Genomic DNA, 57,671 nt, shown 5'->3' with positions numbered 1-57,671 from the left:
CGAGCGGCCTCGACCCGTTGCAACTCGTGGCCGACCTCAACGGTCCGCAACGGGAGGCGGTGACCCACGCCGGGTCGCCGCTGCTGATCGTCGCCGGTGCCGGTTCGGGCAAGACCCGGGTGCTCACCCACCGGATCGCCTACCTGCTCGCCGCGCGGGAGGTGCACCCCGGCGAGATCATCGCGATCACCTTCACCAACAAGGCCGCCGGTGAGATGAAGGAGCGGGTGGCCGCCCTGGTCGGTCCGCGCGCCCGACTGATGTGGGTCTCCACCTTCCACTCGGCCTGTGTACGGATTCTGCGCGCCGAGCACGAGCACGCCGGCCTGAAGTCGACCTTCTCGATCTACGACGCGGACGACTCCCGTCGGTTGATGCAGATGGTCGCCCGGGAGCTGGATCTCGACCCCAAGCGCTACCCCGCCCGAGGGCTGGCCGCCCAGGTCTCCAACCTGAAGAACGAACTGGTCGATCCGGAGACCTTCGCCGCCCGGGCCTCCGGGCCCAACGAGCGGGCGCTGGCCGAGGCGTACACCCTCTATCAGCGGCGGCTGCGGGAGGCGCACGCCCTCGACTTCGACGACTTGATCATGACGACGGTGCACCTGCTCCAGTCGCACCCGCACGTCGCGGAGAGCTACCGGCGTCGGTTCCGGCACGTCCTGGTCGACGAGTACCAGGACACCAACCACGCGCAGTACGTGCTGATCAAGGAGTTGGTCTCCGGCACCGAGGGGCTGGCACCGGCCGAGCTGTGCGTGGTCGGTGACGCCGACCAGTCGATCTACGCCTTCCGGGGCGCGACCATCCGCAACATCCTGGAGTTCGAGCGCGACTTCGCCGACGCCCGCACCATCCTGCTGGAGCAGAACTACCGCTCCACCCAGACCATCCTGAACGCCGCGAACGCGGTGATCGACCGCAACACCTCCCGCAAACCCAAGCGGCTGTGGAGCGACGCCGGCCAGGGCGAGCCGATCGTGGCGTACGTCGCCGACACCGAGCACGCCGAGGCCGACTGGGTGGCCCGGGAGATCGACCGGCTGGTCGACGCCGACGAGGCCCGGCCGGGGGATGTGGCGGTCTTCTACCGCACCAACGCCCAGTCCCGGGTCTTCGAGGAGGTGTTCATCCGGGTCGGCCTGCCGTACAAGGTCGTCGGCGGGGTGCGCTTCTACGAGCGCAAGGAGGTCCGGGACGCCCTGGCCTACCTGCGCGCCGTGGTCAACGACGACGACACCGTAAGCCTGCGCCGCGTCCTCAACACCCCGCGTCGGGGCATCGGCGAGCGCGCCGAGGCGTGTGTGGAGGCGCTGGCCGCCCGCGACCGGATCTCCTTCGGTGCGGCCCTGCGTCGGGCCAAGGAGGCCCCGGGCATCTCCAGCCGGGCGGCCAACGGCATCGCCGACTTCGTGGCCCTGCTCGACTCCGCCCGGGAGTTGGCCGACGAGGGCACCCCGGAGGAGGTGCTGGAGGCGGTGCTGACCCGCTCGGGATACCTGACCGAGTTGGAGGAGAGCCTCGACCCGCAGGACGTCGGGCGGGTCGACAACCTTCAGGAACTCGTCAGCGTCGCCCGGGAGTACACCGAACGGATCGAGGCGACCGGCGAGGAGGGGGAGCGGGCCACCCTGGCCGGCTTCCTGGAGCAGGTGGCGCTGGTCGCCGACGCCGACCAGGTGCCGACCGACGATCCGGACCACCAGGGGGTGGTCACCCTGATGACCCTGCACACCGCCAAGGGCCTGGAGTTCCCGGTGGTCTTCCTCACCGGCCTGGAGGACGGGGTCTTCCCGCACCTGCGCTCCCTCGGCGACACCCGGGAGCTGGAGGAGGAGCGTCGGCTGGCGTACGTCGGCATCACCCGGGCCCGGCAGCGGCTCTACCTCTCCCGGGCGGTGACCCGGTCGGCCTGGGGGCAGCCCTCCTACAACCCCCCCTCCCGGTTCGTCGAGGAACTGCCCCCGGAACTGGTCCGCTGGGAGCGGACCGAAGGGACGTACACCTCCTGGGGTGGCGGGGGCGGCGGGGTGGGTGGCCGCTCCGAGCGCACCCCCGGCGGGCGTGGCACCTTCACCGGGGGCACCCCCCGGGCGGTGCAGTTGGCCCGCAAGCTCGGGGTGGACGGCAGCCGCCTGGCCACCGCCAGCGACCTGCCGCAGGGGCCGAAGGTCGCCGCCGGGGACCGGGTCAACCACCAGCGGTACGGGTTGGGGCGGGTGGTCACCGTGGAGGGGCACGGCCCCGGTGCCCGGGCCCAGATCGACTTCGGTGACCAGACCCTCTGGTTGGTGCTGCGGCACGCCCCCATCGACAAGCTCTGAGGTCCCGCCCTCGTTGATCAACGAGGGCAACGAGACGAGGTCGTTAGCGGTATCCTCGCAGCATGTATTCGTGCGCCGTCTCGATGAAGCCCTGGTTCCGCCGCTGACGGCGGCAGGGTTTACCGGCTTTCTCTGAGCAAGCTCTGTTCCGCCGTCCTGGGGTCCTGCCGGGCGGCGTGATCGTGCTGCCCGGCTCCATGACGAGCCGAAGAGCAGACAAATGATCGTGAATGAGTTGTATTCCGCCGGCCAACCGCCGGCAGGCCACCGGGCGCACGTACGGGCGGACGGCGTACGGGTGGTGCGGGGCGGGCGGGTCGTGCTGTCCGAGGTCAGCGTCACCGTCTCGGCCCGCTCCCGGCTGGCCATCGTCGGTGAGAACGGCCGGGGCAAGACCACCTTGCTGCACGTCCTGGCCGGGACGATCACACCCGATCAGGGCACGGTGGACCGGGCCGGCACCATCGGCCTGGCCGAGCAGGCCCTCCCGGCGTACGACGGCGAGACGGTGGGCACCCTCGTCGGGGCCGCCACCCGGGAGTCCCGCCGCGCCCTGCGGGCCCTGGACCAGGCGGCGACGGCCCTGACCGAGGGGGTCCGGGGTGCGGACGACGCCTACGCCGCCGCCCTGGACGCGGCCACAAGGCTGGACGCCTGGGACGCGGAGCGTCGGGTCGACATGGCCCTGGCCGGGCTGGACGCCTGCACCGACCGGCAGCGCCCGCTGTCGACCCTGTCGGTGGGTCAGCGCTACCGGGTTCGGCTGGCCTGCCTGCTGGGGGCCCGCTACGACCTGCTGATGCTGGACGAGCCGACGAACCATCTCGACGCCGCAAGCCTGGCGTTCCTCACCGGCCGGCTGCGCGAGCATCCGGGCGGGGTGGTGGTGGTGACGCACGACCGGGCCCTGCTGCGCGACGTGGCCACGGAGTTCCTGGACCTCGACCCCAGCGAGGACGGACGACCGCGGCTGTTCGCCGGCGGGTACGCCGGTTGGCAGGAGGGGCGGCGCCGAGAACGCGAACGCTGGGAGCGGGACTACGAGGCCCAGCAGGTCGAGCATCAGCGGCTGACCGACGCGGTGACTGAGGCCCAGCTTCGGCTGAGCACCGGTTGGCGCCCAGAGAAGGGACACGGCAAACACCAGCGCCAGTCCCGGGCCCCCGGGGTCGTCCAGGCCCTGCGGCGCCGCCAGGAGGACCTCGCCGCCCACCGACTCACCGTGCCGGAGCCGCCCCTGCGGCTGCGCTGGCCCGATCTGAGCACTCGGGGTCGGTCACCTCTCCTGCGCTGTACGGAGGTCACCGTGACCGGGCGGCTGCGTACCCCGGTCACCCTGAGCCTCGACGGCGCGGACCGGCTGTTGGTGACCGGCCCCAACGGGGCGGGCAAGTCCACCCTGCTGGCGGTGCTGGCCAAGGAGCTGACCCCCTCCACCGGGGAGGTGGATCATCTGTCGCGGGCCCGGGTAGCCCTGCTGGGGCAGGAGGTGCCGGCCTGGCCGCCCACCCTCCTGGCGTACGAGCTGTACGACCGGCATGTCGGCCACCTCCAGAGCCGGGGGCGCCTCGGCGAACACGAGCGGCTGCCGCTGACCGCCACCCAGTTGCTCGACCGGGAGGCCCTTCGCACCCCGGTAGGGCGGATGTCGCAGGGGCAGCAACGCCGGTTGAACCTGGCGCTGCGGCTGGCCGAACGGCCGGATCTGCTGCTCCTCGACGAGCCCACCAATCACCTGTCCGCCCCGCTTGTCGACGAGTTGACCGCCGCCCTGCGCCAGACCTCGGCGGCGGTCGTCGTCGCCACTCACGACCGGCAGATGCTCGCCGACCTGGCGGACTGGCCCGCCCTGTCGCTGGCCGACCCAGAGGTGGTCTGACTGGTCAGCAGGCCACCTCGATGCCGCGGGCCCGCAGGAAGGGTGCGGGATCGATCTGATTCCACATCTGCCCCTGGTGCACCTCGAAGTGCAGGTGCGGGCCGGTCGAATCGCCGGTGGAGCCCTCCAGGCCGATGGTCTGCCCGGTGCTGACCTTCTCGCCCACGCTCACCCTGGTGGTGCTCAGGTGGGCGTAGTGGGTCAGGTAGCCGTTGCCGTGGTCGATGACGACGGAGATGCCGTAGCCGTCTCCGACGTCACCGGCCTTGGTGACGGTGCCGCCGAAGGCGGCGCGGACCGGGGTGCCGGCCGGCAGGGCGAAGTCGATACCGGCGTGCAGGGTGCCCCACCGGGGGCCGTAGCAGGAGGTGATGGCGGCACCCGCCATCGGAATCACCCAGCCCGAGGTCGCACTCTTGGTCGGCTTCGGCGCGGCCTTGGTGGCTTTCGGGCTGGCCTTGCTGGCCTTGGGGCTGGGCTTCGCGGTGGGGCTGGCGCTAGCGGTAGGGCTGGGCTCCGCGGTCGGGCTGGCGCTCGGAGTCGGGCTGCCGAGCGCGCTCGCCTCGACCGGTTCCCGGTCCGACCGGTCGGCTCGGGCGGCGGCCTCGGCTCGGGCGGCGGCCTCGGCTTGGGTCTGCGCGTCGAGGGAGACCGGGCTCGGGGTGGGCTGGTCGTCGCGGGTCGACACGGCGACGCCGCCGAGACCGACCAGCGCTACCGCGCCGATGACCAGGCTGCGGTTGCGCCAGCCGATCTGACGCCGGTGCCGGGCCGGAGCGTCGGGGATATTCCGGTACGGGGCGGGGTTCTCGTCCTGCACGGGCAGACCTCACTGGATCGAAGTGGCACGTGACCTCGAAATCCTGGTGTCGATCCGCCTGGCCAGGGGTACCGGGGGTTGACGGGCCGGTACGGCAGGCCCGTTGCGCTGTCCGGGTCTGTCCGCTGCCGGGGCCGACTGACCGGGTCCGTCACCCAGGGTCGATGTGGCATCGGACACAGTCGCCACTGTGGGCTGAGACACTTTCCGGTCCTGCCGGCAGAAGAAAACCGCCCGGATCGACTGATCCGGGCGGTCAACGGGCCTTACTGATGGTCAGGAGTCGGCTACGTCGCTGTAGATTGCCTCGACCTGTAGCTTGATGTCCACTCCGCGCTCCTGCAGCCAGGGCACCGGGTCAAGCGGCGAGCCCTTGACATGGATCTCCAGGTGCAGGTGGGAGCCGTACGAGTGGCCGGTGTTGCCCACCAGGCCGAGCTGGTCACCGGCCTTGACCTGCTGGCCCTCCCGGACACTGAGTGCCGAGGAGTGACCGTAGATCGCCTCGCTGCCGTCGGCGTGCTGGACGATCACGGCGTAGCCGTAGCCGCCGAACCAGCCTGCCTTAGTGACCTTGCCCTCGTGGATCGCCACGTAGGGGGTGCCTTCCGGCGCGACCAGGTCGATGCCGGTGTGCAGCTTGCCCCAGCGCATGCCGTACGGGGAGTTGAAGTCGTAGCCCTGCAGGGGGAGCAGCCAGACACCGGAGTCGGCGACGATCTCCGAAGCCCCCCGGCCGTCCCGGGAGGCGCGGTCCGCGGCGTCGGCGCGGTCCGCCGCACCCTGGCTGCTGATCGACGCCTGCTTCAGCTCGTCCAGCACCGAGGGGTTGACGCTCTTGGCGTCCGGCAGGGCTCCGGCGCCCAGGGCCACCACACCGGCGCCGACGAAGGCGGTGGTGACGACTGCCGCGTAGCGGCTGCGTGGGGGGGTGGGTACGCGGCGGCGGCCGCGATATCGATCGGGCTCAGACGACAGGCGCTGACGCACGCATACCCTCCGTTGTCGGGGTTCCGATGCGGCCTGGCCCCCACCCGGACCGAGATCCCGGTGGTGGCTGGTGCCGCGTCGTCACCCGTCCGTAGACCTGATGACAACCGTGGACACGGTAGCCAACCGTCAGGCGAGCCACAAGCCGGAGCGCCGAATTCACCGCTCCATTCTGTCCCTTTCCGTCCACCATTGTCAGGTCTTTGGGCCTCTCCTGGCTGTCCGGGTCATCATCCTTTCGTAGCGCACCGTGACCGTTCGGCTGAGTCGTCCTCCTTGACGGCTCAGGTGCCCGCAGTGCAGTTCCCGAGGGTGAAAGGGTCCCGCGATTCTCCTCGGGGGTCGGAGGCTGGTGTGCGATCTCTCTCGCCCCGGTTTCCCGGGCCAGGCTGTGCGGGTTACCGTTCGTTCAGGTGATTGCCGCTATGCCGGTGAAAGGGATGCGCAGATGAGCTCTCGTGTTCGGGTCGTCGTCGCCAAGCCAGGCTTGGATGGTCACGACCGTGGCGCAAAGGTGGTGGCCCGGGCTTTGCGGGACGCCGGCATGGAGGTCATCTACACCGGCCTGCACCAGACCCCGGAACAGATCGTGGAGACCGCGATCCAGGAGGACGCGGACGCGGTGGGTCTGTCCGTGCTCTCCGGGGCGCACATGACCCTGTTCCGGCGGGTGCTCGAACTGCTCGACGAGCGCGACGCCCGCGACATCGTGGTCTTCGGGGGCGGCATCATCCCCGACGCCGACCTTCCGGAGCTGGAGCAGCTCGGCGTCGCCAAGATCTTCACCCCGGGCGCGACCACCCAGTCCATCGTGGAGTGGGTGCGGGAGAACGTGGCCCAGCCGGTGGCCTGAGGCCGGGTTCGACCGGCCGGTACGCCGGGACCCGGATGTTCGACGGGCAGAGTGAGGGGCCGGACGCACCCCTCACACGTCCGGCCCCTCTATGCACGATGCCCCGCCGCCACCCCTCGACCGACAGGGCATCGGCCGCTTTCCTGTCCTCGCGCTTTCCAGCGCGCCGACATCTGACTCAACGAAGCCCTGCCGGCGGGGTTACGCACCAGCAGCGAGATCCCTCTGCGGACCGGCCAGATCGCTCGAACGGGTGACCTGGTGCCGGGCCGCCGGGCCGTCGTGGTGCGGGACTTCGGGCAGGCTGTGGATTAGGGCACACCGCGCACCCGCTCGGTTGCCCCTCGTGCCGTCCTCGCTAGGCTGCGCCCAATGGCCTGCTTCAACTTCCACTGATGTCAGGCATCGCACTGTTTTCTTTCCATACGCTGGTGGCGGCGCGACGGTGCGCCGCAGAGACGGGACGGGACGCGCAATCGTGGACCTGTACGAATACCAGGGGCGGGACCTGTTCGAGCGGCACGGTCTGCCCGTGCTCGCCGGCGGCGTCGCAACGACCCCAGAGGAGGCCCGCGCGATCGCCGAACGCCTCGGCGGCCGGGTGGTCGTCAAGGCACAGGTGAAGGTCGGCGGCCGAGGCAAGGCCGGCGGCGTCAAGCTGGCCGAGGGCGCGGAGGAGACGGTGGCCCGGGCCACCGACATCCTCGGCATGGACATCAAGGGTCACACGGTCCACAAGGTCATGATCACGGTGACCGCCGACGTGGCCGAGGAGTACTACTTCTCATACCTGCTCGATCGGGCGAACCGTACCTTCCTCTGCATCGCCAGCGTCGCCGGCGGCATGGACATCGAGCAGGTCGCGGCCGACACCCCGGACAAGGTCGTCAAGGCCCCGATCGACGCGGTCAAGGGCGTGGACGAGGCCAAGGCCCGGGAGATCGTCGAGGCGGCCGGCTTCCCGGCCGAGGTCGCCGACCAGGTCGTCGAGACCGCGGTGGGCTTGTGGCAGGCCTTCGTGGCCGAGGACGCCACCCTGGTCGAGGTGAACCCCCTGGCCAAGACCAAGGACGGCAAGCTGCTGCTGCTGGACGCCAAGGTCTCCCTCGACGAGAACGCCGGCTTCCGGCACCCGGACCACGAGGCCCTGGTCGACCAGGCCACGGTGGACCCGCTGGAGCAGGCCGCCAAGGAGAAGGACCTCAACTACGTCAAGCTCGACGGCGAGGTCGGCATCATCGGCAACGGCGCGGGTCTGGTCATGTCGACCCTCGACGTGGTCGCCTACGCGGGGGAGCGGCACGGCAACGTCAAGCCGGCCAACTTCCTCGACATCGGTGGCGGCGCCAGCGCCGCGGTGATGGCCAACGGTCTGGAGATCGTGCTCTCCGACCCCTCGGTCAAGAGCGTCTTCGTCAACGTCTTCGGCGGCATCACCGCCTGCGACGCGGTGGCCAACGGCATCGTCCAGGCCCTCGACCTGCTCAAGCAGCGCGGCGAGGAAGTCACCAAGCCGCTGGTCGTACGACTGGACGGCAACAACGCCGAGGCGGGTCGGGCGATCCTCGACGGCGCTGACAACCCGCTGATCGAGCGGGTCGACACCATGGACGGCGCGGCCGAGCGGGCCGCCGAGCTGGCGGCTGCGGGGGTCTGATCATGGCAATCTGGCTGACCAAGGACTCGAAGGTCATCGTTCAGGGGATGACCGGTTCCGAGGGTTCCAAGCACACCCGACGGATGCTCGCCGCTGGCACGAACGTCGTCGGTGGGGTCAACCCCCGCAAGGCGGGCAGCACGGTCGACTTCGACGGCACCGAACTGCCGGTGTTCGCCAGCGTCGCCGACGCGATGAAGGAGACCGGTGCGGACGTCACCGTCATCTTCGTACCGCCGCAGTTCACCAAGGGCGCGGTGATCGAGGCGATCGACGCCGAGATCCCGCTGGCCGTGGTGATCACCGAGGGGGTGCCGGTGCACGACACCGCCGCCTTCTGGGCGTACAACGTCGCCAAGGGGGAGCGGACCCGGATCATCGGGCCGAACTGCCCCGGCATCGCCTCGCCGGGCGCCTCCAACGCCGGCATCATCCCGGCCGACATCACCGGCACCGGCCGGATCGGCCTGGTCAGCAAGAGCGGCACCCTGACCTACCAGATGATGTACGAGCTGCGCGACATCGGCTTCTCCACCTGCGTCGGCATCGGCGGTGACCCGATCATCGGGACCACCCACATCGACGCCCTGGCCGCCTTCGAGGCGGACCCGGACACCGACGCGATCGTGATGATCGGTGAGATCGGTGGTGACGCCGAGGAGCGGGCGGCCGAGTTCATCAAGGCCAACGTCACCAAGCCGGTGGTCGGCTACATCGCCGGCTTCACCGCGCCCCCCGGCAAGACCATGGGCCACGCCGGTGCGATCATCTCCGGCTCGGCGGGCACCGCCGACGCCAAGAAGGCGGCACTGGAAGCGGTCGGCGTCAAGGTCGGCAAGACGCCGACCGAGACCGCCAAGCTGATGCGGGAGCTGATGTCCGGTCGCTGACCGGAGGACCGCTGAACCGCGCTGAGGGGCTGACCGGTCGGTCGGCCCCTCAGCGGTTCCAGTACGGGTAGTTCCCGGTGGCCTGCAGGACCAGGCTGAGCACGATGTTGAGCACACCCAGGCCGATCGCCACGTAACCCAGCACCGGGGACTGGCGGAAGCGCCGCGCGTCACGGATCGACAGCCAGCCGAAGATGATGCCGAGGATGCCGCAGCAGAGCAGGCCCGTGACGATCCCCAGCACCCCCCAGAGGGTGGTGCGGTCCCGGCCGGCCGGCGGTGGTGGCGGGGGCGGCGGATAAGCAGTGGACACGGCTTCCTCCGAACGCTAGTCGCCGCGAGGTGTCACGGCTGCCTGGTGCCGAGGCTAGAGCAGGACCCGCGGTGCCACGCGGAATTGGGCAACTGATGATCCGGGTGGCGTGGTGTCGGACAGCCGACCGCGGCGCGGCATGCCAGAGTAGAACCGATGTCATCCGTCACCCCTGACCAGCCCCGGCGGGCCCACGAAGCCCGGGAGGCCGGCGACCGGCCGCCCGGTCGTGCCGGCCCGCCGCGTCGGGTGCCGTCCCCCCGTGGTCAGACCACCGGTCGAAACCACGCCCCGCTGGTGATCGCCGCCCTGGTGGCCGCCGGTGGTGCCGCCCTGACCTCCTGGCTCCCGGTGGCCTTCGTGATCTGGTTGTTCCAGCTCAGCGAGGGTGCCGCCAGCCTGCTAGGTGCGGTACGCGCGGGCACGGCCGGGTGGCTGCTGGGCCACGGGGTGCCCCTGGACACCGCCACCGGTCCGCTGGGCCTGGTGCCGCTGGCGGTCACCGCCCTGGCCCTGTGGCGGTTGTCCCGGGCCGGGGTGCATGTCACCCGTGCCATCGGCGCCCGAGGCAGCCGGTCACCGGGCCGGACCCTGGTCGCCGCGGTCGCGGTCGGGGTCGCGTACGCCCTGTTGGGGGTGCTGGGGGCGTTGCTGGTCGGGGCCGGCGGCATGAATGTGTCGGCCGTGCGGGCCGGGCTGACCCTCGGCCTGCTCGGCCTGCTGGCCGCCGGGGTCGGAGCGGCCCGCACCAGCGGGGTCTCCGAACTGCTCGCGGCCCGGACCCCGAAGCCCTTGCGGGAGGGGGCCCAGGCGGGGCTGGTGGCCGGGTTGGTGCTGCTCGGGGTGGGTGCGGCCGTGGCCGGGCTGGCGGTGGCGACCGGCGGGGGTGACGCGGCCGACCTGATCGGCGCGTACCGCACCGGGGTGGCCGGTCAGGCCGGCATCACCCTGGTGAGTCTGGCCTACGCCCCCAACGCCACCGTCTGGGCCACCAGCTACCTGCTGGGTCCCGGTTTCGCGGTCGGCACGGACACCGCGGTACGGACCAGCGAGGTGGCCGTCGGAGCGCTGCCGGCCATACCGTTGTTCGCCGGACTGCCCGGTGGGCCGGTGGACGGCTTCTGGTCGGTGTCAATCCTGGCCCTGCCGGCCCTGGTGGGGATGGTCGTCGGCGGGTTGCTCGCCCGTCGGCTGCTCCGCGGGGTCATGGCCCAGCGGACGACCCTGAGCTGGGGGACCCTGTTCCTGTCGGCCGTGTCGACCGGGCCGGTGACCGGGCTGCTGATGGGGGTGGCCGCCCAGGCCTCCCGAGGGCCGCTGGGTGGGGGGCGGCTGGCCGACCTCGGCCCGGTCGGTTGGCAGGTGGCCCTCGCCTCGACTCTGGTCATCGGTGCCGGCGCGGTGCTCGGCGCCGCCGCCGTTCGCTGGCTGGCCCGGGCAGCCGCCTGACGACGGAAGGCGGAGGCTGTCGCCACCGCCTTCCGCGGGTCCGGCGCGGATCGCTCAGCCCGGTGGGCAGACGGCTGAGGGGCGTCCCGGTGATCCGGAACGCCCCTCGATGCGTGGTGCTCAGAGTTGTGTCGGCAGGCTGATATTGATCACCAGCAGCACGATCTGGAGCAGGCCGAGCAGCACCCCGACACCACCGCAGATCATGCCGGCCAGCGCCTGCCCCGAATTGCTGGCCAGACCCTGGTCGGCCTTCTGCTTGCCCAGCCACCCGGTGATCAGCGCGGCCGCGCCCAGCGGAATGCCGAGATAGCAGCAGAACAGCGGAATCGCCGCGATGCCGAGGATCATCGAGACCAGGCCTAGGGTGTTCTGCTGGCCACCCGGGGCGGCGAAGCCGGCCTGCGGGTACATCGGTCCGCCACCGTACGACTGCTGTGCCGCGTACGGGTCGCCGTAGGGCTGGCCCGACATCGGCGGCTGTCCGTAGGTCGGCTGCCCATAGGCGGGCTGCCCGTAGTTCGGCTGCCCGTAGGCCGGGGGCTGGTTGGCCGGCGGCGAGGAGTACGGATCGTGCGGCGCCGGGGAGTACGGAGCGTGCGGCGCCGGGGACACCGGCGGAGGGGAGGAGACCGGCTGCTGACCGTACGGATCAGCCGGGGCCGACTCGGACGGCGCGTACGGATCCGCCGCCGGGCTGTACGGATCCACCGGCGGGGTGTACGGGTTGGCCGGCGGCGGGGCGTACGGGTTGGCCGGCGGCGGAGAGTACGGATTGGCGGGCGGCGAGGAGGTCGGGTCGCCGTATGGCGGCTGCTGGCCGTACGGGTCCTGACCGGGGTTACCAGGCTGCATCCGGATCAGTAGCTCATCGCGGTGCTGCTGTTGAGCGCGCCGACCAGGCTGCTGCCCACGCAGCACACCAGGATGATCGCGATCCAGGCGATGCCGACGATCAGGGCCCACTTGGACCACTTCTTCGACTCGGCCGAGGCGGCCTGGGCACCGGCGTAGTCACCCTGCTGGAGCAGTGTGTTGACCTTCGAGGCGTTGATGAGCGCGGGGATGGCCAGCGGCCAGAAGAGGAAGATCGCGACGATCGACATCGTCATGTTGTTGTCGATCTGCTGAGGCGGTTGCGAGGGGTATCCGGGCTGCATCTCGATGTGCTCCTCAGGTTGCGTTCACTGACGGGTGCGGGCCGGACGCGCGCCGGGCCCGAGCGACCGGCAGCGTACCTGGTCCACGCCAATTCGGCAGTTGCCGATCCGGTTGCGCCCAGCGTCCGGACCTCGGTCGGGGGCCGGATAGGGTGTGCCGGTGAACGAGCCCGCCCGCATCGTCGTCCTGATCTCCGGCTCCGGAAGTAACCTTCAGGCCCTGCTGGACGCGACCGCCGACCAGGCGTACGGAGCCCGGGTGGTCGCGGTGGGTGCGGACCGTGACGGCATCGCCGGGCTGGACCGGGCGGTCGCCGCGGGGGTGCCGACCTTCGTGGAGCGGGTCGCCGACCATCCGACCCGGGAGCAGTGGGACGCCGCGCTCACCGACCGGGTCGCCGAGCACCGACCCGACCTGGTCATCTCGGCCGGTTTCCTCAAGCTGGTCGGCGCGCGTTTCCTGGCCGCCTTCGGCGACCGCTACCTCAACACCCACAACACCCTGTTGCCGGCCTTCCCCGGTATCCACGGCCCGCGTGACGCCCTCGCCTACGGGGTGAAGGTCACCGGGGCGACCCTCTTCTTCGTCGACGCCGGAATGGACACCGGCCCGATCGTCGCTCAGGTGGCGGTGCCCGTCCTCGACGACGACGACGTCGACACCCTCACCGAGCGCATCAAGGAAGCCGAGCGGCAGCAACTCGTCGAGCAGGTGGGCCGACTGGTCCGCGAGGGCTGGACGATCACCGGAAGAAAGGTCACAGTTGGAGTGAGTTCCATCCATGACGGGCGCCGCCCGATCCGGCGGGCACTGGTCAGCGTCTACGACAAGACCGGGCTGGTCGAGTTGGCCCAGGCGCTGCACACCGCCGGTGTGGAGATCGTCTCCACCGGCAGCACCGCCTCGACGATCGCCGGCGCCGGGGTACCGGTGACCCCGGTGGAGCAGGTGACCGGCTTTCCGGAGATCCTCGACGGCCGGGTGAAGACCCTGCACCCGAAGATCCACGGCGGGCTCCTCGCCGACCTGCGCAAGGACACCCACACCGCCCAGTTGGACGAGCACGGCATCGCCGGGATCGACCTGCTGGTGTCGAACCTGTACCCCTTCCAGGCCACGGTCGCCTCCGGCGCGAGCCAGGACGAGTGTGTCGAGCAGATCGACATCGGTGGCCCGGCGATGGTGCGGGCCGCCGCCAAAAACCACGCCTCCGTGGCGGTGGTGACCGATCCGGCCGCGTACCCCCTGCTGCTGGCCGCCCTCGACGAGGGTGGCTTCACCCTGGCGCAGCGCCGGGCCCTGGCCGCCCGCGCCTTCGCCGACATCGCCGAGTACGACGTGGCCGTCGCCGACTGGTTCGCCACCACCCTGGTCCCCGCCGCCGAGGGGTGGCCGCAGTTCGCCGGGCTGGCCCTGCGCCGCCAGGCGGTGCTGCGCTACGGCGAGAACCCGCACCAGGGGGCGGCCGTCTACGCCGACCCGGCCAGCCCGGCCGGGCTGGCCCAGGCCGAGCAGTTGCACGGCAAGGAGATGTCGTACAACAACTACGTCGACGCCGACGCCGCCTGGCGGGCCGCGAACGACTTCGCCGACCAGCCGGCGGTGGCCATCATCAAGCACGCCAACCCGTGCGGCATCGCGGTCGGCACGGACGTGGCCGACGCCCACCGCAAGGCCCACGCCTGCGACCCGGTCTCCGCCTTCGGCGGGGTCATCGCGGTGAACCGGCCGGTCTCGGTCGAGCTGGCCGGGCAGATCGCGGAGATCTTCACCGAGGTCGTGGTGGCCCCCGGGTACGAGCCCGGTGCGGCCGAGGTGCTCCAGGCCAAGAAGAACATCCGGTTGCTGCGGGCGCCGGAGTTCCGGCCGCAGTCGGCCGAGTGGCGGCAGGTCACCGGCGGGGTACTGGTGCAGCAGCGCGACGCGATCGACGCAGGCGGCGACGACCCGGCGACCTGGCGGCTGGCCACCGGCGAGGCGGCCGACGAGGCCACCCTGGCCGACCTGGCCTTCGCCTGGCGGGCCGTACGCGCGGTCAAGAGCAACGCCATCCTGCTGGCCCGCGACGGTGCGACCGTGGGTGTCGGCATGGGTCAGGTCAACCGGGTCGACTCGGCCCGCCTGGCGGTCAGCCGGGCCGGTGCCGACCGGGCCGGCGGGGCGGTAGCGGCCTCGGACGCCTTCTTCCCCTTCGCGGACGGCCCGCAGATCCTCATCGACGCCGGCATCCGGGCCATCGTGCAGCCCGGCGGCTCGATCCGCGACGAGGAGGTGATCGCCGCCTGCAAGCAGGCCGGGGTCACCATGTACCTGACCGGCACCCGCCACTTCTTCCACTGACCTCCGGCGCCGCCCGGCGTCCCGGCACCGCCCGGCGGTGCCCGATGTTAAGAAGGGTCCCTTCCTCTACGCGAGGCGTTAGGAAGGGGCCCTTCCTTACTCCCGGAGGGCGGCGAAGTGGCAGGCGGAGGGGTGCGGGTCGGCCGCCCGGGGTACCGCCTGCGGATCCTCGATCGCGCAGATCTCCTGCGCCTTCCAGCAGCGGGTGCGGAAGTGGCAGCCGCTCGGCGGGTCGGCCGGGCTCGGCACGTCGCCGGTCAGCCGGATGATGTCCCGGCGGTCCCGGGCCTCCGGGTCGGGCAGCGGTGCGGCGGAGAGCAGCGCCTGGGTGTACGGATGGGTGGCCCGTTCGTAGATCTGCTCCTCGGTGCCGATCTCCACGATCCGACCGAGATACATCACCGCGATCCGGTCGGAGATGTGCCGGACCACGGACAGGTCGTGGGCGATGAAGATGTACGACAGGCCGAACTCGTCCTGGAGTTCCTCCAACAGGTTGATCACCTGGGCCTGGATGGAGACGTCCAGCGCGGAGACCGGCTCGTCGCAGACGATCACCTCGGGGCGCAGGGCCAGGGCCCGGGCGATGCCGATGCGCTGCCGCTGTCCCCCGGAGAACTGGTGCGGGTACCGGTTGATGTGTTCCGGGTTGAGCCCGACCACGTCGAGCAGTTCCTGGACCCGTTGCTGCCGGCTGCCCTTCGGCGCCGCCTCCGGGTGGATCTCGAAGGGCTCGCCGATGATGTCGCCGACCGTCATCCGGGGGTTCAGGGAGGTGTACGGATCCTGCATGACCATCTGCATGTTGCGCCGGATCCGGCGCAGTTCGCCCCCGGAGGCGGCGAACAGGTCGCGTCCGGCCAGGGTGGCCCGCCCGGCGGTCGGGCGTTCCAGCCGCATCAGCAGGCGGGCCAGGGTGGACTTGCCGCAGCCGGACTCACCGACGATGCCCAGGGTCTCGCCCCGCTGCAGGGTGAAGCTGACCCCGTCGACCGCCTTGACCGCGCCGACCTTCCGTTTGAACAGCACTCCCCGGGTGATGGGGAAGTGCTTGACCACCTGGTCGACGTCGAGGATCTTCTCGCCCCGGACGGTGGCGGGGTCAGCTGGCGCGGTCATCGTGCACCTCCTGCGCGAAGTGGCAGGCGCTGGTCCGGCCGTCTGCGAGGACCAGGTCGTGCGGCACCACGTCGACACAGACCTGCTGCACGTACGGGCAGCGGGGGTGGAAGGGGCAGCCGCCGGGGATGCGCATCAGGTTGGGGGGGAGCCCCGGGATGGTGGAGAGTTTCCCGCCGCGCTGGTCCAGGCGGGGAATCGATTCCAGCAACCCCTTGGTGTACGGGTGGGCGGGCGCCCGGTACAGCGGACGGACCTGGGCGTGCTCGACGATGCGGCCGGCGTACATGACCGCGATCCGGTCCGCCACGTCGGCGACCACCCCCAGGTCGTGGGTGATCAGGATCATCGCCATGTCCAGGTCGCGCCGCAGGTCGGCGAGCAGATCCATGATCTGGGCCTGCACGGTGACGTCCAGGGCGGTGGTCGGCTCGTCGGCGATCAGCACCTTGGGTTCCATGGCCAGCGCCATCGCGATCATCACCCGTTGGCGCATACCCCCGGAGAACTGGTGCGGGTAGTCGCCCAGCCGACCGGCCGCCCCCGGGATCTGCACCAGCTCCATCAGCTGCACCGCGCGACGGCGGGCGTCGGCCCGGGACATGCCGAGCCGTAGGCGCAGGGTCTCGCCGATCTGCCAGCCCACCGGGAAGACCGGGTTCAGCGCGGACAGGGCGTCCTGGAAGATCATCGCGATCTCCTTGCCCCGTACCTGCCGGCGCTGCTCCTCCGGCAGGGCCAGCAGGTCCCGGCCCTGGTAGTAGATCTCGCCGCAGCGGATGTTCGCCGGCGGAATGTCCAGGATGCCCATGATGGCCTGGGCGGTGACGGACTTGCCGGAGCCGGACTCGCCCAGCACGGCCAGGGTCTCCCCGGGGTCCAGGTGATAGCTGACCCCGTTGATCACCTTGGCCACCCCCTCCCCGGTACGGAACTCGATGTGCAGATCCCGTACCTCGAGCAGGTGGCCGCCGCCGGGGGGTGTCGGGGAGGCTGGCGTCGGCTCGACCGTGTGCTGACTCATGGCTGTGCTGGCCTTTCGCTCGCGACTGCGGGGCTCGCTGCGCTCACTCCTCGCGCTCGCACGGCGTCACCGCAGTTTCGGGTCGAAGGCGTCGCGGATCGCGTCGCCGAGCATGATGAACGCCAACACGGTCAGGGCCAGGAAGGTCGACGGGACCACCAGGGGGGTGGCCGACTCCCGCATGTGCACCCGACCGTTGTTGATGTCGATGCCCCAGGAGATGGTGGGTTCCTTCAGCCCGATCCCGAGGAACGACAGGGTCGCCTCGGCGGCGATGAACGAACCCAGGGCGATGGTCAGCACCACGATCGCCGGGGCCAGCGCGTTCGGCAGGATGTGCCGCCACATGATCCGGCCGTTGCCGGCGCCGAGCATCCGGGCCGCGGCCACGTAGTCCTGCTGCCGGGCGGTGATCACCGAGGAGCGGACCACCCGGGCGGTCGTGGTCCAGCCGAGCACCGCCAGCACGAAGATGACCGAGGCCAGTCGTACCGTGGCGCTGTCGCTGGCCACCCGCTTGAGCAGGACGATCGCGGCCAGCAGCAGCGGGATGCCGAGCACGATGTCGACGATCCGGGACAGCACCGCGTCGACCCAGCCGCCGAAGTAGCCGGCCAGCATTCCCACGACCAGCGCGACCACTCCGGTGAGCAGGGCCGAGAGGGCGCCGACCAGCAACGAGGCCCGGGCCCCGTAGACCGCCCGGGCGTACGTGTCGCAGCCCTGGAAGTCGTACCCGAACAAGGCCCCGCCCGAGGGGGCGGCATGCTGGCGGGCCAGTACGCAGTCCGCCGGGTCGTTGCGGGTGAACAGCCCGGGGGCGACCGCCATCGCGGTGATCAGCAGCACCAGCAGCAGGCTGATCCAGAAGATGGGTTTGCGGCGCAGGTCCCGCCAGGCGTCGCCGGCCAGGCTGCGGGGCTTGTTGGGCTGGCCGATCCGACCCGGGGTACGCGGATCGCCGGACACCCCCCGTCGGGCGTCCTGGTTCTCCGTGGACGCCACCGTTTCGAAGTCACTCATACCGGATCCTCGGGTCGAGTACGGCGTACAGGATGTCCACCACCAGGTTGGAGACGAGGTAGACCACGACGAGCACGCTGACGATGCCCACCACCAGGGGGCCGTCCTCGGTGCGGATGCCACGGAAGAGGTTGAAGCCGACGCCGGGGATGTTGAACACCCCTTCGGTGATGATCGCGCCGCTCATCAGGTTGCCCAGTTCCACCCCGAGGAAGGTGATCACCGGGATCAGCGAGTTGCGCAGCACGTGCACGCTCACCACCCGTCGCCTCGGCAGGCCCTTGGACCGGGCGGTACGCACGTAGTCGGCGCGCAGGTTCTCCGCCACCGAGGTACGGGTCAGCCGCAGCGCGGTGGCCAGGGAGAGGGAGCCGAGCACGAGGCCGGGCAGCAGCAGGGCGTAGAAGTCCGGGTCGGCTCCGGAGGTGGCCGGGAAGAGTTGCCACTTGACGCCCAGGAGGTACTGCGCGAGGGGGGCCAGCACGATGGTCGGGATGCCGAGCACCAGCAGGGTCAGCAGCAGGGTGGAGTTGTCGAAGATGCTGCCCCGCCGGATGCCGGCGAGCACCCCCGCGGTGACCCCGAAGATGACGGCTACCGCTATGGCGATGAGGGCCAACTTGATGGTGACCGGCCAGGCGTTGGCCAGGATCTCCCCGATGGACCGGCCGGTCAGCGACTCGCCCAGGTCGCCCCGGACCAGGTTCTTCAGATAGTCGAAGTAGCGGTAGAAGAAGCCGCCGACACCGGTCGCGTCCAGGTGGTACTTCTCGGTCAGGTACGCCCGCTGGGCGGCGGTGACGGGACGCTCGCCGGCCAGGGCCTGGATCGGGTCGCCCTGACCGGCGAACATCAGGGCGTAGACGATCAGGGTGGTGCCGAAGAAGGCCACGACCATCTGGAGCAGCCGCCGCACGATGAAGCGGAACATACTTGGCAGTCTCCCTGAAAAAGGGCGAATGCCGTGGCGGGTCGGGTCATCACGCGATGACCCGACCCGCCTTTTCCTGCCTGGGTTACTTGACGACCTCGATCTTGAGCAGGTCGACCCGGTCGAAGACGTCCACCTCGACGTTCTTCACCTTGGTCGAGTGCCCGAAGTTGTTCTGACCGAACCGCAGCGGCACCACCGGCATGTCCTGGGCCAGCAGGTCCTCGGCGGCCTGGTACTTCTTGATCGCCTCTTCCTCGCTGGAGGCGCTGACCCCCTCGGCGAGCAGCTTGTCGAACTCGGGGTTGCTGTAGCCGTAGTAGTTCGACGAGCCGTTGCTGCTGAACAGCGGGCCCAGGTAGTTCTCCATGGAGGGGTAGTCCATGACCCAGCCCATCCGGAACAGGCCCACCGACTGCTTGTCCTTGACCTTGGTCAGCAGGTCGGCGAACTTCGGCTCGGCGTTGCCGACGCACTCCACGCCCAGGTTGGCCTTGAGCTGGTTGCAGGTGGCGTCGATCCAGTCCTTGTGACCACCGTCGCCGTTGTACGACAGGGTGATCTTCGAGGGGCCACCGGCGGCCTCGTACAACTCCTTGGCCTTGACCGGGTCGAACTCACCGGCGGTGCCGATGGTGTTGTCCCGGTACCCGGCCACGACCGGCGAGACGAACGAGCGGGCCGGCTGCTGGGAGTCCTTGAAGATCGACTTGGTGATCTCCTCGCGGTCGATCGCCATCGAGATGGCCTTGCGCACGTCCGGGTTGCTGAACTCGTCCTGGAAGGTGGGGAAGGCCAGGAAGTGCAGCGAGGAGGCCGGGGTCTGCCGGAACCGGTCACCCAGGTCGACGGAGGCCGTCGACAGGTTCTCGGTGGGGATGGTCTTGATCACGTCCAGGTTGTCCGACAGCACATCCGCGTACGCGGCGGTGAGCTGCTGGTAGATCCGGAACTCGACACCGGCCACCTTCGGCTGCTCGCCGGGGAAGGCGTCGTACCGCTCGACCTCGACCTTGGCGTCGTGCTGCCAGGTGCCCTTCATCTTGAACGGGCCCTGACCGATCGGCGCCTGCTCGTACCCCTCGGCCAGCACCCCGGGGGCGGAGAAGGCGGCCTTCGGCAGGGGGTAGAAGGCGGTGTACCCGAGGATCGACTTGAACTCGCTGTACGGCTGGGACAGGGTGACCGTGAAGGTCTGGTCGTCGACCTTCTTCAGCCCGCTGAGGGTGGTGGCCTTGGGGGTCTCGCCCTGCAGGTCCTCGTAGCCGGCGATCTTCTCGAAGAAGTAGCTGGAGTTCTGCCCGTTGGGGGCGTACGCGCCGTAGTTCCAGGCGTCGATGTAGTTGTCGGCGGTGACTTTCTCGCCGTTGTGGAAGGTGTAGCCGTCCTTGAGCTTCACGGTCCAGGTGGTGTTGTCCTCGGACGTGATCGACTCGGCCGCCACCTCGTACGGCTTGTGCGCTGCGTCATAGTCGACCAGCGGGCTGAACAGGGCCGACAGCACCTGGGAGCCGCTGGTCTCGTTGGTGTTGGTCGGCACCAGGTGTTGCGGCTCGGCGATCTCGATCCGCACGGCCGCATGGGGGTCGCTCTCGCCGGACCCACTGCCGCCACCCGAGCCACAGGCCACCAGGCCCAGGGTCACCGCGAGCGGGATAGCGGTCCAGGCCGCGAGCCTACGAACACGCATCAGGCCTCCTCATCTCCTTACGCAACGCAGCCGGACCCGGCACTGGGTGACTCTGCGTAACGAGAAGCAACGGTAGATCCGTGAGCTGCGGTCGACCACGTGCCGGTTGCGAACGGATAACGGAACGGGGTTCTGATGCTGGTCGGGTAGCCCTGCCCGTGCTATAAGTTCCTCCCGCTTTATCGCGACATCAGCGGGCAAAAGTCTGCGAGGTTTCGGGGAGGCTGGGGGAGGTTGGTGGCGAGTCGGGGCCGGTGCGTCGGCCTGCCGGGCTCCGGGGTTTTCTCGCCTGATTGTCCGGCCCGAGGACCGAACACCCCGCCAGGCGATCACCTAGCGTGATGATATGCACATTGCGGAGAGTGGTGCCTCGGCCCGGGTGTCGGTGAGCTGGCCTGGTCCACGCCAGCCGGACGTACCGGTCATGAGACGATCTGAGGCGTGACGGCGACGCTTCTGGACGGCAAGGCGACCGCAGCTGAGATCAAGGACGAACTGCGGGCACGGGTGAAGGCGCTGGCGGAGCGGGGCATCGTGCCCGGGCTCGGCACGGTGCTGGTCGGCAGCGACCCCGGCTCCCAGGCGTACGTCAACGGCAAGCACCGGGACTGCGCCGAGGTCGGCATCGCCTCGATCCGGCGGGAACTGCCGGCCGAGGCCACCCAGGCCCAGGTCGACGAGACCCTGGCCGAGCTGAACGCCGACCCGGCCTGCCACGGCTACATCGTCCAACTGCCCCTGCCCGGCCACCTGGACACCCAGCGGGTGCTGGAGCTGATCGACCCGGACAAGGACGCCGACGGTCTGCACCCGGTCAACCTGGGGCGGCTGGTGCTCGGCTACGAGGGGCCCCTGCCGTGCACCCCGCGCGGCATCGTGGAACTGCTCCGCCGGCACGAGGTGCCGCTGCGGGGGGCCAAGGTCGCCGTGGTCGGCCGGGGTAACACCGTGGGCCGTCCGCTGGGCCTGCTGCTCACCCGACGCAGCGAGAACGCCACCGTGACCCTGTGCCACACCGGCACCCTGGACCTCGCCGCGCACACCCGGGCCGCCGACATCGTGATCGTCGCCGCCGGGGTGCCCGGGCTGCTCACCGCCGACATGATCACCCCGGGGGCGGTAGTGGTCGACGTGGGCATCACCCGGGTGATCGGCCCGGACGGCAAGGGCCGCTACACCGGCGACGTGGACCCGGAGGTCGCCGAGGTGGCCGGCAAGGTCGTGCCGATGCCCGGCGGCGTGGGCCCGATGACCCGCGCCATGCTGCTCAGCAACGTGGTGGAGCGCGCCGAACGCGGCTGAGGTGTAAGGAAGGGCACCTTCTTAACGCCTCCGGTAGAGCAAGGGTCCCCTATTAACACCCAAGGCGGCGCAACGGAACCCCCAAGCTGCTCATAACCGTCCGCCCCTGGCCTGATCGGTGCCACCATGGCTGATACGGTCCGGAAAACCGACTGGTATCAGGGAGTGGGACGACCATGGGTAAGAAAGTCACTGTCGTCGGCGCCGGTTTCTACGGCTCCACCACCGCACAGCGCCTGGCCGAGTACGACGTCTTCGACACCGTCGTGATCACCGACATCGTGGAGGGCAAGCCCGCGGGTCTCGCCCTGGACCTCAACCAGTCGCGGGCCATCGAGGGCTTCGAGACCAAGATCGTTGGCGTCACCACCGGCCCGAACGGCGAGGGTTACGAGGCCATCGAGGGCTCGGACGTGGTGGTCATCACCGCCGGCCTGCCCCGCAAGCCGGGCATGAGCCGGATGGACCTGCTGGAGACCAACGCGAAGATCGTCCGCCAGGTCAGCGAGAACGTGGCCAAGTACGCCCCGAACGCCGTGGTGATCGTGGTCTCCAACCCGCTGGACGAGATGACCGCGCTGGCCCAGCTCGCCACCCAGTTCCCGCACCAGCGGGTGCTCGGCCAGGCCGGCATGCTGGACACCGCCCGGTTCACCAACTTCGTGGCCGAGGCGCTGAACGTACCGGTGAAGACCGTCACGACCCTGACCCTCGGCTCGCACGGCGACACCATGGTGCCGGTGCCCTCCAAGAGCTCGGTCAACGGCAAGCCGCTGCGCGAGGCGATGCCCGCCGAGCAGATCGAGGAGCTGGTCGTCAAGACCCGCAACGGTGGCGCCGAGGTAGTGGCGCTGCTCAAGACCGGTTCGGCGTACTACGCCCCCTCGGCCGCCGCCGCCCGGATGGCCAAGGCCGTCGCGGAGGACTCCGGCGAGGTCATGCCGGTCTGCGCCTGGGTCGACGGTGAGTACGGCATCTCCGGGGTCTACCTCGGGGTCGAGGCCGAGATCGGTGCCCAGGGCGTCAAGCGGGTAGTCGAGACCGACCTCGACGCCGACGAGCTGGCCGCCCTCAAGGAGGCCGCCGAGGCCGTCCGCGCCAAGCAGGCCGACGTGGCCTCCATGTAACCCCGCACCCCCTTTGCTGAGTTGATCAAGAGGTTTGCGTCTCGGAGGAACCGATCCGAGACGCAAACCTCTTGATCGTCAGGGGGAAGAAGGGGGATTGATCAGGGTGGTCAGGGCGTCCAGGACTCGGGCCAGGCCGAAGGTGTAGGCGTGATCGGGGTGGTAGGCGGCGTTGTGGGCGGCGCCGGCGGCGGCACCCACCCGGACGGCCGTGGGGTAGCGCCGCTCGTCGAGGACCTCGGCCAGCAGGGGGGCGTTGGCGGTCCACCACTGTTCGTCGGTCCAGGCGCTGGCCTGCCGGGTGGACTGGGCCTCGATCGCGGAGCGGGCCGCCGCCCGGACGAAGTCGAGGACGTAGGTCAACGCGGCGTCCCGGGTCACATCGTCCAGGCCGGTGTCGTCGAAGGCGCGTAGCTCGTACTCGTACTTGGCCATCAGGCCCGGCCCCAGCGGCGGCCGGCCGGTGGCGACCTCCGCAGCCCACGGATGGGCCGCGAAAAGCTCCCGGTTGTCCTGGGCCACCGCAGCCACCCGGGTACGCCACGACTGGCCGGAACGGTCCGGCCGGGGCATCTGCGCGTAGAGCGAGTCCAGCATCAGGTCGAGCAGTTCGGCCTTCCCCGGCACGTACGTGTAGAGGGTCATCGGCGCCACCCCGATCGCCTTGGCCAGCGACCGCATGGTCACCGCGTCCAACCCCGCACCGTCGGCCAACTCGATCGCGGCCTGCACGATGTCGTCCAGCGAGTGGCCCTGGCGTGGGCCGCGCCGCGGGCCCTCCTCGGTTCGACGCCACAGAAGTCGCAGGGTGTGGGCGGGATCTCCGCCTCCGGTCCGGTGGGGCATCCCTGGATCCTCGCAGGTCAAATCACCGTACGTAGTACGTAGTACAATGTACGAAGATTTCGTTTCTGGGAGGGCACGTGCAGATCACCGGATCGGCCATCTCGCTCAACGTCCAGGACGTCTCGGCCTCGGCCGAGTTCGTCAAGCAGCACTTCGGGTTCCGGGAGGAGATGTCGGCCGACGGGTTCGTGTCACTGACCCGCGAGGGGGTGGGCTTCAACCTGGTCTTCCTGCGTACCGGGCTGGCCAGCCTTCAGCCGCCGAGCCTCAAGGCCCAGCGGGCCGAGGGGGTGCTCGTCGCCTTCGTGGTCGACGACATCGACACCGAGTACGCCAAGATCCAGGCGGCCGGTGTGCCGATCACCACACCCATCCAGACCGAACCCTGGGGAGAGCGCTTCTTCCAGGTCACCGACCCCAACGGGGTGATCCTCCAGCTGGTGCAGTGGATGCACGACCCGGCGCAGGCTGGCTGAGCGCGGCGCGCGTACCTGCATGTTCCGGGCCCGGTGGGGTAATTCCGCGCCGGGCCCGGCGGCCCGTCCGAGCGCGCTGACCGAAATGCCGGACCGGCAGCCCCGCTCGTGACGCGAGGGTCCGGGAGCCGGGTGGTCCCGAGGGTTTCAGTCCCGGGCGGTCGGCCAACCGGTGGCCGCGACGTTCCCGGTTCGGGCGCGTCCAGTACGCTCGTACTGCTTGAGCATGTGTCCCCCGAGAGGAGCGCCGGCCGATGGCGAAGATCAAGGTAAACAACCCGGTCGTGGAGCTCGACGGCGACGAGATGACCCGGATTATCTGGAAGCAGATCCGGGAGCAGCTGATCCTGCCCTACCTCGACGTCGACCTGCACTACTACGACCTGTCGATCCAGCACCGCGACGCCACCGACGACCAGGTGACCGTCGACGCCGCCAACGCCATCAAGGAGCACGGCGTCGGTGTCAAGTGCGCGACCATCACCCCGGACGAGGCCCGGGTGGAAGAATTCGGGCTCAAGAAGATGTGGCGGTCGCCGAACGGCACCATCCGCAACATCCTCGGCGGCGTCGTCTTCCGCGAGCCGATCATCATGTCCAACGTGCCGCGGCTCGTCCCCGGCTGGACCAAGCCGATCATCATCGGCCGGCACGCCCACGGTGACCAGTACCGGGCCACCGACTTCGTCGTGCCCGGCCCGGGCAAGGTGACCATCACCTACACCCCGGCCGACGGCGCCGAGCCGATCGAGATGGAGATCGCCAACTTCCCCGGCAGCGGCATCGCCATGGGCATGTACAACTACGACGACTCGATCCGGGACTTCGCCCGGGCGTCGTTCCGGTACGGCCTGGACCGGGGCTACCCGGTCTACATGTCGACCAAGAACACCATCCTCAAGGCGTACGACGGCCGGTTCAAGGACATCTTCGCCGAGGTCTTCGAGAACGAGTTCAAGGCCGAGTTCGACGCCGCCGGCCTCACCTACGAGCACCGGCTCATCGACGACATGGTCGCCGCCGCGCTCAAGTGGGAGGGTGGCTACGTCTGGGCCTGCAAGAACTACGACGGTGACGTGCAGTCCGACACGGTCGCGCAGGGCTTCGGCTCCCTCGGCCTGATGACCTCGGTGCTGCTGTCGCCCGACGGCCGCACCGTCGAGGCCGAGGCCGCCCACGGCACGGTCACCCGGCACTACCGGCAGTGGCAGAAGGGCGAGAAGACCTCGACCAACCCGATCGCCTCGATCTACGCCTGGACCCGGGGCCTGGCCCACCGGGGCAAGCTGGACGGCACCCCGGCGGTCACCGAGTTCGCCAACACCCTGGAGCAGGTCATCGTCGACACCGTCGAGGGCGGCCAGATGACCAAGGACCTCGCGCTGCTGATCTCGCGGGACGCCCCGTGGCTGACCACCGACGAGTTCATGAACGCGCTCGACGAGAACCTGGCGCGCCGCCTCGCCGCCTGATCCGTCGTACCGAGCGAGCCCGTCGACCCCTCCGGGGCCGGCGGGCTCGCTCGTTCCCCGGCCCCCGGCTCGGCTTCCCCTCGCCGGCCCTCGGCTGGTCCCGGCCCCGGCCAGCCCTGAATCCCGCCACGGCTGGTCCCGGCACAACCGGCGTGTTCGGACAAGACGCGCAATCTGGCGTCACCTGCCCCGGCGTGCCTCGTTGACCTGAGTGGACGTGATGCCAGTCCCGTCCCTGGAAGGTTGATCGTGGCCGCCGTGCGGTCCGAGTGCCCAGCCAGCCTTCCCGGCTGTCGAGCACAGCCAGCCGTCCCTTCCCCGCGGGGGGCCCTGTCCCGGGCCCCCCGCGCCCTTGCGCCCTGTCCGGGCCTTGCGCTCCGTCTCCAGGACCTGCCGCTGCCAGGCGCAAAGAGGGTCCCGCGCCGCAGAAGGGGGTGTCGGTAAGTGCGCCGCCAGGTCCGGGGGAGGTGAGGTCGCGGGCAGGTCCGGGGAGGGTGCGGAGAAGGAGCGAGAGAGGGCGCGGCCGGCCAGCGGTGAGAGCAGCCTGGCGGCGGTGAGATCAGGCGGGTAGGGGCTTCTGGCTGCGGATCAGGAGGCTGCGGGTGCGGCGGCCCGGAGCAGGGCGGCGGCCTGCTCCGGGGCGATGTCGTTGATGAAGACGCCCATCGCGGACTCCGACCCGGCCAGGTACTTCAGTTTGTCCGCCGCCCGCCGGATGCTGAACAGTTGCAGATGCAGGTGCCCGAGTTCGCGGTCGATGCGTACCGGGGCCTGGTGCCAGGCGGCGATGTACGGCATCGGGCCGTCGAACAGCCCGTCGAAGCGGCGCAGCAGGTCCAGGTAGAGGGGGCCGAAGGCGTCCCGTTCGGCCTCGGTCAACGCGGGCAGGTCCGGCACCGGCCGGTGCGGAGCCACATGCACCTCGAAGGGCCACCGGGCGGCAGCCGGGACGTACGCCGTCCAGTGTTCGTTGGCCGCCACCACCCGCTCGCCGGAGGCGCGTTCGGCGCTCAGCACGTCGGCGTACAGGTTGCGCCCGCCGGTGCGGGCGGCGTGGCGGCGGGCCGCGGCCAGCAGTGACCGGGTACGCGGGGGTAGGAAGGGGTAGGCGTAGATCTGCCCGTGCGGGTGGTGCAGGGTCACCCCGATCTCCACCCCCCGGTTCTCGAAGCAGAAGACCTGCTCGACCTCGGGCAGCTCACTCAGCACGGTCGTACGGTCGGCCAGGGCGTCCAGGACGGTGCGGACCCGGCGCGGCGGCAGGTCCGCGAAAGAGGCCTGGTGGTCGGCGGTGAAGCTGACCACCTCGCAGCGGCCCCGGCCGGGTCGGGCCGGGGTAAGGGGGGTGATCTCCGCCGGTTCGGCGACCACCCGCGCGCTGAAGGCCGGGAATCGGTTCTCGAACACCACGACGGCGTAGTCGGGGGCCGGGATCTCGCTGAGCCGCTGGGGGGTGGAGGGGCAGAGCGGGCACTGGTCGGCCGGGGGCAGGAAGGTGCGGGTCTGCCGGTGTACGGCCAGCGCCACCCACTCGTCGGTCAGCGGGTCGTAGCGCAGCTGGGAGGCCAGCGGGGGAGGCGGCAGCTCCCGCCGGTCCGGCTGGTCCCGGACGACATCGTCGCGCTCGTCGTAGTAGATCAGCTCCCGGCCGTCGGCCAGCCGGATGGCGGTACGCCGCATCAGAAGGACTGCAGGCGCGGCTCGATCCAGCCGGTCTCGGTCAGGTGGATCAGGACCTGCTGGACCGCCTCGTCCACGTCCAGGTCACTGGTGTCGATGACCAGGTCGGCGTCGGTGGGCTCCTCGTACGGGTCGTCGATGCCGGTCATCCCGGTCAGCAGCCCGGCCCGCGCCCGCGCGTACAGGCCCTTGCGGTCGCGCCGCTCGCAGACCTCCAGCGGGGTGGCCACATGTACCAGCACGAACCCGGCGCCCGCCGCCACCGCCATCTCCCGGGCGGTCGCCCGAGCCTGGGCGTACGGGGCGATCGGGCAGCAGATGCCGATGCCCCGGTGCCGGGCGAGCTCGGCGGCCACCCAGCCGATCCGGCGTACGTTGGTGTCCCGGTCGGCCTTGCTGAAGCCCAGCCCGGCGGTCAGTTCCCGGCGCACCACATCCCCGTCCAGCAGGGTGATCGTGCGTTCGCCCTGCTCCCGTAGGGCATCGGCCAGCCCTCGGGCGATGGTCGACTTGCCCGAACCGGAGAGGCCGGTGAGGAAGACCACCAGGCCCCGGTGCCGTCGGGGTGGCCGGGCCCGGCTGAGCTCCTTGGCCACCGCCGGGGGAGTGTGCCACTCCGGCAGCGGGAAGCCCCGGTCCAGCAGGTCCTCGATCTCGTCGTGGGTCAGGGCGAGGCGACGGTTGCGCGGCGGGATGTCCTCCCGCCAGCGCCACTGGCCGTCCCGGTTGTCGTAGGCCAACTCCCGCGGCACCAGCACCCGCAGCCCGCCCCCGGAGAGCATCTCGCTGGTGGAGAGCAGGTGGGTGACGCCGTACGCGGCCGAGACCCGGGCCCGGAGCAGGGCGTCGCCGATCTCGTCCCGTCGGCGGGCCAGGGGCACCGCCACCACGGTCGCCGGGGGCATCCGGTCCCGCGCGGCGAACACGCAGCGCACCAGCGCCTCCGGCGGCAGCCCGCCGGTGCCGTCCTCGCCGACCGGAATCATGACCAGCAGGTGGGCGCTCAGGGTGCGTACGGCGTGCGCGATCTGGGCCAGTTGCGGCCGGTGCAGGGGCCGGTCGGCGATGACGCCGAGGACCCGTCCCGGTGGCAGCAGGGCGCGGATCTCCTCCGGGGTACGCCGTAACCGCTGGAACGGCCCGTGCCCCCCGTCACCGAGGCGGCGTACGCTGCCGCCCACCCCGGCCACCCCCTCGCGTACCTGCCAGGCGTCGGTGGCCTCCAGGGCCGCCACCGGGGCCCCCTCGCCGTCGGTGAGCACCAGGGTGCGTCCGTTCGGGTCGGCCAGGTCGATGTCGCGCAGCAGGGCGGCGGGCACCTGAAGGGTCACCGCCACCGGCCAGGGGGTGCCGTCGACGAGTCGGCCCCGGCGGCTGACCGAGACCAGGTCGGCCCGGGTCAGGAAGCCGGTCAAGGGTGCGTACGCACCGGTCAGCAGCAACTCCAGATCCGCGAGCTCGCCGGGACGCGGCGTGTACGCCGGTGCGTCCCGCAGCACCTCGTCGGGCAGCACCCACCCGTTGCTCATCAGACCCCCAACTCCGGCGACCGGCACACAGTTTTGCAGCCGACCGCCGATCGGTCGAGGGCACCACCGCCACCGGCCCGATCACGTTCACTACTGCCGGACAAAAGCCTCGGCGGCGTACCCGCCTAGGTTCGGGTCAGACCCAGTTGGCGCCGCACCGACCCCGCCATCCGCCGCAATCGGCCGGGTCCGGGTTGCGGTGGGGCCGGGGTCTTCTTCTTCCGCTTGTCCACCACCACCGGCCGGGCACCGTCCGCAGGGCAGGTGATCTCCAGGGGCAGCTTCGTGTCGAGGGACCAGCCGTAGCCGGTGACCCGGGCCTTGAGGATCCACCCGCCCTGGGTACGACCGCCGTTGAGGCCGGCGAAGTCGACCGTGACCGCGCCCCGGTAGTGCACCTGGAACTCGCCCCCGGCACCGGCCACCCGATCCACCTCGAAGTGCACCGGCAGGAAGAACTCCTCGTGCCCGGTGGCGTGCCGGGCGACCACGTCGAGGCGGGCCCGGCCCAGGTCCTCGGTGCAGTCGACCCACTCGTCCGGCACCTCGACCGGTACGACCAGCCGGTCCCGGCCGTCGACCTGCCGGATCGTGAGAGGTTCCTCGCCGCTGCGGAGCTGGCTGTTGAGCAGCACGGTCAGGATCGAGCCGGTCAACTCGTACGCCTTCAGGCGGGTCCGGGCGCGGATGTCGGCGTCCCATTCGGCCAACCTGAGCAGGTCCTCCACCCGTCCCTCGGTGACCAGCCCGGCGACCGTACGCTCCAAGGCCGGCAGTTGGCCCGCGACCGTCGGCGCGAACCGTTCCTGGATGGTCTTCCGCACCTCCGCGGCGACCTGGTCGACCCAGTCCCGGGGAGCGTTACGCAACCGGTTGCCGCGCAGCCGGCGGATCATCTCGGTGCGCAGCCACCGCCGGTGCAGCTTGTCGCGCATGGGCCCCGGCTCGGTGTGCGCGTCGACGATGTCCAGCACCTCACGCAGGCTGCTGTAGTAGCCGGCCGGCTCCATCCGGGTGGCGGTCAGGTTGCCCCCGTCCGGCCGCCGGGCATGGTGGTAGCAGGTGTAGTCCGAGAGCACACTCGTGCGCCGGGAGAGCAGGTACGCCCGGATGACGAAGTGGTGGTCCTCCAGCCGCTTGCGGTCCTCGTCCGGAAACCGCAGGTCGTGCTCCAGCAGGAAGGCCCGGCGGAACATCTTGTGGCAGGTGAGGCTCCCGATCAGCGGGGAGTCCGCCAGCCGGGCGTCGGGGCGGTTGACCCGGAACAGATCACGGGGCACCGACCTGCCGTGCCCGGTCATCTTGCCGATGGCGATGTCGGCGCCGTTGGCCACCGCGTAGCCGTACAGCCGTTCCAGGGCCTCCTCGGCCAGCCAGTCGTCGTCGTCGACGAACTGCACGTACTCGCCGCGCGCCCGGGCCAGGGCCAGGTTGCGGGGGCGCGACGGCCAACCGGAGTGCGGGCAGTGCAGCACCTCGACATTGGGGTGGGCGGCGGCCAGCGCCGCCAGCCGGGCGGGGGTGTCGTCGGTCGAGCCGTCATCGACGAAGATGATCTCGAAGTCCGTCGCCGGCATCGACTGGCGCAACAGCGAGTCGATCAACTGCTGGAGGTGCCCACCCGAGTTGTAGGTCGGGACCACCACACTTACCTTGACCTCGCCCGTCATGGCTCACCACTACCCATCGTGGCCGTCGGAAGACCGATTGGTGAGCTTCAGTCTGTACCAGACAGTCGATCTTTCCAGGGCGGGGTGGGTGCACGACCCTCCGGCGATCGCGCCGGATGCGGCGCCTCCCTAGGGGAGTCGCCGGAAGCAGGATCAGGGAAATCCGGGGCGTGTACCGGACAGATTACGTTGGCCTCCGTCTCTAGGCTGTCGACGTGACACTGATCGAAACCGAGTCGTTGACCAAGGTCTACGGCGGTGGGGTGACCGCGCTGTCGGAACTGACAGTCACGGTCCAGCCGGGAATCGTCGGTCTCGTCGGGGCCAACGGTGCCGGCAAGTCGACTCTGATCAAGCTCCTGCTCGGCCTGCTCACTCCGACCCGAGGCCGGGTCCGGGTGCTGGGCATGGACCCGACCACCGACCCGGCGGGGGTCCGCGCCCGGGTCGGCTACATGCCGGAGCACGACTGCCTGCCACCTGACCTGTCCGCCGCCGAACTGGTCACCCATCTCGGGCAGATCAGCGGCCTACCGCGCACCGCCGCCCGGGAACGGGCCTCCGAGGCGCTGCGGCACGTCGGGCTGCACGAGGAACGCCATCGTCCGGTGGGGGGCTACTCCACCGGCATGAAGCAGCGGGTGAAGCTCGCTCAGGCCCTGGTGCACGACCCCGACCTGCTGCTGCTCGACGAGCCCACCAACGGCCTCGACCCGGCCGGCCGGGACGCCATGCTGGCCCTGGTGCACCGGATCGGCACGGAGTTCGGCATCTCCGTACTGGTCTGCTCCCACCTGCTCGGCGAGGTCGAGCGGATCTGCGACACCCTGGTCGCCATCGACGGCGGACGGCTGCTGCGCGCCGACCACATCGCCGCGATGACCTCGACCACGGATGTGCTCGCCGTCGAGGTCAGCGAGGGCACCGAGGCCCTGGCCACCCGACTGGCCGCCCTGGACCTGCCGGTCAGCCGGGAGGGGCGGCTGCTGCTCGTCCCCCTGGCCGACCAGCAGACGTACGACCTCATCATCGGTGCGGTCGCCGACCTGGACCTGCCGCTGCACCGGCTGGACCAGCGCCGGCACCGGGTGGCCGAGCTCTTCGCCCGGAGGGAGGGCAGCCATGTCTGAACCGACCGGGGTCATCCACGACATCGGCTACCAGCGCTACACCGGCCCACGACTGGGCCGCCGACACGTCTTCGGCGCGCTGTACCGCCACGGGGTGCGGACCACCTTCGGGCTGGGCCGCAGCGCCAAGGCCAAGATCTTCCCCTGGCTGGTGGTCGGCATCGTCCTGATGGTGGCCGCCTCGCTGACCGCGATCAGCAGCCAGATCGGCCAGTCCCTGATGACGTACGCCCAGTTCGCGGACTCGATGAGCTGGCTGGTCATCTTCTTCGTCGCGGTGGCCGCGCCCGAACTGGTCTCCCGGGACCTGCGCAGCGGGGTGCTCCCGCTGTACTTCTCCCGGCCCCTGCCGACGGCCGACTACCCGTTGGCCAAGCTGCTGGCGCTGGTCACCGCCCTCTGGCTGCTGCTAGGTGCGCCGCAACTGCTGATGTTCCTCGGTGCCGCCTTCACCAGCGACGGCATGGGCGCGGTCTGGGACGAGCTGCTGGACCTGCTGCCCGGCCTGCTCTACGCCGGGTTGTGGGCGGTGGTCTTCGCCTCGGTGGGCCTGCTGATCGCCTCGCTGACCGGCAAGCGGGCCTTCGCCGCCGGTGGCATCGTCGCCGTGTTCCTGATGACCACCCCGATCGTCGGGGTCCTGTCGATCCTGCCCTCGCAGGCCGCCAACCAACTGGCCGGCATCGCCTCGCCGTCCACCCTGGTGCAGGGGGTCGGGATCTGGACCATGGGCGACCAACTGATCACCGAGGGGGAAGGCGGCCCGGACCTGGGATCCTTCGGCCCGGTGTACGCCCTGGTCGCCGTCGCCCTGGTCGCCGCCGGGGTCGCCCTGCTGCTGGCCCGCTACCGGAAGGTGGCCGCCCGATGACCACGACCAGTAATCCCGCCCCGGCCACCACCAGCACCCTCGACCTGGCCGGGGTGTCCCGCTGGTACGGCAACGTGGTGGCGGTCAACGACGTGAGCATGAGCCTGGGGCCGGGGGTGACCGGGCTGCTCGGGCCCAACGGCGCGGGCAAGACCACCCTGCTGCACATGATGGCCGGTTTCCTGGCCCCCTCCCGTGGGCAGGTCACCCTGGACGGTCAACCCACCTGGCGCAACCCGGAGGTCTACCGACGGCTGGGGTTGGTCAGCGAGCGGGAGGCCGTGCACAGCTTCCTCACCGCGTACGAGTTCGTGCTGGCCACCGCGAAGCTGCACAAGCTGCCCGACCCGCAGGCGGCGGCCCGCCGGGCGATCGCCATGGTCGAGTTGGAGAGCGCGCAGGACCGCCGGATCGGCACCTACTCCAAGGGCATGCGGCAGCGTGCCCGGGTCGCCGCCTCCCTGGTGCACGACCCCCAGGTGCTGCTGCTGGACGAGCCCTTCAACGGCATGGACCCGCGTCAACGGCTGCACATGATGGAGTTGCTGCACTCCCTCGGCGACGCCGGCCGCACCATCCTGTTCAGCTCGCACATCCTGGAGGAGGTCGAGCAGGTCTCCGGGACCGTGCAGGTGATGGTCGCCGGACGGCTGGCCGCCTCCGGTGACTTCCGCACCATCCGTCGGCTGATGACCAACCGGCCGCACGTCTTCGCCATCCGCTCCACGGACGACCGGGCCCTGGCCGTGGCCCTGATGGCCGAGCCCTCGGTGACCGGCGTGGAGTTGGGCCGCGACGGGCTGACCGTACGGGCCGGCGACTACGGCGCCTTCACCCGGGTACTGCCGAAGGTCGCCCTGGCCCGGGGCGTACGGGTGCGTCAACTGCTGCCCGAGGACGAGTCCCTGGAGAGCGTCTTCTCCTACCTGGTGGAGGCCTGATGTCCACTGTCTGCTGGATCACCGCGCGCGGGCTGTTCGGGCGTCGCCGGTTCCTTCTGCTGCTGCCGCTGCCCCTGCTGCTGGTCGTACTGGCCGTGCTGTCCCGAGGGCTGGGGGTGCCAGCTGACTCCTGGGGGCCGCCGGTGCTGGTCGGCCTCGGGTTGGCCGTGGTGCTGCCGGTGGTCGCGTTGATCGTCGGCACCGGGGTGCTCGGTGCCGAGATCGACGACGGCACGGTCGTACACGTCCTGACCACCCCCCTGCCGCGTTGGCAGATCGTGCTGCCGAAGCTGGCCGTGGCGGTCGGCGCCACCGCGGCCGCCGTGGCGGTGCCACTGTTCGCCGCCGGCCTGCTGGCCGACTCGGTACGCCTCGGACTGGGGCTGGCCGTCGCCGCCTCGGTGGGTGCCCTGGCCTACTCGGCGCTGTTCCTGGCGGCCAGCCTGCTGACCCGGCGGCCGGTCCTGCTCGGCCTGGTCTACGTGCTGATCTGGGAAGGGCTGCTCGGCAACGTGGTCACCGGCACCCGGGTGCTCTCCATCCAGCACTACGTGATCGCCCTGGCCGACCGGCTGGCCCCGACGAACCTGCTCGACACGACGGTCTCCGTACCGGTGGCGGCCGTGATGACCGTGCTGATCTGTGTCGGCTTCACCCTGCTGGCCATCAACCGCCTCCGCTCCTTCTCGGTAGCCGGCGAAACCAGCTGAGGTGTAAGGAAGGGCACCTTATTAACGCCTGCGGTAGAGGAAGGGCCCCTTATTAACAGTGCCCGATCGCGGTGGATCGGCGCGTGTTAATAGGGGGCCCTTCCTATGCACGAGGCGTTAATAAGGTGCCCTTCCTTACATCCCCTCAGAAGGCGCAGGCGATGACGAGTTCGGGGGTGCGGTCGGCAAGGAGGTCGAGTTTGTCGATGTGCCCGGCCGAACGTAGGTCGTCGACGAACAGGGTCAACTGGTCCAGCACAGCGGCCGGGCCGAGGGCCTCGGCCAACGGGACGGCCGCCTTCATCGACAGCTTCCGCTCGGACTTGGCCCGCCGGACCTGCCCCAGCGCCTCGGCGGCCAACCGCAGCAACCCCGGATCCCCCTCGCCCTGGATCGCCCGCCCCACCTCGTATTTCGTGGGCCAGGGTGACCGGTGCACCGAGCCGTACCGCCACCAGGACCACACCTCCTCGGTCGCGTACGGCAGCACCGGGGCGAACAGCCGCAACTGCACCGACAGCGCGGTGGCCAGGGCGGCCCGGGCCGAATCCGCCCCCGCCCCGGTGCCGTAGGCGCGTTCCTTCACCAACTCGATGTAGTCGTCGCAGAACCGCCAGAAGAAGGACTCCGCGGCCTGCAAGGCGGCGGTGTGGTCGTACGCCTCGAAGGCCGTGGTGGCGGTCGTCACCACCTCGGCCAGGGTGGCGAGCATGGCCCGGTCCAGGGGTTCGGTGGCCGGGGCACGCAGGGCCTCGGCGGCGCCCAGCCCCAGGGCGAAGCGGGAGGCGTTGAGCAGCTTCGTGGCCAGCCGCCGACCGATCTTGATCTGGGTCGGGTCGAAGGCCAGGTCGACCCCGGGACGTCCGGTGGACGCCCAGTACCGCACCGCGTCGGAGCCGTGCTGCTCCAGCAGGGCCATCGGGGTTACCACGTTGCCCTTGGACTTGGACATCTTCTTGCGGTCCGGGTCCAGGATCCAGCCGGACAACTCGGCGGTGTGCCAGGGCAGGGTGCCGTGTTCCAGGTGGGCCCGCACCACCGTGGCGAACAGCCAGGTCCGGATGATCTCCTGCCCCTGGGGACGCAGGTCCATCGGGAAGACCCGGGCGAACAGGTCCGGGTCGGTCTCCCACCCGGCGGCGATCTGCGGGGTCAGCGACGAGGTGGCCCAGGTGTCCAGCACGTCCGGGTCGCCGATGAAACCCCCCGGCATGCCACGTTGGGACTCGTCGTACCCGGCGGGGGCGTCCTCGGAGGGATCGATCGGCAGCGAACCCTCGTCCGGCGTGAGAGGCTGGGACCAGTCCGGCTCGCCAGTGCCGTCGAGCCGGTACCACACCGGCACCGGCACCCCGAAGAACCGCTGCCGGCTGACCAGCCAGTCCCCGGTCAGCCCACTCACCCAGTGTTCGTAGCGGTGCCGCATGTGCTCCGGCACCCAGCGCAGCTCGTCTCCCCGGGCCAGCAACTCCGCCCGCAGGTCGGCGTCCCGGCCACCGTTGCGCAGATACCACTGCCGGGTCGAAACGATCTCCAGCGGCCGGTCACCCCGCTCGTAGAACTTCACCGGATGGCTGATCGGGCGCGGCTCCCCGGCCAGCTCACCCGCCTCGGTCAGCGACTGCACGATGGTGCGTCGGGCCGCGTTGACGGTCTGCCCGGCCAGTGCCGCGTACGGTCGCCCCGGCACCCCGGCCGGCGGCTCCGGCAGCAGCCGGCCGTCCCGCCCGATCACCACCCGGGTGTCCAGGTCCAGCTCCCGCCACCAGGTCACGTCGGTCAGGTCACCGAAGGTGCAGACCATCGCGAGGCCGGTGCCCTTGGCCGGCTCCGCCAGCGGGTGCGCGCGCACCGGCACCTCCACCTCGAACAGGGGAGTACGCACAACGCCGCCGACCAGGTCCGCGTACCGCTCGTCGTCGGGGTGGCAGACCAGGGCCACACATGCCGGCAGCAGCTCCGGACGGGTGGTGTCGATCAGCACCTCCCGCCCGTCGGGGGCGTGGAACCGCAACCGGTGGTACGCCCCCGGCCGCTCCCGATCCTCCAACTCGGCCTGGGCGACCGCGGTGCCGAAGCCGACATCCCACAGGGTCGGCGCCTCCGACTGGTACGCCTCACCCCGGGCCAGGTTGCGTAGGAAGGCCCGCTGCGAGGCGGCCCGGGCCAGCGGACCGATCGTGGTGTACATCAGCGACCAGTCCACCGACAGGCCGAGCCGACGCCACAGCGCCTCGAAGACCTGCTCGTCCTCGGCGGTCAACCGCTCGCACAGCTCGATGAAGTTGCGCCGGGAGATCGGGGTCGGGTCCTTGCGGGCGGCGTCGTCCACCGGCGCGGCCGGGGCCTGCCAGTGCGGGTCGTACGGCAGGGACGGGTCGCAGCGCACCCCGTACACGTTCTGCACCCGGCGTTCGGTGGGCAGCCCGTTGTCGTCCCAGCCGATCGGGTAGAAGACCGTCCGCCCCCGCATCCGCTGGAACCGGGCCACCAGGTCGGTGTGGGTGTACGAGAACACATGCCCCATGTGCAGCTCGCCCGATACGGTCGGCGGCGGGGTGTCGATCGCGTATACGTCCGAGCTACGGCCATCCGGGCTCGGCGAGTCTGACGCCTCGCCGCGACCCCGGACAGCCGCCTTCGAGCGGTCGAACGCGTACGTGCCCTCCTCCTGCCAGCGGCGCGACCAGGTCTCCTCGAGCCCCTCCAGGGTGGGACGCTCGGGGACCCCGGTGCGGGCCGTCCTCGCCGTATCAGTCATCCGTCGATGGTAGGCAGCCACGCGCCGCCGGGCATCGAATTACTACAGCAGCGACTCGACCCACTGGCGGTGCAGGGCGGCGTACCGGCCCTCCCCGGTGACCAGTTCGGCCGGGGGGCCGTCCTCGACTATCCGGCCCTCGTCCAGGACCAGCACCCGGTCGGCGATCTCCACAGTGGAGAGCCGGTGGGCGATCACCACCGCGGTCCGGTCCCGCAGGATGGTGCCCAGGGCATGCTGCACCAGCCGTTCCGTCGGGATGTCCAGCGAGGAGGTGGCCTCGTCCAGGATCAGCACCGCCGGGTCGGCCAGGAAGGCGCGGGCGAAGGCGACCAGTTGCCGCTGCCCGGCGGAGAGGCGCCCGCCGCGCCGGTGCACCTCGGTGGCGTACCCCTGGGGTAGTGCTGTGATGAAGTCGTGGGCGCCGATCGCCCGGGCGGCGGCCTCGACGGCCGCGTCGTCGGCGTCCGGGCGACCGAACCGGATGTTCTCCGCCACGGTGCCACCGAACAGGTGGGTCTCCTGGGTGACCAGCACCACCGCCCGGCGCAACTGCGCATCGGCCACCTGGCGCAGGTCCACCCCGTCCAGGCTGACCGTGCCGGACACCGGGTCGTGGAATCGGGCCAGCAGCTTGGCCAGGGTCGACTTGCCGGCACCGGTCGGCCCGATCAACGCCACCGTCTGCCCGGCGGGGATGGTCAGGTCCAGCCCGGCCAGGATGGGTGCCTGCGGCCGGTACCCGAAGGCGACCTGGCAGAAGGTGACCTTCCCCCGGGCCGGTCCCGACGGCAGGGGCACCGGTCGGGCCGGCTCGGCCACCTCGGGCCGTTCGTCGAGCACCCCGGCCAGCTTCTCCAGGGCGGCTGTGGCCGACTGGAGGGAGTTGTAGAACTGGCTCAGCTCCTGCATGGGCTCGAAGAACCGACGCAGGTACAGCAGGAAGGCCGCCAGCACCCCCACCCCGGTCTCCCCGCCGAGCACCCGGGCCCCGCCGTAGCAGAGCACCACCGCCACGGTGATGTTGCCGATCAGCTTGATCCCCGGCGCGTAGGTGGCGATCAGCCGGTAGGCGCGCCGGCTGGCGCGGCGGTACTCGTCATTGACGGAGGCGAAGATGTCCTGGTTGCGCGGCTCCCGACGGTAGGCCTGCACGGCCCGGATGCCCCGCATCGACTCCACGAAGTGGACGATGACCAGCGCCATGGCCTCCCGGGTGTGGCGGTAGGCCACCGCCGAGGCCCGGGCGAACCAGCGGGACAGCCAGAACAGCAGCGGGAAGGCCAGCAGGGTGACCGCGGCCAGCGGCAGATCCAACCAGAGCAGGATGCCGGCCACCGACACGATCGTCAGGGCCGCCATCACCAGGCTCTCCACCCCACCGTCGACCAGCTCGGCGATGGAGTCCATGTCGCTGGTCAGTCGCGAGATCATCCGACCGGAGGTGTACCGCTCGTGGAAGGCCACCGGCAGGCGCAGGAAGTGCTCGTACACCCGTTGGCGCAGATCCAGCAGGACGGCCTGGCCGATCCGGGCGGAGAGGGTGAGGAAGGCCCGTCGGGCGGCGTACTCGATGCCGGTGGCCGCGGCGAAGGCCACCGCGACGGCCGCCAGGGGGCCGGTGTCGCCGTCGCGCAGCGGGTCGATCGCCCGGTCGATGCCGAGCATGACCAGGTACGGCCCGGCCATCGCCGCCGCGTTCTGGGTCAGTAGCAGCGCCACCGCCCCGCCCAGCCGGCCCCGATGCGGGCGCAGCACCTCGGCCAGCAGGGCCCGACTGCGGACCCGCAGCCGAGCCACCGCCTCGGGTGAGCTGTCCTCGGCGAGACTGCGGTCGGCGTGCGGATCGGCGGCCAGCCCCCGCCAGCGCGCCGGATCGACCCCGTCCGCTCGCTGCTCGGGTGTCCGCCCCGGTAACGGGCCGTCCGGCCGATCCGCCCCGCCGGTCACGAGCGCACCAGTGGGGGACCGCCCGGTGCCGGGCCGACCCCGGCCGGCTCGGCGGAGAGCAACCTGCGGTACGCCGGCACCTCGGCCAGCAGGTCGGTGTGCCGCCCCACGGCGGTGATCCGCCCCTCCTGAAGGAGGGCCACCCGGTCGGCCAGGGCGATCGTGGAGGGCCGGTGCACCACCACCAGCGCGGTCATCTCCCGCAGCACCTGCTTGAGGGCGGACTCCACCAGGGCCTCGGTGTGCACGTCTAGGGCGGAGAGCGGATCGTCCAGGACCAGCACCGCGGGCCGCACCAGCACCGCCCGGGCCAACGCCAGGCGCTGCCGTTGCCCGCCGGACAGCGACAGCCCCTGCTCGCCCAGCCGGGTCTCCAACCCCCACGGCAGGTCGTACGCGAAATCGGCCTGGGCCAGGGCCAGGGCCGCCCGCACCTCCTCGGCACCGGCGTCGGGCCGACCCAGGGTGAGGTTCTCCCACACCGACATGGAGAACAGGGTGGGTTCCTCGAAGGCCACCGCGACCAGCCGACGCAGCGAGGTCAATTGCAGTTCCCGCAGGTCGTGCCCGTCCAGAGTGATCCGGCCCGCGGTGACCTCGTGCAGCCGGGGCACCAGGGACAGCACTGTGCTCTTGCCGCTGCCGGTGGCACCGACCAGCGCCAGGGTCTCCCCGGGCTCGACGGTCAGGTCGATGCCGTCCAGCACGGGTGCGGCGGTACCCGGATAGCGGAAGGTGACCGCCTCGAAGCGGAGTCGACCGCGTACCTCCGACCGGGGCAGGGCGATGGCCCCGGGGGAGTCGACGATGGCCGGCGGGGTGTCCAGCACCTCCTGAATCCGGTCGGCGGCGGTGGCCGCCTCCTGCCCGTTGGCGATGATCCAACCCAGCGACTGCACCGGCCAGATCAGCATCAACTGGAGGCTGGCGAAGGCGACCAGTTCGCCGATGCTGAGCCGCCCCTGAGCCACTGCGGCGGCCCCGGCCACCAGCACGATGCCCAGGGTCAGGTTCGGCACCAGATCGAGCAGGGCGGCGGTACGACCCAGCAGCCGGCCCTTGCGCACCCCGGTGTCGTGCAACGCCCGGGTGCTGGTCGCGAACCGGGCGGTCAGTTGGGGCCCCCGCCCGTACGCCTTCATGGTGCGCAGCCCCTGCGCGGTCTCCTCGACCTGGGTGGCGACATCCCCCTGCTGGTCCTGCATCCGGCGGGAGGCGGCGTGGTAGTACCGCCCGAAGCGACGGGAGATCAGGAACAGGGGCACCGCGCTGGCCGCCACCAGCAGGCCGAGCACCGGATGCAGCCGGATCAGCAGCACGATCACGACCAGGTAGGTGGCCAGGTTGAGGACGAGGAAGAACAGCCCGAAGGCCAGGAATCGGCGCAGCACCGACAGGTCGGTGGTGATCCGGGAGAGCAACTGGCCGGAGGGCCACCGGTCGTGGAAGCTGGCCGGCAGCCGCTGAAGGTGGGCGTAGAGGTCGTCCCGGATCCTCGTCTCCATCGCCACCGAGGAGGACGACTGCACCCACCGGCGAATGAAGATCAGCAGGGCCTCGACCAGGCCGAGGACCAGCGCCAGCCCGGCCAGTTGGAACAATCCCACCAGGTCCCGGTCGGCCACCGGGCCATCGACCACCCGCTGAGCCACCAGGGGTACGGCGATTCCCGCCCCGGTCGCGGCGAGACCGGCCAGCAGCAGGAGACTGAACTCCACGACGTGCGGACGCAGATAGCGCCGCAGCCGCCACAGGTTACCGAGTGGATGTCGCCTGACCTCGGCCCGTCCGGCCGGGCCGTCGCCGCTCCCCGCAGCCACCAGCCGACGGTAGCGGTAAATGAGCAGGGTGAATGTGTCAGCTTGTTGTCAGTGGTGTTGCCCTTCTCCTTATCGACAACGACGACTACGGTCCCACCCCTCGTAGGCGGTGTCGGCCCTGGCTGACGTCGATCCCTTGCCTGGGGCTACGGCCGACCACCCTGCTCGTGGGCTAGCAGCCATTCCTTGACCGGCAACCCCCAGCGGTAGCCGCCCAACCTCCCATCGGTACGCAGCACCCGGTGGCAGGGGACGAACAGGGCGGCGGCGTTGCGGGCACAGGCCGAGGCGGCGGCGCGCACCGCAGCCGGGCGACCGGCCAGGGCGGCGTACCCGGTGTAGGTGACCGGCTGGCCCGGTTTCACCTCGCGCAACATCTCCCAGGCGTACGCCATGAAGGCCCCGCCGCTGTGCTGCTCGACCGGCACCTCGTCGATCGCGGTCAGGTCACCGTCCAGGTAGGCGGCCACGGCTGCGGTGACCGGACCCAGTTCGCGCCGCAGGCGGGGCTCGCCGCGCAGACTGGGATGCATCACCGCCAGCACCTGCGCCGGATCGCCGGTGAACCCGGCCCCCCGCACCGCCCCCTGGGGATCGGCCAGGATCGTGAACGGGCCGACCGGGGTGTCCACGGTGGCGCTGTCCAGGAACGTGCCGCTACGCGGCAAGGTCGTACTCACACTGCTCTCCCCGGTCGAATGGTCACGTCTCCACCCGGCTGAACGGGTGCGGCTCTGACTGGTCGGATGGATATGGCCCTACCTGGTCGGATGGCGGGCCGTGGTCGGGCCGGGGCGGCCCGCCAGAGTCGGACGAGGGCGTACGAGCGCCAGGGCCGCCAGCGGGCGGCGTACCCGTCCAGGGTCGAAGGGCTGTCGGGCAGCCCCAGGGCGGCGGCACCCCGGCGTACGGCGAGATCGGTGGGCAGGAACACGTCGGGATCGCCGAGCGCCCGCATCGCGAGGTACCCGGCGGTCCACGGCCCGATCCCCGGAAGCTGTGTCAACCGCCGCGCCACCTCATCCCGCTCCCCACCGGCCTCCAGATCGAGCCCGTCCTCCACCACCGCCCGCGCCACCGCCCGAATCGCCTCCCGCCGTCCCACCGGCATCCGAAACCCCGCATCCGGCGCCGCCAACACCTCCTGCGGCCCCGGAAAACCCCCTGTCGAATCGATCATGAGGCGCGCTTTGCCGGGTTGGTCGGCGCGGAGGGTGGCGATCAGGTGGGTGAGGGTGGTGCGGGCGGAGGCCAGGGAGACCTGCTGGGTGGCTATCGCGCGGACGACCATCTCGAAGCCGTCGACGGCGTGGGGGACCCGTATCCCGGGTTCGGTAGCCACGGCGGCGGCCAGTGCGGGGTCGGCGGCCAGGGTCTGATCGACCGCTACCGGGTCCGCGTCCAGGTCGAACAGGTGCCGGCAGCGGGCCACGGCCGGGGCCAGGTCCCGCAGATCGGTAAGCCGTAGGGCCGCCACGACATGCCCCTCCGCCGGGGTCAGCGCCACCTCGCCGGTGCCGTGCGGCAACCGCAACCCCCGGCGGTACGTCCCACCCTGGACCTCGTCGACCCCGGGCAGAGTACGCGCGGCCAGGAAGTCGAGCAGGGCACCCGCGTGCAGGGGCGGCCGGTACGCCAACCGCAGCGTGATCGTGCCCGATTCGCTGAGGGCCGTCCGCCGCCCGACCCGAAGCTGGGAGGGCGGCACCCCGTACACCTCGCGGATCGTGTCGTTGAACTGCCGGACGCTGCCGAATCCGGCGGCGAAGGCGATCTCGGCCAGACCAAGCTCGGTGCTCTCGATCAGGGTGCGGGCGGTCTGCGCCCGCTGCGCCCGGGCCAGCGCCAGCGGCCCGGCACCGAGTTCGGCCCGGAGCATCCGGTGCAGATGCCGTTCGGTGTAGCCGAGCCGGGCTGCCAACCCGGGCACCCCCTCCCGATCCACCACCCCGTCGGCGATCAACCGCATCGCCCGGCCCACCACGTCGGCGCGGAGGTCCCATTCCGGCGACCCGGGTGCCACGTCCGGCCGACAACGCCGGCAGGCCCGCAGCCCGGCCCCCTGAGCAGCCGCAGCCGAGGGAAAGAACCGGACGTTGTGCCGCTTCGGTGTCACCGCCGGACAAGACGGCCGACAGTAGATCCCGGTGGAGGTCACGCCGGTGTAGAACCACCCGTCGAACCGCTGGTCACGGCTGTCCACCGCCCGATAACACCGCTCAAAGTCCAGCTCCACACCCCCGATCATCCGCCCCACCCCGGCCTCCCGACTGGCGGCTTTCAGACCCCACCCTGCCCCTCGCTCCACCCTGCCGCCAGCCCTGGAACCCGTAGCGCCACCCCACACCACCCCGCCCTCACGCGCCGCCCCGCCCGCCCCGCCCCGCCCTCACGCGCTGCCCCGCCCGCCCCGCCCCGTCGATCATGCAGTTTCTGTCGGGACAAAAGAGACCTATCGGGGCGAATAAGCGACCAAAAGTGCAAGATCGAGGGGGCGGGGCGGGCGGGGCGGGAGGCGCGGTGGGGACGGGGAGGGAGGTGGGGCGGGGGCGGGGTGGGGGTGGGTGGGGCGGGAAGTGTCGGTTGTGGTGGGTAGCGTGCGCGCCAGCAACTCAAGAAGGGGCTGGCGATGGCGAGCGTGGTGGGTCGGGCGGCGGAACCGAGGCAGGGGCAACCGCCGCTGGACGAGGCCGTGGTCCAGCGCTTCTACGAGCGGATGCGCGCGGTAGCGCCGGCAGCGGTCGGCGCCATCGATCGGGACCGTGCCGACGACCCGGCCCGGGCCTTCGCCGACACGGCCTGCGGGCGACTGCTGCGCTCGCTCGACGACGACGGCGTACGGGCGCTCGGCATGTGGGTGCACCACTGGTGCATGCGCTTCTACGACGACGACACCCGGGCCGCACTGCGACTGCTGCGGGAGATCGCCGGCCGCCCGAGGCTCGGCTGGACGGCCGACGAGGTGCACTGGATGCTCCGCGAGTCGCACCAGGCCAACCCCCACGCCGCCGCCCGACTGACCCTTCCGCTGGCTGCCGCCGCCGAACTGGCCCCGGGCACCCTGCGGATCGACACCCCGGTGCCCCAGCAGGCCGCCCCGACCCGCCACAGCTGACGAACCGGACCTGACCCACCGCTGCCCGGGGGTGCCGGGCGGCGGCGTAAGCTGGCTCGTCGTGAGTCTCACCATCGGCATCGTCGGCCTGCCCAACGTCGGCAAGAGCACCCTGTTCAACGCGCTGACCAAGAACGACGTGCTCGCGGCGAACTACCCGTTCGCCACCATCGAGCCCAACGTCGGGGTGGTCGGGCTGCCGGACGAGCGACTGCACAAGCTCGCCGAGATCTTCGGATCGCAGAAGGTGATCCCCGCCCCGGTGTCGTTCGTCGACATCGCCGGGCTGGTCCGGGGCGCCTCCAAGGGGCAGGGGCGCGGCAACGCCTTCCTGGCCAACATCCGCGACGCCTCGGCGATCTGCCAGGTGGTACGCGCCTTCTCCGACCCGAACGTGGTGCATGTCGACGGCAAGGTCTCCCCGGCCGACGACATCGAGACGATCAACACCGAGCTGATCCTGGCCGACCTCCAGACCCTGGAGAAGGCGCTGCCCCGGCTGGAGAAGGAAGCCAAGCTCCGCAAGGACCGGGCCGCCGCGGTCACCGCGGCCAAGCAGGCCGTCGAGGTCCTGGACGCCGGTACGACCCTGTACGCGGGCGCCAAGGACGCCGGTATCGAGCTGGAGCACCTGCGTGAGCTGCACCTGCTCACCACCAAGCCGTTCCTGTACGTCTTCAACGTCGACGAGGCCGAGCTGAACAACGCCGAGTTCCTCGACGAACTGCGGGCGCTGGTGGCCCCGGCCGAAGCGGTCTTCATGGACGCCAAGATCGAATCGGAGCTGGTGGACCTGCCCGAGGAGGAGGCCCGCGAGCTGCTGGAGTCGATCGGGCAGTCCGAGCCGGGCCTGAACCAGCTGGTCCGGGTGGGCTTCCGCACCCTCGGCCTCCAGACGTACCTCACCGCCGGGCCGAAGGAAGCGCGGGCCTGGACCGTGCCGGTCGGGGCGACCGCCCCGGAGGCCGCCGGGGTGATCCACTCCGACTTCCAGCGCGGCTTCATCAAGGCCGAGGTCGTCTCCTACGACGACCTGGTCGCGGCCGGTTCGATGGCGGCGGCCAAGGCGGCGGGCAAGGTCCGCATCGAAGGCAAGGAGTACGTCATGCAGGACGGCGACGTCGTGGAGTTCCGCTTCAACGTCTGAATCCGGAGCCGGACGTATCGACGGCGATGCCGATCGGGGCGAGACTGGACAGATGTTGTCAGTCACCCCGAAAGGCCCGCGGAAGACCAATCTCGGCCGGGCGCTGCTGCACCTGTTCGGGTGGTACGCGGCCGTGGTGTTCGCCTTCGTCGCGCTGGCGTACGCCTTGCCGAACACCGGTGACCCCGACTGCCAGGACACCTCCTGCTCCTCGCTACGGGAAGGTGTGCTCCTCGCGGGGCTCTTCTATGGTGGCCCGGCGCTCCTGGTGGCGTTGCTCGTCAGCCTGCTGACGCTCGGGCTCATCATCGCCCGGCGACCGCAGAGCCCGGCTCACCGGGTCGGGTTCGTCAGCGCCCTCCCGGCCTTCCTCGTGCTCGCCGCCGGCATCTGCGTCGTGCTCCGGTAACCCCCGTCGGTCATCCGGCACGGAGGGCGTCGTCCACCCCGGGCTCGCGGGGACCCAGGTGCACCGGGTCGCGGCCGGAGAGTACGTCCAGCGCCGCCTTGACGCTGGCGCCGTACTCCCGGGTGGAACTGATCCGCCAGGTGTGGGCGTACTCCCGGGCGGTTTCGTCGCCGACCCCGACGGCGTCCACGCCGAGGTGGCGGCAGACCGTGACGGCGCGGGCCAGGTGGAACTGCTGGGTCACCACGGTCGCCCGCTCCACCCCGAAGATCCGCTTGGCCCGCGCGCAGGAGTCGTACGTGTCGAAGCCGGCGTAGTCCAGGATCACCTTGTCGGTCGGTACCCCGTGCTCGACCAGCCACCGCTGCATCGCCTCGGGCTCGTTGTAGTCGGCGTTCATGTTGTCGCCGGAGACCAGGACGGCCCGGACCTTGCCGGTGGCGTACAACTGGCGGGCGATCTCCAGACGGGCGGTGAGGAAGGGCGCCGGGGTGCCGTCCGGCTGGACCCGGGTGCCCAGCACCAGGGCGACTGGGGTGTCGGGGACGGTCTGCGCGGTGTGCATCCGTCCTTCGGCGCCGGACCGGATCCAGCTCACACTGGCCCAACTCGCGGCGACCAGCAGCAGGGCACCGACCGCACCCGCGAGCACCGCCCGGCGCAGCCAGCGACCGCGACCGTTCTCCCGGATCCGACGCAGCCGGGCCAGCACAACGGTACGGATCGCCATGCTGATCATTATCCCAGGCGGCGCCAGGCGAGACGACGCGTCGATGCGACCCCTGGTACTTTGGCCGCAGCGTCGCGTGCCGGTGGCAGACCGTGTCAGGCATGGAGGCGCCGGACCGAAGGGAATCGATGATGCTTGTCGTCGTACCTTCGTCTCTCACCTGTGGGTGAGGGCGAGCAGACCAGGCTGGTGGCCTGGAGTCATGAGTTGCGCCGGGTGCATGACCGGCTGCGTGAGGCCCTGCGGCTGACCCGGGAGGCTGTGGCCGACGGAGATTCGGCGGAGTCGGCTACCCGCGATCTGCTGCTGTTCTGTCACGGGTTCTGTGCCGCCCTGACCGCCCACCACGAGGGCGAGGACCGCGACCTGTTCCCCGCCATCGCCGAACAGCACCCCGAGCTGCGGGACACCCTGTACTACCTGCGGCAGGACCATTCGATGATCGCGCACCTGCTGACCGGGCTCCAGGCCGCGGTGGCACGGGCCGCCCCGCCGGCAGAACTGGACCGGCACCTGGAGGGGCTGGCGGCCATCATGGAGTCCCACTTCCGCTACGAGGAGCGCCAGCTGCTCACCGTGCTGGACACCCTGGCCCTGACCGCCGACCCCCAGGAGGTCCTGGGACCGCTGTGAGCCGGTAGATCGGAGCACCCCCACGTGCATGGGGAGGACACCGCGTACGCGATGACCGGCTGCGCGACGAGCGGAACACCCCCACGTGCGTGGGGAAGACTGCTCCGTGAACTGGTCCACGAGCTGCTGCGTCGGAGCACCCCCACCTGCGTGGGGAGGATGCATCCGCGCGCAGCGCAAGAGCCTCGGCAAGCGGAGCACCCCCACGTGCGTGGGGAGGACCCATTCTCGACCTTGCGTACGACATCCCCCACCGGAGCACCCCCATGTGCGTGGGGAGGACTAGGTGACCGCGTACGGCAGGCGCGGGGCGTGCGGAACACCCCCACGTGCGTGGGGAGGACGCCTCGAAGGAAAGCCCGAACCCGGCTTCGTACGGAACACCCCCACGTGCGTGGGGAGGACGGCAGGTAGCCCAGCCGCGTCTCGTAGCCCGGCGGAACACCCCCACGTGCGTGGGGAGGACCGACCACGCCCGGTCGCTTCGACTGCGAGCCGCGGAACACCCCCACGTGCGTGGGGAGGACGCTGCACCAGCGCGCTGGAAGCCGCCCGCGACCGGAACACCCCCACGTGCGTGGGGAGGACCTTGTCGGCCTCGGCCGATGCGGCGATCTGGTCGGAACACCCCCACGTGCGTGGGGAGGACATCAGCGGCCGGTAGGTGGTGATCGTGTTCGACGGAACACCCCCACGTGCGTGGGGAGGACGACGAGGGGTGGCAGACGCGCCCGGACAGCCGCGGAACACCCCCACGTGCGTGGGGAGGACGTCCTGGCGCAGCTGCATCACCAGGTACATGCCGGAACACCCCCACGTGCGTGGGGAGGACTCGGCGGCGTCCGGCTGCGACTGGTACGCCTCCGGAACACCCCCACGTGCGTGGGGAGGACGCCGACCACGGCCTCCCAGGCCGGGTGCAGAACGGAACACCCCCACGTGCGTGGGGAGGACCCCACGGTGATCCACGCCATGCGGCGCATCAGCGGAACACCCCCACGTGCGTGGGGAGGACCACCGGGAGTTGCGACGCTCCAACCAGATCGTCGGAACACCCCCACGTGCGTGGGGAGGACGAAGGACCACCGATGAACCTGATCGACAGCACCGGAACACCCCCACGTGCGTGGGGAGGACATCCCGCACCATCTGTTGGACGACTACACCGGCGGAACACCCCCACGTGCGTGGGGAGGACATCTCCTCGGTAAAGAGCCGCTCGTACGGAACCGGAACACCCCCACGTGCGTGGGGAGGACGACGTCTACCCGGTCCAGGTCGGCGAGGCCGCCGGAACACCCCCACGTGCGTGGGGAGGACCCTTGCCGGTGAAGGCGGAGACGCGGGGGAAGAGGAACACCCCCACGTGCGTGGGGAGGACGCATCCGCCGACCGCGCCAAGATCCGTTGCCGCGGAACACCCCCACGTGCGTGGGGAGGACGGGAACGGCCCCGTCGAGGTGGCCCCGGCGGCAGGAACACCCCCACGTGCGTGGGGAGGACTTGCGGGCGTTGTCCTCGGTGCGGTGGGGGATCGGAACACCCCCACGTGCGTGGGGAGGACGCGTACGTCAACGCCAACGCCCGCACCGTGTGCGGAACACCCCCACGTGCGTGGGGAGGACGAGGCATGGGACGCACGTACCGCCGTGGCGGACGGAACACCCCCACGTGCGTGGGGAGGACGCCTGGGCCAGCAGTTGGTACCCGAGGGTCGTCGGAACACCCCCACGTGCGTGGGGAGGACACTTCGCGACCTGGGGTTTTACCAGCCCTCTGGCCAGATTCTTTCAGTGGTGGGGGTGTCTGGCCCGGCGGGTTCCAGTGGGCTCATGGCGACGAGGGCGAGACCGTCGAAGTCGACCGGGCGGCGCCTGCGTTCTCCGGCGGTGCGTAGGGAGAAGCCCTGCTCAGTGTCGTCGGGGTGAATGAGGACAGCGGCACCGTCGCCGACGACGGCGCTTGCTGCGTTCCACAGTTCGTCGCGGACCTTGGCAGAGAGGGTGCCGACGAACATGCCGGGAGTGACCTCGATCATCCAGCGACTGAGGGCTCCCCGCAGGTGGTCGGGTACGGCGGTGGTGGCGAGGACGACCATAGATCCCATGTCAGTCCCAGGAGTCTGAGCCGTAGTTGACGCCGGATGGCACGGCACCCATTTCGGGGTCCCAGAGGGAGGTGATCTCGGCTGCGGGCTGTCGCTGTTTCGGGGTGCTGTCCGGGTCCAAGAGGTGTTGGATGTCCGTGACGATGCCGGGCATCAGCTTCAGTAGGCGGAATTCTTCGCGTAGCTTGCGCCGTACGTCGCGTTCGGGTTGGGCTGAGGTGCTCATGGAGAAGGCTAGGGGCACCGTGATCTTCGCCTTGTAGAGATCGGCGACGTCGTAGACGAAGGCGTGTTGGGTTCCGTTGTGCACGAAGCCGAGTGCCGGTGAACAGCCCAGGGCGAGGATCACCGCGTGAACCACCCCGTACAGGCACGCGCTGGCTGATGACAGCGCCAGATTGACCGGGTCCTGGGTGTCCCAGGAATTCGGGTCGTAGTTGCGGCGGAATTTGCCGGTGCGGTACTTCTGTGCCATGAGCCGGTAGAGGGCCTTCATCCGCTGGCCTTCCATGCCGCGAAGTTGGGCCAGCGTGGTGCCGTCGGGGACGGACTCGCCGAAGCGGCGCTCGTACATGCGTATCGCCACCTGGAGCCGCTTGTCGTCGTCGGCCCAGCTGCGGACCTGCTTCTCCAGCCAGTTGGTGGTCAGGGAAGTCGGGGTGATGCCGGCGTAGCAACGTACGGCGCCGGAGCCGACGCAGACGACGGTGGTGCCGTGTCGGGCGAGGGTCGACATGGCCCGGTGGGTGATCGAGGTGCCGGGCCCGAGGAGGAGACAGCTGATGGCGGCGGTGGGTAGGTAGACGCGTTCGACCCCTTTAGGCGTGTCGACCTGGGCGAGGACGCCGGTGTCGTCCTGGACGATGCGGACGATGTCGGCGTAGAGGAAGCTGAGCGAGTCCGCGACTCGGGGCAGCATGGCCAGGGTCGGTGCGGCGAGTCGCCGTCGTGCGTCGGCAGTCATCGAGCGGGAGCGAGGCTGAGCAGTCCGCAACCGAACGAGCGTCCACGGCCGATGCCGGACAGGACGGCCGCGCGCACCTGGTCGGGGTCGGAGATCACCGCTTGGCCTTCGAACAGTGTGATGGCGTGACGTACCGGGGTCGCACGCCCGATCGCAGCGGGTTGCGGCTGGGCGTGCAGGTTGCGCAGGCTCAGGCCGCTGTCTTCGGCCTTGCGCTGCCACCACTGCTCGGCGTGCTTACCGGAGAGCGCGACGACCTTGCCGGCGTTGTCGCCCTTCCACGCCCGCTTGGAGGCGTTGGCGGCGATCCGGTAGTGCACGACCATTCCGCTGGCCAGGGCCTTGAGCAGCGGGCTGATGTCGCGGGTCTGCACGTTGCCGTAGCCGTCCGGCAGCCGACTGGGGTCAGGCGGCGTGGCCGTCTGAATGAGCAGCACCGGGCCGGCGACGGTGTGGTCGAGGCGGAACAGCACACCTGCCTGGCGGCGTGGCTGATCGCCCAGGTCGTCGGGAACCAACGACATGACCCGACGGTGTACGGCGGTGATGTCGCGCAGGTCGCGTCGGGCTGCCGGGTGTCGGAGGTCGGGTGAGATCCGGGTCAGCCAGGCGGTCACGTTCGGACTCCCTGTAGGTGCTCGTCGAGGGCGGTCAGGTAGCCGACTCCGATGCCCGCACACAGGTCGGCCGGGAGGGTACGGGTGGTGATGTGCACCTGCCGGGTGCGGTAACGCCGCCGGTGCGGGTGCAGGTCCACGGGTACGTCGTTGAGGGTCAGTCTGCTCGCGGCGCCGTCGTCGCTGGGCTCCTCGGTCACGAAGTCGACCGTGACGGTGTCCTCGTTGCTGACAGGGCGGCGCCGATTGAGCGGCAGGTGATCAAGGTGATGGGCCGCGTCGCTGATCGGCCCGCAGAGCAGGAACGGATGCTCCACCGGGCAGGACCGGCGGCCGAGGTATGGCGCCCACACGGGTCTGCTCAATCCCGCGTGCACTTCATCAATAAGAGCCTCCGGCCCGGTGACCGCGACGACGAACACCGCATCTGCCAGGTAGAACCGGCGCGAGACGATCGTGCCGGCACCGGCCTGCCTGCGTTTGCCCTCCGCGGTCGGCACCGTCCGATCGGTGGGCAGACCGCCACCGACGGTGTGGAAGTCGTACATGATCGTGCCGGGCCGGTCGACACGGACGGTGAAGCGCAGCGCGGCGAAGTCGTCCAGCGACTTGCCGCGGGGAAAGCCTTGCGCGGCGGCGATGATGCCGATCATCGCCGACCGGGTGGGGACCTTGGCGGTGTCCCGGACGCTGAAGGTGCTGTGGTCTCCCCACGACTGCATCGGCCCGGCCAGCCGCAGCAGCAGACCGGTCACTGCGTCCTCACGTGGTCGACGGCGGCGGCGACGAGGCTGTCGAAGCTCTGGCAGGCGTCGCCGAGGTGCTCCAGGGCCTTGTCGTCGATGCTGGCGTGCCCGTGATAGAGCAGGCCCCGGTCACCGAGGAGCCGGTAGATGCGGCTCGCATACTCGGCGAGTTGCCGGCGCGACGGCTCGGCGTAGCCGCTGTCCAGCGGCGCGCGTACCGGAGCTTCGAAGGCGCTGGCCAGCGAGACTGGCCGGTTGGCCCGGACCGCGACGTAGGCCAGGTCGGGGACCGTGAAGGGGGCGGTGGAGTTCTTCTTGGCCTGCGGCATCGCGGTGATGAAGGCCGACAGGAACGCCGTGGTGAGTTCGACCGCCGTGGTCTGGTCGCCGAGGTTCTTGACGAGGTCTTCGAGGTTGACGCTGGCGTACCGGTAGAACGTGCCGGTGCTGAATTCGGCGCTGTTCATGTGCCCACTGCCGATCTGGTCGGCATCGGCTTTGAGGTCGTCCACGGCGGTGAAGAAGTCGACCTGCGGATCGGTGGCGTGGGTGGTGAAGGCGTGGGCGACCTGGACCGCGCCGTCGACGTTGGTGCCGGGCAGTTCCGCCAACATCCGCCCGAACAGGTTGATCACGTCGTTGCGTCGACTCAGCGCAGCGCGGACGGCGTCGGCGGGCAGGGGCGCGTCCCCCTTCTTGACTTTCACGGTGCCCGACTGAAGGCCGGTGAGCCGTTCCCGCTGCTGCTCGCAGATGTCGGCCAACTCGTCGAAGGCGCGCTCCGGCAGGTAGAACAGCACCTGCGCCTCGCCGCTCTCCTTGTCCACTTTGAAGCCGTCGGCCTTGACCGCCATCGTGGTGAGCGTGGCCATGACCTGCCCAGCCGCGTAGGTCGCCAGGTCGAGTTCCCAGCCTCGATCGATCAGGCGACGCTGCACGGCTTGCGGCAGTCGGCGGGTGCGCTTGGCGACATCACCGGTGGCGGTTTCCACCTCCTGCCGTACGGCACGCTTCCAGCACTGGCTGGAGACCCGGGTGCGGTCGGCGTAGCCGAAACGCACCGACTTCGGCGAGCCCAGGTCGTCGCGGTTGAGGTTGGCGTACGGGATGGTCTGAAGCAGGTGAATGTCGAGGTAACGGGCGGTCATGCGGATTCCTCCTGGCTCTGGTTCTGCTGGGCGCGGCGGTCGGCGTCGTGCAGGATGCGGTAGTACGACTGGAGCCACCGCTTGGTGACCTGGTCGCGGCGATACCGCCACTGGCAGAGATCGTCGAGGAGTTGCCCCCAGCTCACCTGGACCTCGACCGCTCCGAGATGCTGTGCGACACCAGCGAGATGCTGGTAGATCCCCGGGTAGCCCTGCCGGGCCAGCAGGTGTAGCCGCTTCTCGGCGTTGGCCCGGTTCATCGGCCGGCGACCCTTGCCGGGCTGGCACACCGCCCAGGCCAGCGATGTCCCTAGATTTGGCCGGGTGGCTGAGGCATCACGGGCAGGTGCGGCAACTTCCTCCGTGCCCCACGGATCGGGCGTCTCCCCGGACGGGTCCGGCGTCTCCTCGGCGGTGTCGGTCCCCGACCGGTCCCGAGTGGCTGCCGCGATCATCGCCGCGACGGCGTAGTGGGCGTACTCGTGATCGCTGCGCACGTTAGCCGGGAGCAGCGGTGCGACGACGGCGTGCATGGTGTACGCCTGCTCGGGGGAGCGGCGCAGCCCACGACGCAGCGCTGACCGCTGACCGCGATCACGCAGACAGCGTTCGGTGACCTGCCGGACGAACCAGTCGGAGCGCTTCTCTTCAACGGCCGCAGATGTCACGCAGCGGATCCCTTCTTCGCTGGAGTGGACAGCAACCGGTGTGCTGTCTGAACGGCCCGCACCATTCGTGGGGGACTGGCCTCGCCATCTGCGGCGTGGTCGATGGCTTGGTGGCCGAGTCGAGCGAAGGCCCGGCCGCCTTCGGCGAACCGGCCTTCGCGCACGTGCTCCCAGAACACCGCCTCGGCGCGGGACCAGTAGTACGCCTCGCCGACCCGAGCCCAGGGGCCTTCCCGGTCCTTGGCGTTAGCGACCTCCCGCCATACCTGTCGCAGCGCCGTGCCGACCCGCCGGCCGATGGTCTCGGCTGTCCTGGTCAGCATGGCCACCCCGTCGGCGGTCTCCGGGTCGCGTTCCCGAAGCCAGCCCAATATCGGCGGGGTCATCGCCGTGAACCACTGCCGGTCTTTTGCCTGCCCGTCCTGATCGAACCCGTACGCCCGCACGTGCCCGTCGAGTTCGAGGTCGGCGGCGGCGATCATGATGTCGGGGCGGTGGGTTTTGACCTCGGTGTTGCCGCCCAGCAGGGCGTCGACGTCGCGCCACAGGGCCCGGGATCCGTCGGCCGGGATCTGGTACCAACCACCTTCCTTGTTCTGCCGACGCACCACGTACGGGTCGACCTGCTCCGCGCCGGGAAGCCGCCACGCCCAGGTGACGTAGGCGTCGACCACGGCCTCACCAGCGGCGTCCGGGACCAGCAGTACGGCGTGCCGGGCTCGGCCGGTCAGAGCACCGCCCGGCCACGACGCCGGCCACGGCACACCGAGCGGATCCGGCAGCTCATCTCGCTCCCAGGGGCACAGGTCAGGCCCGTCGCCCTGCCCTGACTGCCGTGGTGGCACGCCCACGACCAGCGACTCGAAGAGGTTCTCCCCGAGCGGGTGGTACGACATGGTGCCTCGCAGCGGGCCGGCGTTGCTGTTGGCGAACTTCTGCCCGGCCACCTCACGGCTGCTGCACCGGCCGGACGCGCCGTAGTACAACTGCGCGATCAGATACCAGGCCGCCTCGTCGGCGTCCACGGCCGCCGCGTCGGCGTCGGTGTGGTGGCCGAACCACACCTGTGTGTTGCCGGCCGGCCGGTCGAACACCAGCTTGTTGACGCCCGAGGACTTGGGGCACTCCTCGGCCAGCCGAGGGTCCTGCATCCACGGGCGGAGGGGATCGAAGAGGTCGAACCGGCCCTGGTATTTCGCGAAGTAGGCGTCGACCTCATCCGGGAGGAACCTGCCCTGGTCGAGCACCTGCACCTGGCGCTTCCGCCACGCCTCTCCGCGCAAGACATCCAGCCCGGTCACCCGCGCGGTGATCGCGTACAGGATCCGCCACAGCCCTGACGCAGCCGGCGGAACCGGTAGAGCCAGGTCCTCGAACTCCGCCGCACGCAGGAACAACTCACGGAATCCGACCTGTTCGGACTTGCCTCCGGCCACCACCGGTATCCACGGCCGATCCACGAGATCGAACGATTTCATCATAAATTGGGACTCCCTGAGAATTCCGGCCTGAGGTTGCCGAACCAAAGGCCCGGTGCGAAGTCTCGTGTCGGATGAGCGACGGAAGTTGACCTAGCTTGCTGCCTCCGCTGAAAGCAACTGAAGACCGAGATTGTCGTCGAGGCGGGCGGTCCGACGCCCCCAGACGGCCGGCGCGGGACCTGTTGGCTCGATGGAGAACCACAGCGGTCTGATCTCCTTGAGCCAGCCGTTGTCGTTCCAGCTCGACGGCAGCGACATCGGAGGCTCATATCCCTTGAGGAGGTCGGCCCGCACCGGGATCGTCTCCTGAAGGATCGTCCGCACGTCCTCGTTCCTGAATCGGCCTCCCGCACCGGAGCCCACCTGCGGAAGCGGGATGCGGTGGTCCGGATCCAGCCATTGCCGGCCCTCTGCGTCGTGGTAACAACAGAGCACCCGCTCGGAGTCGGCGCCCAGGCGTGTGGCCGCCTTCCACTCCGGGATGTCGTTGTGGCTCAGCACAGCCAGGTCGGCAACTTCGGCCGGGTCAGGGATGGTTCCCAACTCGGCGACCCCCCGCACCACCGACCCATCGGCCCGGTATGCGTCGTACTCCGCGCTCAGCACCGGGTCGTCGCTGATCAATCCAGGGACGTAAACCGCCTCCACGTGTTCCTGCACCGATTGGGGTACGGCGATGCTGTCCCTTCCCGCCAGGCGGAGGTGGGTGGCCCGCAGGAGATACGGCGCGTACACCTCACCCCACGTTGCGGGTCGGACGGGCGTGTCCTGCGACGAGTGGCGTGGGTCGAGCACCACCACCCTCGGCTGTTCGGCCCATGACGGCCGTTGGCGTCGGTGACGGTGGCAGCGACCTGCCCGTTGCAGGAGTTGAGCCATCGGTGCGAGGTCGGTAACCAGCAGGTCGAAATCCAGGTCGAGTGACTGCTCGATCACCTGGGTCGCGACCACGATCACCGGAACTGATCTGTCTCCGGCTTTCCCCAGCCTGCCGGTGATCTCCGCTGTGATCTTCTCCCGGCGTCGTGCCGGGAACCGTGAGTGCAGCAGCATCACATCCACGCCCGCAGGCGCCCAGTCGCGGATCAGGAGATAGGTCTGCTGGGCGTCGTTGACCGTGTTGCAGACCACGGCGGCACAGCCGCCACCCTCGGCTACCGGTGCCAGCACCTGTTTGAGCACGGCCCGGCGATCGATCGGATCGGTGACTTCTCCGGTGAGGTGACGGACCGGACGCACGTCGAGCTGGAAGGTCATCATCCTGCCCGCCGCGACCCGCTCGCGCGCCGCCGGTGAGATCGTGACCGCGCCGCCCTTCGTGGCCGGCACGAAGGTCCAACCCGGATACGGTACGGACACCTGCGCCGACTCCGTGCCGGCACCTTCCTCGTACGCCCGCACGAGAGCCGCTGCCTGCGACGACGGCAAGGTTGCCGACAGCAGCACCACGGGGCACCCGTAGTGACCCAGCCAGCTCATCAGCCGCCGCAGCAGGGCGGTCATGTAATCGTCGTAGGCGTGGGCCTCGTCGACGATGAACACCTTGCCGGACAGGCCGAGTAACCGCAGTGCGTTGTGCTTGGTGGTCAGCGCGGCCAGTAGGGCCTGGTCGATGGTGCCCACCGCCATCGGCGCCAACAGTCCGCGCTTGCGACCGCGCAGCCACTCTGGGGCGACCACTTCACCCGTCGGGTCGTCGGACACCACCGGACCCGACTCACCGATCTCGGCCGCCGCCCGTGCCTCATACTCGGCGTTTAGCCACGACATGCTGTGCAGCAGCGTCACCGGCGCGGGACCGTCGGCGAGCTTGGCGGCGAACTTCCGCACCCGGCGATACATCTCATCGGAGGTCGCCATGGTCGGCAAAGCGAAGAAGAAGCCAGTCGCCCCGCAGACTTCCGCCAACCGGCGAGCCGCCACCAGCGCGGCTTCCGTCTTGCCGTCGCCCGTCGCCGCAGTCAGGACCAGCAGCCCCGGACCGTCCACCACAGGCAGCAACTCATCGATGATCGAGAGTTGCAGAGGGTTCGGCTGATATGCGAACAAGTCCGCGAAGCCGGCTGAGCGGTAGGAGGGTGCCTCCAGACCGGCCTCGTTGAGCAGAGCCACAGCCGGCCCGGTCAGGGCGGCGAGATGCGTAGCCGCAGCCTCCACCGTCGTGGTCTCGGGCAACTGCGTCAGTTGCCGCGCCAGAAAATGCTCCTGGCTGGCCAACCAGTCCGCCAGGATGACGAGCCCGGTGATCAGGACACTGGCTGCTGCGTCCACGGCCAGAGGTGGCTGCGGTGAGCCCAGCGCTGCGTGCACCACCCGCAGCAGGGCCGACCGCTGTCTCTCCCACTGCCCCGAGCCCAACTGCGGCCGACCGCCGTGAGGTCCGGCGGTTTGCTGAAATCTCCCATGATGGCCGCCGATGATCTGCGATACGCGATAGGCCACTCGGCTGCTGACCCGCCGCCCCGACTGCGAATATCCGAGCGCACCGAGCAGATCAGGAAGGGCCAATTGACCAGCGGTGTCGTGCCGCAACGAACCGTCGCCGGAAACCTCCTCGTAGGAGCCGGTGCGGCACAAGTCGGCGAACGCGGAGCCGTCCTGCTGCTGAAAGGCGGGCGTCGCCTTACCGACGTCGTGCAACCCGGCCCAGAACATGACCAGTGACTTGGCGTGACCCGCATCGGTGGCCAGCCCTTCGATGATGATCCTGCGCTGGTTGGGAGCGAGGTAACGATCCCACAGCACACCGGCGACGGCAGCGGTGTCGATCAAATGCCAGAGCAGCGGGTATGGCCTCCGAAGGTGTTTAGACTTCCCCCAGATCCCGGCATCGACCTCTTCATGATCGGCACCCACCCGTGTCCTCCCACCACACCTGCGCTCTCAACGGCAACCGAATGCAAACACAGCCCTACGACACTCTCGACCTACCGATGAAAAACCGCACCGAGCCCCGATAAAACCGCAGGTCGCGAAGTGTCCTCCCCACGCACGTGGGGGTGTTCCCCGGAGGTGCGGTCGTGAACGCGACCACCGCAAGTCCTCCCCACGCACGTGGGGGTGTGTCAAGCCCCGGGTTTGATGGACAGTTGGTTAGCTGGTTTTCAGGGGTGCGGTGACCGGGTGGGTCATCGCGTGTAGGGCCTCGTGTTCGGCGG

47 protein-coding genes, 1 pseudogene and 1 CRISPR repeat array (1 of these 49 running past the window's edge) are annotated in these 57,671 nt (G+C 70.3%); of the genes and pseudogenes, 20 read left to right on the top strand and 28 right to left on the bottom strand.

Going from position 1 to position 57,671, the window contains the following annotated elements; translation table 11 throughout:
* Both pcrA and ACGFIK_RS19925 read left to right on the top strand, forming a co-directional pair.
* Positions 1–2,324: the 3' portion of a DNA helicase PcrA gene (gene pcrA, locus ACGFIK_RS19930; protein WP_327024118.1), read on the top strand. The gene continues 61 nt to the left of window position 1, outside the view; only the last 2,324 of its 2,385 coding nucleotides appear in the window; its start codon lies off the left edge, out of view; its stop codon occupies positions 2,322–2,324.
* 226 nt (positions 2,325–2,550) lie between these two features.
* On the top strand, positions 2,551–4,203 hold the full coding sequence (locus tag ACGFIK_RS19925; protein ID WP_327024119.1) for an ATP-binding cassette domain-containing protein: 1,653 nt from the start codon (positions 2,551–2,553) through the stop codon (positions 4,201–4,203).
* Positions 4,204–4,207: 4 nt separating this feature from the next.
* Here ACGFIK_RS19925 and ACGFIK_RS19920 read toward each other — a convergent pair whose 3' ends face one another.
* Together ACGFIK_RS19920 and ACGFIK_RS19915 are read right to left on the bottom strand one after the other, a co-directional pair.
* Positions 4,208–5,023, bottom strand: a complete 816-nt coding sequence (locus ACGFIK_RS19920; protein WP_327024120.1) for a peptidoglycan DD-metalloendopeptidase family protein — start codon at positions 5,021–5,023, stop codon at positions 4,208–4,210.
* A 276-nt stretch (positions 5,024–5,299) separates the two neighbouring features.
* Positions 5,300–6,013 carry a M23 family metallopeptidase gene (locus ACGFIK_RS19915; RefSeq protein ID WP_327024121.1) on the bottom strand — a complete coding sequence of 238 codons (714 nt, stop codon included), beginning with the start codon at positions 6,011–6,013 and terminating at the stop codon, positions 5,300–5,302.
* Between the two features lie 448 nt (positions 6,014–6,461).
* Between ACGFIK_RS19915 and ACGFIK_RS19910 the strand changes: the two genes are divergently transcribed.
* The 3 genes from ACGFIK_RS19910 to sucD all read left to right on the top strand — a co-directional run bounded on the left by ACGFIK_RS19910 (position 6,462) and on the right by sucD (position 9,413).
* Positions 6,462–6,866 (top strand): cobalamin B12-binding domain-containing protein, encoded by a 405-nt coding sequence (locus ACGFIK_RS19910; protein WP_327024122.1) that lies wholly within the window; start codon positions 6,462–6,464, stop codon positions 6,864–6,866.
* 478 nt (positions 6,867–7,344) lie between these two features.
* A complete protein-coding gene (gene sucC, locus ACGFIK_RS19905; RefSeq protein ID WP_327024123.1) occupies positions 7,345–8,523 on the top strand; it encodes an ADP-forming succinate--CoA ligase subunit beta in 1,179 nt (392 codons plus the stop codon).
* A gap of 2 nt (positions 8,524–8,525) precedes the next feature.
* Positions 8,526–9,413 carry a succinate--CoA ligase subunit alpha gene (gene sucD / locus ACGFIK_RS19900; protein WP_327024124.1) on the top strand — a complete coding sequence of 296 codons (888 nt, stop codon included), beginning with the start codon at positions 8,526–8,528 and terminating at the stop codon, positions 9,411–9,413.
* A 49-nt stretch (positions 9,414–9,462) separates the two neighbouring features.
* On the opposite strand, the gene ACGFIK_RS19895 is transcribed toward sucD, so the two are convergent.
* Positions 9,463–9,726, bottom strand: a complete 264-nt coding sequence (locus tag ACGFIK_RS19895; protein WP_327024125.1) for a DUF4190 domain-containing protein — start codon at positions 9,724–9,726, stop codon at positions 9,463–9,465.
* 156 nt (positions 9,727–9,882) lie between these two features.
* On the opposite strand from ACGFIK_RS19895, the gene ACGFIK_RS19890 reads away from it, so the two are divergent.
* Positions 9,883–11,175: a DUF6350 family protein gene (locus ACGFIK_RS19890; protein WP_393340590.1), complete on the top strand. Its 1,293-nt coding sequence runs from the start codon at positions 9,883–9,885 to the stop codon at positions 11,173–11,175.
* A 120-nt stretch (positions 11,176–11,295) separates the two neighbouring features.
* On the opposite strand, the gene ACGFIK_RS19885 is transcribed toward ACGFIK_RS19890, so the two are convergent.
* Both ACGFIK_RS19885 and ACGFIK_RS19880 read right to left on the bottom strand, forming a co-directional pair.
* On the bottom strand, positions 11,296–12,030 hold the full coding sequence (locus ACGFIK_RS19885) for a DUF4190 domain-containing protein (protein WP_327024127.1): 735 nt from the start codon (positions 12,028–12,030) through the stop codon (positions 11,296–11,298).
* A gap of 5 nt (positions 12,031–12,035) precedes the next feature.
* Positions 12,036–12,335: a CD225/dispanin family protein gene (locus ACGFIK_RS19880; protein WP_327024128.1), complete on the bottom strand. Its 300-nt coding sequence runs from the start codon at positions 12,333–12,335 to the stop codon at positions 12,036–12,038.
* A gap of 154 nt (positions 12,336–12,489) precedes the next feature.
* On the opposite strand from ACGFIK_RS19880, the pseudogene purN reads away from it, so the two are divergent.
* Both purN and purH read left to right on the top strand, forming a co-directional pair.
* Positions 12,490–13,101: pseudogene (gene purN / locus ACGFIK_RS19875) on the top strand (phosphoribosylglycinamide formyltransferase); the annotation flags it as partial.
* A 3-nt stretch (positions 13,102–13,104) separates the two neighbouring features.
* Entirely contained in the window at positions 13,105–14,676 is a 1,572-nt protein-coding gene (purH, locus tag ACGFIK_RS19870) for a bifunctional phosphoribosylaminoimidazolecarboxamide formyltransferase/IMP cyclohydrolase (RefSeq protein ID WP_327027426.1), read from the top strand.
* A gap of 96 nt (positions 14,677–14,772) precedes the next feature.
* Here the strand turns inward: purH and ACGFIK_RS19865 are convergent, their stop codons facing one another.
* The 5 genes from ACGFIK_RS19865 to ACGFIK_RS19845 all read right to left on the bottom strand — a co-directional run bounded on the left by ACGFIK_RS19865 (position 14,773) and on the right by ACGFIK_RS19845 (position 20,463).
* Positions 14,773–15,795: a dipeptide ABC transporter ATP-binding protein gene (locus tag ACGFIK_RS19865; RefSeq protein ID WP_357531918.1), complete on the bottom strand. Its 1,023-nt coding sequence runs from the start codon at positions 15,793–15,795 to the stop codon at positions 14,773–14,775.
* Positions 15,779–16,819 carry an ABC transporter ATP-binding protein gene (locus tag ACGFIK_RS19860; RefSeq protein WP_327024130.1) on the bottom strand — a complete coding sequence of 347 codons (1,041 nt, stop codon included), beginning with the start codon at positions 16,817–16,819 and terminating at the stop codon, positions 15,779–15,781. The genes ACGFIK_RS19865 and ACGFIK_RS19860 overlap by 17 nt, the downstream gene beginning before the upstream one ends.
* Before the next feature lie 66 nt (positions 16,820–16,885).
* Positions 16,886–17,842 carry an ABC transporter permease gene (locus ACGFIK_RS19855; protein ID WP_327024131.1) on the bottom strand — a complete coding sequence of 319 codons (957 nt, stop codon included), beginning with the start codon at positions 17,840–17,842 and terminating at the stop codon, positions 16,886–16,888.
* Positions 17,835–18,773, bottom strand: coding sequence for an ABC transporter permease (locus ACGFIK_RS19850; RefSeq protein ID WP_327024132.1), 939 nt, complete (start codon positions 18,771–18,773; stop codon positions 17,835–17,837). The genes ACGFIK_RS19855 and ACGFIK_RS19850 overlap by 8 nt, the downstream gene beginning before the upstream one ends.
* Positions 18,774–18,858: 85 nt before the next feature.
* On the bottom strand, positions 18,859–20,463 hold the full coding sequence (locus ACGFIK_RS19845; RefSeq protein WP_357531915.1) for an ABC transporter substrate-binding protein: 1,605 nt from the start codon (positions 20,461–20,463) through the stop codon (positions 18,859–18,861).
* Positions 20,464–20,904: 441 nt separating this feature from the next.
* Between ACGFIK_RS19845 and ACGFIK_RS19840 the strand changes: the two genes are divergently transcribed.
* Both ACGFIK_RS19840 and ACGFIK_RS19835 read left to right on the top strand, forming a co-directional pair.
* A complete protein-coding gene (locus tag ACGFIK_RS19840; RefSeq protein ID WP_327024134.1) occupies positions 20,905–21,765 on the top strand; it encodes a bifunctional methylenetetrahydrofolate dehydrogenase/methenyltetrahydrofolate cyclohydrolase in 861 nt (286 codons plus the stop codon).
* A 176-nt stretch (positions 21,766–21,941) separates the two neighbouring features.
* The gene (locus ACGFIK_RS19835; RefSeq protein ID WP_357531914.1) at positions 21,942–22,892 is read left to right on the top strand and encodes a malate dehydrogenase; all 951 of its coding nucleotides are present in this window, start codon (positions 21,942–21,944) and stop codon (positions 22,890–22,892) included.
* A gap of 78 nt (positions 22,893–22,970) precedes the next feature.
* Here the strand turns inward: ACGFIK_RS19835 and ACGFIK_RS19830 are convergent, their stop codons facing one another.
* Positions 22,971–23,738, bottom strand: a complete 768-nt coding sequence (locus ACGFIK_RS19830; RefSeq protein ID WP_357531913.1) for a TetR/AcrR family transcriptional regulator — start codon at positions 23,736–23,738, stop codon at positions 22,971–22,973.
* Between the two features lie 77 nt (positions 23,739–23,815).
* Here ACGFIK_RS19830 and ACGFIK_RS19825 point away from each other — a divergent pair, with 77 nt between their 5' ends.
* Together ACGFIK_RS19825 and ACGFIK_RS19820 are read left to right on the top strand one after the other, a co-directional pair.
* A complete protein-coding gene (locus ACGFIK_RS19825) occupies positions 23,816–24,214 on the top strand; it encodes a VOC family protein (RefSeq protein WP_357531912.1) in 399 nt (132 codons plus the stop codon).
* A gap of 254 nt (positions 24,215–24,468) precedes the next feature.
* Positions 24,469–25,686 carry an NADP-dependent isocitrate dehydrogenase gene (locus tag ACGFIK_RS19820; protein ID WP_327024138.1) on the top strand — a complete coding sequence of 406 codons (1,218 nt, stop codon included), beginning with the start codon at positions 24,469–24,471 and terminating at the stop codon, positions 25,684–25,686.
* 588 nt (positions 25,687–26,274) lie between these two features.
* Here the strand turns inward: ACGFIK_RS19820 and galT are convergent.
* The 3 genes from galT to ACGFIK_RS19805 form a co-directional block, all read right to left on the bottom strand.
* Positions 26,275–27,366 carry a galactose-1-phosphate uridylyltransferase gene (gene galT, locus ACGFIK_RS19815; protein ID WP_393340584.1) on the bottom strand — a complete coding sequence of 364 codons (1,092 nt, stop codon included), beginning with the start codon at positions 27,364–27,366 and terminating at the stop codon, positions 26,275–26,277.
* Positions 27,366–28,895, bottom strand: a complete 1,530-nt coding sequence (cysC, locus tag ACGFIK_RS19810) for an adenylyl-sulfate kinase (protein WP_327024140.1) — start codon at positions 28,893–28,895, stop codon at positions 27,366–27,368. The genes galT and cysC overlap by 1 nt, the downstream gene beginning before the upstream one ends.
* 125 nt (positions 28,896–29,020) lie before the next feature.
* A complete protein-coding gene (locus ACGFIK_RS19805; RefSeq protein ID WP_327024141.1) occupies positions 29,021–30,565 on the bottom strand; it encodes a glycosyltransferase family 2 protein in 1,545 nt (514 codons plus the stop codon).
* Between the two features lie 215 nt (positions 30,566–30,780).
* On the opposite strand from ACGFIK_RS19805, the gene ACGFIK_RS19800 reads away from it, so the two are divergent.
* From ACGFIK_RS19800 to ACGFIK_RS19785, 4 genes are read left to right on the top strand one after another with little or no spacing between them, the layout of a single operon-like run.
* Complete coding sequence (locus ACGFIK_RS19800) at positions 30,781–31,695, top strand: ABC transporter ATP-binding protein (protein WP_327024142.1); 915 nt, start codon at positions 30,781–30,783, stop codon at positions 31,693–31,695.
* A complete protein-coding gene (locus ACGFIK_RS19795) occupies positions 31,688–32,566 on the top strand; it encodes an ABC transporter permease (protein WP_327024143.1) in 879 nt (292 codons plus the stop codon). The genes ACGFIK_RS19800 and ACGFIK_RS19795 overlap by 8 nt, the downstream gene beginning before the upstream one ends.
* On the top strand, positions 32,563–33,507 hold the full coding sequence (locus ACGFIK_RS19790; protein WP_357531907.1) for an ABC transporter ATP-binding protein: 945 nt from the start codon (positions 32,563–32,565) through the stop codon (positions 33,505–33,507). The genes ACGFIK_RS19795 and ACGFIK_RS19790 overlap by 4 nt, the downstream gene beginning before the upstream one ends.
* Entirely contained in the window at positions 33,507–34,217 is a 711-nt protein-coding gene (locus ACGFIK_RS19785) for an ABC transporter permease subunit (RefSeq protein WP_393340580.1), read from the top strand. The genes ACGFIK_RS19790 and ACGFIK_RS19785 overlap by 1 nt, the downstream gene beginning before the upstream one ends.
* Before the next feature lie 145 nt (positions 34,218–34,362).
* On the opposite strand, the gene valS is transcribed toward ACGFIK_RS19785, so the two are convergent.
* The 5 genes from valS to ACGFIK_RS19760 all read right to left on the bottom strand — a co-directional run bounded on the left by valS (position 34,363) and on the right by ACGFIK_RS19760 (position 42,984).
* Positions 34,363–36,978, bottom strand: coding sequence for a valine--tRNA ligase (gene valS, locus ACGFIK_RS19780; RefSeq protein ID WP_393340578.1), 2,616 nt, complete (start codon positions 36,976–36,978; stop codon positions 34,363–34,365).
* A gap of 42 nt (positions 36,979–37,020) precedes the next feature.
* Positions 37,021–38,928 carry an ABC transporter ATP-binding protein gene (locus ACGFIK_RS19775; RefSeq protein ID WP_327024147.1) on the bottom strand — a complete coding sequence of 636 codons (1,908 nt, stop codon included), beginning with the start codon at positions 38,926–38,928 and terminating at the stop codon, positions 37,021–37,023.
* A complete protein-coding gene (locus tag ACGFIK_RS19770) occupies positions 38,925–40,748 on the bottom strand; it encodes an ABC transporter ATP-binding protein (RefSeq protein ID WP_327024148.1) in 1,824 nt (607 codons plus the stop codon). The genes ACGFIK_RS19775 and ACGFIK_RS19770 overlap by 4 nt, the downstream gene beginning before the upstream one ends.
* A 146-nt stretch (positions 40,749–40,894) precedes the next feature.
* Positions 40,895–41,395, bottom strand: a complete 501-nt coding sequence (locus tag ACGFIK_RS19765; RefSeq protein WP_393340681.1) for a methylated-DNA--[protein]-cysteine S-methyltransferase — start codon at positions 41,393–41,395, stop codon at positions 40,895–40,897.
* Between the two features lie 29 nt (positions 41,396–41,424).
* Positions 41,425–42,984, bottom strand: coding sequence for a DNA-3-methyladenine glycosylase 2 family protein (locus ACGFIK_RS19760; RefSeq protein WP_393340574.1), 1,560 nt, complete (start codon positions 42,982–42,984; stop codon positions 41,425–41,427).
* A 393-nt stretch (positions 42,985–43,377) separates the two neighbouring features.
* Here ACGFIK_RS19760 and ACGFIK_RS19755 point away from each other — a divergent pair, with 393 nt between their 5' ends.
* The 3 genes from ACGFIK_RS19755 (at position 43,378) to ACGFIK_RS19745 (ending at position 45,419) form a co-directional block, all read left to right on the top strand.
* Entirely contained in the window at positions 43,378–43,863 is a 486-nt protein-coding gene (locus tag ACGFIK_RS19755) for a hypothetical protein (RefSeq protein WP_327024149.1), read from the top strand.
* Positions 43,864–43,924: 61 nt separating this feature from the next.
* Positions 43,925–45,010, top strand: a complete 1,086-nt coding sequence (gene ychF, locus ACGFIK_RS19750; protein WP_327024150.1) for a redox-regulated ATPase YchF — start codon at positions 43,925–43,927, stop codon at positions 45,008–45,010.
* A gap of 52 nt (positions 45,011–45,062) precedes the next feature.
* Entirely contained in the window at positions 45,063–45,419 is a 357-nt protein-coding gene (locus ACGFIK_RS19745; RefSeq protein ID WP_327024151.1) for a hypothetical protein, read from the top strand.
* A gap of 10 nt (positions 45,420–45,429) precedes the next feature.
* Here ACGFIK_RS19745 and ACGFIK_RS19740 read toward each other — a convergent pair whose 3' ends face one another.
* Positions 45,430–46,149, bottom strand: coding sequence for a vancomycin high temperature exclusion protein (locus ACGFIK_RS19740; RefSeq protein WP_393340570.1), 720 nt, complete (start codon positions 46,147–46,149; stop codon positions 45,430–45,432).
* 162 nt (positions 46,150–46,311) lie between these two features.
* Here ACGFIK_RS19740 and ACGFIK_RS19735 point away from each other — a divergent pair, with 162 nt between their 5' ends.
* Positions 46,312–46,782 (top strand): hemerythrin domain-containing protein, encoded by a 471-nt coding sequence (locus tag ACGFIK_RS19735; protein WP_327024153.1) that lies wholly within the window; start codon positions 46,312–46,314, stop codon positions 46,780–46,782.
* Between the two features lie 10 nt (positions 46,783–46,792).
* Positions 46,793–48,529: a CRISPR direct-repeat array (repeat unit 29 nt; unit sequence CGGAACACCCCCACGTGCGTGGGGAGGAC).
* 18 nt (positions 48,530–48,547) lie between these two features.
* Here the strand turns inward: ACGFIK_RS19735 and cas2e are convergent.
* From cas2e to cas3, 8 genes are all read right to left on the bottom strand, one after another.
* Positions 48,548–48,889, bottom strand: coding sequence for a type I-E CRISPR-associated endoribonuclease Cas2e (gene cas2e / locus ACGFIK_RS19730; RefSeq protein ID WP_393340567.1), 342 nt, complete (start codon positions 48,887–48,889; stop codon positions 48,548–48,550).
* A 1-nt stretch (position 48,890) separates the two neighbouring features.
* A complete protein-coding gene (cas1e, locus tag ACGFIK_RS19725) occupies positions 48,891–49,853 on the bottom strand; it encodes a type I-E CRISPR-associated endonuclease Cas1e (RefSeq protein ID WP_393340564.1) in 963 nt (320 codons plus the stop codon).
* Complete coding sequence (locus ACGFIK_RS19720; RefSeq protein ID WP_327024156.1) at positions 49,850–50,470, bottom strand: type I-E CRISPR-associated protein Cas6/Cse3/CasE; 621 nt, start codon at positions 50,468–50,470, stop codon at positions 49,850–49,852. Before ACGFIK_RS19720 ends, cas1e begins: the two co-directional genes overlap by 4 nt.
* Positions 50,467–51,225, bottom strand: coding sequence for a type I-E CRISPR-associated protein Cas5/CasD (gene cas5e / locus ACGFIK_RS19715; RefSeq protein WP_327024157.1), 759 nt, complete (start codon positions 51,223–51,225; stop codon positions 50,467–50,469). Before cas5e ends, ACGFIK_RS19720 begins: the two co-directional genes overlap by 4 nt.
* On the bottom strand, positions 51,222–52,364 hold the full coding sequence (gene cas7e, locus ACGFIK_RS19710; protein ID WP_327024158.1) for a type I-E CRISPR-associated protein Cas7/Cse4/CasC: 1,143 nt from the start codon (positions 52,362–52,364) through the stop codon (positions 51,222–51,224). Before cas7e ends, cas5e begins: the two co-directional genes overlap by 4 nt.
* A complete protein-coding gene (casB, locus tag ACGFIK_RS19705) occupies positions 52,361–52,897 on the bottom strand; it encodes a type I-E CRISPR-associated protein Cse2/CasB (RefSeq protein ID WP_393340679.1) in 537 nt (178 codons plus the stop codon). The genes cas7e and casB overlap by 4 nt, the downstream gene beginning before the upstream one ends.
* A gap of 131 nt (positions 52,898–53,028) precedes the next feature.
* Positions 53,029–54,513, bottom strand: coding sequence for a type I-E CRISPR-associated protein Cse1/CasA (gene casA / locus ACGFIK_RS19700; protein ID WP_393340560.1), 1,485 nt, complete (start codon positions 54,511–54,513; stop codon positions 53,029–53,031).
* 90 nt (positions 54,514–54,603) lie between these two features.
* Positions 54,604–57,369, bottom strand: coding sequence for a CRISPR-associated helicase Cas3' (gene cas3 / locus ACGFIK_RS19695; RefSeq protein WP_393340557.1), 2,766 nt, complete (start codon positions 57,367–57,369; stop codon positions 54,604–54,606).
* Positions 57,370–57,671 lie beyond the last annotated feature (302 nt).

It is taken from the genome of Micromonospora sp. NPDC048871, from assembly GCF_043198155.1.
Lineage (GTDB): Bacteria > Actinomycetota > Actinomycetes > Mycobacteriales > Micromonosporaceae > Micromonospora.
The sequence above is the reverse complement of the archived record's forward strand: the minus strand, read 5'-3'. Positions and strand labels throughout refer to the sequence as shown.

Excerpts from the sequence above, each read along its gene's own strand:
- casB (WP_393340679.1), bottom strand. The coding sequence starts at position 52,897 with ATGCACGCCGTCGTCGCACCGCTGCTCCCGGCTAACGTGCGCAGCGAT.
- ACGFIK_RS19845 (WP_357531915.1), bottom strand. The coding sequence starts at position 20,463 with ATGCGTGTTCGTAGGCTCGCGGCCTGGACCGCTATCCCGCTCGCGGTG.
- ACGFIK_RS19835 (WP_357531914.1), top strand. The coding sequence starts at position 21,942 with ATGGGTAAGAAAGTCACTGTCGTCGGCGCCGGTTTCTACGGCTCCACC.
- ACGFIK_RS19855 (WP_327024131.1), bottom strand. The coding sequence starts at position 17,842 with ATGAGTGACTTCGAAACGGTGGCGTCCACGGAGAACCAGGACGCCCGA.
- casA (WP_393340560.1), bottom strand. The coding sequence starts at position 54,513 with ATGATGAAATCGTTCGATCTCGTGGATCGGCCGTGGATACCGGTGGTG.
- ACGFIK_RS19755 (WP_327024149.1), top strand. The coding sequence starts at position 43,378 with ATGGCGAGCGTGGTGGGTCGGGCGGCGGAACCGAGGCAGGGGCAACCG.
- cas1e (WP_393340564.1), bottom strand. The coding sequence starts at position 49,853 with ATGACTGCCGACGCACGACGGCGACTCGCCGCACCGACCCTGGCCATG.
- cas2e (WP_393340567.1), bottom strand. The coding sequence starts at position 48,889 with ATGGGATCTATGGTCGTCCTCGCCACCACCGCCGTACCCGACCACCTG.
- galT (WP_393340584.1), bottom strand. The coding sequence starts at position 27,366 with ATGCGGCGTACCGCCATCCGGCTGGCCGACGGCCGGGAGCTGATCTAC.
- ACGFIK_RS19790 (WP_357531907.1), top strand. The coding sequence starts at position 32,563 with ATGACCACGACCAGTAATCCCGCCCCGGCCACCACCAGCACCCTCGAC.
- sucD (WP_327024124.1), top strand. The coding sequence starts at position 8,526 with ATGGCAATCTGGCTGACCAAGGACTCGAAGGTCATCGTTCAGGGGATG.
- ACGFIK_RS19785 (WP_393340580.1), top strand. The coding sequence starts at position 33,507 with ATGTCCACTGTCTGCTGGATCACCGCGCGCGGGCTGTTCGGGCGTCGC.
- ACGFIK_RS19860 (WP_327024130.1), bottom strand. The coding sequence starts at position 16,819 with ATGAGTCAGCACACGGTCGAGCCGACGCCAGCCTCCCCGACACCCCCC.
- ACGFIK_RS19795 (WP_327024143.1), top strand. The coding sequence starts at position 31,688 with ATGTCTGAACCGACCGGGGTCATCCACGACATCGGCTACCAGCGCTAC.
- ACGFIK_RS19820 (WP_327024138.1), top strand. The coding sequence starts at position 24,469 with ATGGCGAAGATCAAGGTAAACAACCCGGTCGTGGAGCTCGACGGCGAC.
- ACGFIK_RS19865 (WP_357531918.1), bottom strand. The coding sequence starts at position 15,795 with ATGACCGCGCCAGCTGACCCCGCCACCGTCCGGGGCGAGAAGATCCTC.
- ACGFIK_RS19805 (WP_327024141.1), bottom strand. The coding sequence starts at position 30,565 with ATGACGGGCGAGGTCAAGGTAAGTGTGGTGGTCCCGACCTACAACTCG.
- ACGFIK_RS19850 (WP_327024132.1), bottom strand. The coding sequence starts at position 18,773 with ATGTTCCGCTTCATCGTGCGGCGGCTGCTCCAGATGGTCGTGGCCTTC.
- ACGFIK_RS19745 (WP_327024151.1), top strand. The coding sequence starts at position 45,063 with ATGTTGTCAGTCACCCCGAAAGGCCCGCGGAAGACCAATCTCGGCCGG.
- cas7e (WP_327024158.1), bottom strand. The coding sequence starts at position 52,364 with ATGACCGCCCGTTACCTCGACATTCACCTGCTTCAGACCATCCCGTAC.
- ACGFIK_RS19885 (WP_327024127.1), bottom strand. The coding sequence starts at position 12,030 with ATGCAGCCTGGTAACCCCGGTCAGGACCCGTACGGCCAGCAGCCGCCA.
- cysC (WP_327024140.1), bottom strand. The coding sequence starts at position 28,895 with ATGAGCAACGGGTGGGTGCTGCCCGACGAGGTGCTGCGGGACGCACCG.
- ACGFIK_RS19890 (WP_393340590.1), top strand. The coding sequence starts at position 9,883 with ATGTCATCCGTCACCCCTGACCAGCCCCGGCGGGCCCACGAAGCCCGG.
- ACGFIK_RS19910 (WP_327024122.1), top strand. The coding sequence starts at position 6,462 with ATGAGCTCTCGTGTTCGGGTCGTCGTCGCCAAGCCAGGCTTGGATGGT.
- valS (WP_393340578.1), bottom strand. The coding sequence starts at position 36,978 with ATGACTGATACGGCGAGGACGGCCCGCACCGGGGTCCCCGAGCGTCCC.
- ACGFIK_RS19880 (WP_327024128.1), bottom strand. The coding sequence starts at position 12,335 with ATGCAGCCCGGATACCCCTCGCAACCGCCTCAGCAGATCGACAACAAC.
- ACGFIK_RS19740 (WP_393340570.1), bottom strand. The coding sequence starts at position 46,149 with ATGGCGATCCGTACCGTTGTGCTGGCCCGGCTGCGTCGGATCCGGGAG.
- ACGFIK_RS19830 (WP_357531913.1), bottom strand. The coding sequence starts at position 23,738 with ATGCCCCACCGGACCGGAGGCGGAGATCCCGCCCACACCCTGCGACTT.